General features: G+C 70.4%; 49 protein-coding genes and 1 tRNA gene (1 of these 50 running past the window's edge). 28 read left to right on the top strand and 22 right to left on the bottom strand.

Translation table 11 applies throughout. The features are described from left to right. Positions 1-291: 291 nt before the first annotated feature. From JJQ90_RS24885 to JJQ90_RS24870, 4 genes are all read right to left on the bottom strand, one after another. Entirely contained in the window at positions 292-1,518 is a 1,227-nt protein-coding gene (locus JJQ90_RS24885; protein WP_216878989.1) for a tyrosine-type recombinase/integrase, read from the bottom strand. Between the two features lie 175 nt (positions 1,519-1,693). Then, positions 1,694-1,783: transfer RNA gene (locus JJQ90_RS24880), tRNA-Ser, on the bottom strand. After that, entirely contained in the window at positions 1,761-3,131 is a 1,371-nt protein-coding gene (locus JJQ90_RS27575) for a glycosyltransferase family 4 protein (RefSeq protein WP_216878988.1), read from the bottom strand. Before JJQ90_RS27575 ends, JJQ90_RS24880 begins: the two co-directional genes overlap by 23 nt. 123 nt (positions 3,132-3,254) lie before the next feature. Further along, positions 3,255-3,581 (bottom strand): hypothetical protein, encoded by a 327-nt coding sequence (locus JJQ90_RS24870; RefSeq protein ID WP_216878987.1) that lies wholly within the window; start codon positions 3,579-3,581, stop codon positions 3,255-3,257. 18 nt (positions 3,582-3,599) lie between these two features. Here JJQ90_RS24870 and JJQ90_RS24865 point away from each other — a divergent pair, with 18 nt between their 5' ends. The 7 genes from JJQ90_RS24865 (at position 3,600) to JJQ90_RS24835 (ending at position 13,448) form a co-directional block, all read left to right on the top strand. Continuing rightward, positions 3,600-4,703, top strand: coding sequence for a glycosyltransferase family protein (locus JJQ90_RS24865; RefSeq protein WP_216878986.1), 1,104 nt, complete (start codon positions 3,600-3,602; stop codon positions 4,701-4,703). Positions 4,704-4,720: 17 nt separating this feature from the next. After that, on the top strand, positions 4,721-6,388 hold the full coding sequence (locus JJQ90_RS24860) for an ABC transporter permease (RefSeq protein WP_216878985.1): 1,668 nt from the start codon (positions 4,721-4,723) through the stop codon (positions 6,386-6,388). Next, positions 6,388-7,056 carry an ABC transporter ATP-binding protein gene (locus JJQ90_RS24855; protein ID WP_216878984.1) on the top strand — a complete coding sequence of 223 codons (669 nt, stop codon included), beginning with the start codon at positions 6,388-6,390 and terminating at the stop codon, positions 7,054-7,056. Before JJQ90_RS24860 ends, JJQ90_RS24855 begins: the two co-directional genes overlap by 1 nt. Continuing rightward, on the top strand, positions 7,049-8,275 hold the full coding sequence (locus JJQ90_RS24850) for a hypothetical protein (protein ID WP_216878983.1): 1,227 nt from the start codon (positions 7,049-7,051) through the stop codon (positions 8,273-8,275). Before JJQ90_RS24855 ends, JJQ90_RS24850 begins: the two co-directional genes overlap by 8 nt. Beyond that, positions 8,272-9,261, top strand: coding sequence for an FkbM family methyltransferase (locus tag JJQ90_RS24845; protein ID WP_216878982.1), 990 nt, complete (start codon positions 8,272-8,274; stop codon positions 9,259-9,261). Before JJQ90_RS24850 ends, JJQ90_RS24845 begins: the two co-directional genes overlap by 4 nt. Next, complete coding sequence (locus JJQ90_RS24840; protein WP_216878981.1) at positions 9,258-12,299, top strand: methyltransferase domain-containing protein; 3,042 nt, start codon at positions 9,258-9,260, stop codon at positions 12,297-12,299. The genes JJQ90_RS24845 and JJQ90_RS24840 overlap by 4 nt, the downstream gene beginning before the upstream one ends. Positions 12,300-12,389: 90 nt before the next feature. Further along, complete coding sequence (locus tag JJQ90_RS24835) at positions 12,390-13,448, top strand: lipid A deacylase LpxR family protein (RefSeq protein WP_216878980.1); 1,059 nt, start codon at positions 12,390-12,392, stop codon at positions 13,446-13,448. On the opposite strand, the gene JJQ90_RS24830 is transcribed toward JJQ90_RS24835, so the two are convergent. Both JJQ90_RS24830 and JJQ90_RS24825 read right to left on the bottom strand, forming a co-directional pair. Next, positions 13,432-14,340 (bottom strand): LysR family transcriptional regulator, encoded by a 909-nt coding sequence (locus tag JJQ90_RS24830; RefSeq protein ID WP_216878979.1) that lies wholly within the window; start codon positions 14,338-14,340, stop codon positions 13,432-13,434. The genes JJQ90_RS24835 and JJQ90_RS24830 overlap by 17 nt on opposite strands. 17 nt (positions 14,341-14,357) lie before the next feature. Next, entirely contained in the window at positions 14,358-14,684 is a 327-nt protein-coding gene (locus JJQ90_RS24825) for a hypothetical protein (protein ID WP_216878978.1), read from the bottom strand. A 201-nt stretch (positions 14,685-14,885) separates the two neighbouring features. On the opposite strand from JJQ90_RS24825, the gene JJQ90_RS24820 reads away from it, so the two are divergent. From JJQ90_RS24820 to JJQ90_RS24770, 11 genes are all read left to right on the top strand, one after another. Then, positions 14,886-16,340 (top strand): amidohydrolase family protein, encoded by a 1,455-nt coding sequence (locus JJQ90_RS24820; RefSeq protein WP_216878977.1) that lies wholly within the window; start codon positions 14,886-14,888, stop codon positions 16,338-16,340. A 57-nt stretch (positions 16,341-16,397) separates the two neighbouring features. Further along, entirely contained in the window at positions 16,398-17,360 is a 963-nt protein-coding gene (locus JJQ90_RS24815) for a lytic murein transglycosylase (protein WP_216878976.1), read from the top strand. After that, complete coding sequence (locus JJQ90_RS24810; RefSeq protein WP_230410962.1) at positions 17,360-18,295, top strand: septal ring lytic transglycosylase RlpA family protein; 936 nt, start codon at positions 17,360-17,362, stop codon at positions 18,293-18,295. Before JJQ90_RS24815 ends, JJQ90_RS24810 begins: the two co-directional genes overlap by 1 nt. A gap of 29 nt (positions 18,296-18,324) precedes the next feature. Then, positions 18,325-19,530 carry a D-alanyl-D-alanine carboxypeptidase family protein gene (locus JJQ90_RS24805; protein WP_230410961.1) on the top strand — a complete coding sequence of 402 codons (1,206 nt, stop codon included), beginning with the start codon at positions 18,325-18,327 and terminating at the stop codon, positions 19,528-19,530. Positions 19,531-19,543: 13 nt separating this feature from the next. Then, positions 19,544-20,167 (top strand): dTMP kinase, encoded by a 624-nt coding sequence (gene tmk, locus JJQ90_RS24800; RefSeq protein WP_216878975.1) that lies wholly within the window; start codon positions 19,544-19,546, stop codon positions 20,165-20,167. Then, positions 20,164-21,231, top strand: coding sequence for a DNA polymerase III subunit delta' (locus tag JJQ90_RS24795; protein WP_216878974.1), 1,068 nt, complete (start codon positions 20,164-20,166; stop codon positions 21,229-21,231). Before tmk ends, JJQ90_RS24795 begins: the two co-directional genes overlap by 4 nt. A gap of 35 nt (positions 21,232-21,266) precedes the next feature. Then, positions 21,267-22,796: a methionine--tRNA ligase gene (gene metG, locus JJQ90_RS24790; protein WP_216878973.1), complete on the top strand. Its 1,530-nt coding sequence runs from the start codon at positions 21,267-21,269 to the stop codon at positions 22,794-22,796. Positions 22,797-22,798: 2 nt separating this feature from the next. After that, positions 22,799-23,575: a TatD family hydrolase gene (locus JJQ90_RS24785; protein WP_216878972.1), complete on the top strand. Its 777-nt coding sequence runs from the start codon at positions 22,799-22,801 to the stop codon at positions 23,573-23,575. Positions 23,576-23,582: 7 nt separating this feature from the next. Continuing rightward, on the top strand, positions 23,583-24,377 hold the full coding sequence (locus JJQ90_RS24780) for an MBL fold metallo-hydrolase (RefSeq protein ID WP_216878971.1): 795 nt from the start codon (positions 23,583-23,585) through the stop codon (positions 24,375-24,377). Positions 24,378-24,612: 235 nt separating this feature from the next. Continuing rightward, entirely contained in the window at positions 24,613-25,413 is an 801-nt protein-coding gene (gene mazG, locus JJQ90_RS24775; RefSeq protein ID WP_216878970.1) for a nucleoside triphosphate pyrophosphohydrolase, read from the top strand. 190 nt (positions 25,414-25,603) lie between these two features. Further along, positions 25,604-27,271: a radical SAM/SPASM domain-containing protein gene (locus JJQ90_RS24770; protein ID WP_216878969.1), complete on the top strand. Its 1,668-nt coding sequence runs from the start codon at positions 25,604-25,606 to the stop codon at positions 27,269-27,271. An 8-nt stretch (positions 27,272-27,279) separates the two neighbouring features. Here JJQ90_RS24770 and JJQ90_RS24765 read toward each other — a convergent pair whose 3' ends face one another. The 4 genes from JJQ90_RS24765 to JJQ90_RS24750 form a co-directional block, all read right to left on the bottom strand. Further along, positions 27,280-28,224, bottom strand: coding sequence for a pirin family protein (locus JJQ90_RS24765; protein WP_216878968.1), 945 nt, complete (start codon positions 28,222-28,224; stop codon positions 27,280-27,282). Between the two features lie 93 nt (positions 28,225-28,317). Then, positions 28,318-28,764, bottom strand: a complete 447-nt coding sequence (locus JJQ90_RS24760; protein WP_216878967.1) for a periplasmic heavy metal sensor — start codon at positions 28,762-28,764, stop codon at positions 28,318-28,320. Further along, complete coding sequence (locus JJQ90_RS24755) at positions 28,761-29,207, bottom strand: hypothetical protein (RefSeq protein ID WP_216878966.1); 447 nt, start codon at positions 29,205-29,207, stop codon at positions 28,761-28,763. The genes JJQ90_RS24760 and JJQ90_RS24755 overlap by 4 nt, the downstream gene beginning before the upstream one ends. Positions 29,208-29,209: 2 nt before the next feature. Next, positions 29,210-29,779 (bottom strand): sigma-70 family RNA polymerase sigma factor, encoded by a 570-nt coding sequence (locus JJQ90_RS24750; protein ID WP_216878965.1) that lies wholly within the window; start codon positions 29,777-29,779, stop codon positions 29,210-29,212. 147 nt (positions 29,780-29,926) lie between these two features. Between JJQ90_RS24750 and JJQ90_RS24745 the strand changes: the two genes are divergently transcribed. The 3 genes from JJQ90_RS24745 to JJQ90_RS24735 are packed head-to-tail and all read left to right on the top strand — an operon-like array spanning position 29,927 to position 30,713. Next, positions 29,927-30,202, top strand: coding sequence for a hypothetical protein (locus tag JJQ90_RS24745; RefSeq protein WP_216878964.1), 276 nt, complete (start codon positions 29,927-29,929; stop codon positions 30,200-30,202). Between the two features lie 13 nt (positions 30,203-30,215). Then, positions 30,216-30,449 (top strand): hypothetical protein, encoded by a 234-nt coding sequence (locus JJQ90_RS24740; protein WP_216878963.1) that lies wholly within the window; start codon positions 30,216-30,218, stop codon positions 30,447-30,449. 33 nt (positions 30,450-30,482) lie between these two features. Then, entirely contained in the window at positions 30,483-30,713 is a 231-nt protein-coding gene (locus tag JJQ90_RS24735) for a cysteine rich repeat-containing protein (RefSeq protein WP_216878962.1), read from the top strand. A gap of 300 nt (positions 30,714-31,013) precedes the next feature. Here JJQ90_RS24735 and greB read toward each other — a convergent pair whose 3' ends face one another. The 11 genes from greB to dusB all read right to left on the bottom strand — a co-directional run bounded on the left by greB (position 31,014) and on the right by dusB (position 43,258). Then, a complete protein-coding gene (gene greB, locus JJQ90_RS24730; RefSeq protein WP_457851896.1) occupies positions 31,014-31,475 on the bottom strand; it encodes a transcription elongation factor GreB in 462 nt (153 codons plus the stop codon). Positions 31,476-31,533: 58 nt separating this feature from the next. Then, the gene (locus tag JJQ90_RS24725) at positions 31,534-32,364 is read right to left on the bottom strand and encodes an inositol monophosphatase family protein (RefSeq protein WP_216878960.1); all 831 of its coding nucleotides are present in this window, start codon (positions 32,362-32,364) and stop codon (positions 31,534-31,536) included. After that, on the bottom strand, positions 32,364-33,662 hold the full coding sequence (gene hflX, locus JJQ90_RS24720; RefSeq protein WP_216879000.1) for a GTPase HflX: 1,299 nt from the start codon (positions 33,660-33,662) through the stop codon (positions 32,364-32,366). The genes JJQ90_RS24725 and hflX overlap by 1 nt, the downstream gene beginning before the upstream one ends. 34 nt (positions 33,663-33,696) lie before the next feature. Further along, the gene (gene hfq / locus JJQ90_RS24715) at positions 33,697-34,044 is read right to left on the bottom strand and encodes an RNA chaperone Hfq (RefSeq protein ID WP_216878959.1); all 348 of its coding nucleotides are present in this window, start codon (positions 34,042-34,044) and stop codon (positions 33,697-33,699) included. Between the two features lie 141 nt (positions 34,045-34,185). Next, positions 34,186-34,854 (bottom strand): HAD family hydrolase, encoded by a 669-nt coding sequence (locus JJQ90_RS24710; RefSeq protein WP_216878958.1) that lies wholly within the window; start codon positions 34,852-34,854, stop codon positions 34,186-34,188. After that, a complete protein-coding gene (locus JJQ90_RS24705) occupies positions 34,851-35,723 on the bottom strand; it encodes a D-amino-acid transaminase (RefSeq protein WP_216878957.1) in 873 nt (290 codons plus the stop codon). Before JJQ90_RS24705 ends, JJQ90_RS24710 begins: the two co-directional genes overlap by 4 nt. A gap of 136 nt (positions 35,724-35,859) precedes the next feature. Beyond that, the gene (gene ntrX, locus JJQ90_RS24700) at positions 35,860-37,272 is read right to left on the bottom strand and encodes a nitrogen assimilation response regulator NtrX (protein WP_216878956.1); all 1,413 of its coding nucleotides are present in this window, start codon (positions 37,270-37,272) and stop codon (positions 35,860-35,862) included. Further along, entirely contained in the window at positions 37,262-39,541 is a 2,280-nt protein-coding gene (locus tag JJQ90_RS24695; protein ID WP_230410960.1) for a sensor histidine kinase NtrY-like, read from the bottom strand. The genes ntrX and JJQ90_RS24695 overlap by 11 nt, the downstream gene beginning before the upstream one ends. Before the next feature lie 77 nt (positions 39,542-39,618). Beyond that, on the bottom strand, positions 39,619-41,079 hold the full coding sequence (gene ntrC, locus JJQ90_RS24690; protein WP_216878954.1) for a nitrogen regulation protein NR(I): 1,461 nt from the start codon (positions 41,077-41,079) through the stop codon (positions 39,619-39,621). Continuing rightward, the gene (locus JJQ90_RS24685) at positions 41,076-42,233 is read right to left on the bottom strand and encodes a two-component system sensor histidine kinase NtrB (RefSeq protein ID WP_216878953.1); all 1,158 of its coding nucleotides are present in this window, start codon (positions 42,231-42,233) and stop codon (positions 41,076-41,078) included. The genes ntrC and JJQ90_RS24685 overlap by 4 nt, the downstream gene beginning before the upstream one ends. Beyond that, the gene (dusB, locus tag JJQ90_RS24680; protein WP_230410958.1) at positions 42,230-43,258 is read right to left on the bottom strand and encodes a tRNA dihydrouridine synthase DusB; all 1,029 of its coding nucleotides are present in this window, start codon (positions 43,256-43,258) and stop codon (positions 42,230-42,232) included. Before dusB ends, JJQ90_RS24685 begins: the two co-directional genes overlap by 4 nt. Before the next feature lie 142 nt (positions 43,259-43,400). Here dusB and JJQ90_RS24675 point away from each other — a divergent pair, with 142 nt between their 5' ends. Then, positions 43,401-44,546: a bifunctional 2-C-methyl-D-erythritol 4-phosphate cytidylyltransferase/2-C-methyl-D-erythritol 2,4-cyclodiphosphate synthase gene (locus JJQ90_RS24675; protein ID WP_216878952.1), complete on the top strand. Its 1,146-nt coding sequence runs from the start codon at positions 43,401-43,403 to the stop codon at positions 44,544-44,546. Here the strand turns inward: JJQ90_RS24675 and JJQ90_RS24670 are convergent. Then, on the bottom strand, positions 44,543-44,971 hold the full coding sequence (locus JJQ90_RS24670) for a VOC family protein (protein ID WP_216878951.1): 429 nt from the start codon (positions 44,969-44,971) through the stop codon (positions 44,543-44,545). The genes JJQ90_RS24675 and JJQ90_RS24670 overlap by 4 nt on opposite strands. A 183-nt stretch (positions 44,972-45,154) precedes the next feature. Here JJQ90_RS24670 and JJQ90_RS24665 point away from each other — a divergent pair, with 183 nt between their 5' ends. The 6 genes from JJQ90_RS24665 to JJQ90_RS24640 form a co-directional block, all read left to right on the top strand. Then, on the top strand, positions 45,155-45,787 hold the full coding sequence (locus tag JJQ90_RS24665; protein ID WP_216878950.1) for a peroxiredoxin: 633 nt from the start codon (positions 45,155-45,157) through the stop codon (positions 45,785-45,787). 5 nt (positions 45,788-45,792) lie between these two features. After that, positions 45,793-46,794, top strand: coding sequence for a cysteine synthase A (locus JJQ90_RS24660; protein WP_216878949.1), 1,002 nt, complete (start codon positions 45,793-45,795; stop codon positions 46,792-46,794). A gap of 6 nt (positions 46,795-46,800) precedes the next feature. Next, positions 46,801-47,475: a serine O-acetyltransferase gene (cysE, locus tag JJQ90_RS24655; protein ID WP_216878948.1), complete on the top strand. Its 675-nt coding sequence runs from the start codon at positions 46,801-46,803 to the stop codon at positions 47,473-47,475. 69 nt (positions 47,476-47,544) lie between these two features. Further along, a complete protein-coding gene (locus JJQ90_RS24650) occupies positions 47,545-48,339 on the top strand; it encodes an enoyl-CoA hydratase/isomerase family protein (protein WP_216878947.1) in 795 nt (264 codons plus the stop codon). 17 nt (positions 48,340-48,356) lie between these two features. Next, positions 48,357-49,523: an acetyl-CoA acetyltransferase gene (locus tag JJQ90_RS24645; RefSeq protein WP_216878946.1), complete on the top strand. Its 1,167-nt coding sequence runs from the start codon at positions 48,357-48,359 to the stop codon at positions 49,521-49,523. Positions 49,524-49,532: 9 nt separating this feature from the next. After that, positions 49,533-50,405 carry the 5' portion of a DUF2891 domain-containing protein gene (locus JJQ90_RS24640; protein ID WP_216878945.1) on the top strand. 111 nt of this gene lie beyond the right edge of the window, so the window shows 873 of its 984 coding nt (coding positions 1-873); the start codon lies at positions 49,533-49,535; the stop codon falls past the right edge of the window.

Below are 50,405 nucleotides of genomic sequence, written 5' to 3'. Positions count from 1 at the left end.
GCGCCGGAGGGGATCGAACGCGACCGCGTCTCCCTTACAGCGCCGGCCGCCCCCGTCCGCGCCATCCAGCAGCCTTCATGAATTATGCGGGCTAGGCTATGCTTATGCCTTGGCAGGCGCGCCGAGGCTTGCCCTCGCTGAACTAGCCGCCGCTCACCAGATCGCGGTCGAGCATGGAATGGGGGACCAAGTTCAGCAAATTGATCAGCTTGTAAGCCGGATCGACACGCTGCTACCGGGCTTGAAGTCGCCAAGACGCAGCGATTAGCCCGCTACAAGTCAGCGGCTGTTTCAACGCCGCGGCCCCTCCACAACCTCAGCAGCTCCAGGCAGCCCATCCAGCAGCAGCCCGGCCCACTCTTCCGCCAGCTCCCGCCGCCGCTCCAGATGCCGCGCGCGGTTATACGCCGCCTCCACCTTGTCCTTCGGCACATGCGCCAGCATCAGGTCGATCACCGCACGGTCGAGCCGATGCCGCTCATTCATCACGGAGGAGAAGGCCGCCCGCCACCCATGCGGCACATGCTGCCCGTGATAGCCGGCCCGGTTCAGCAGGTAGCCGATCGCATTGTTGCTGATGGCCCTGCGCGTTGTCCGCGCGCTGGGGAACAGGATGCCGGAGGGGCCGATGAAGCGAATCAGCGCCCGCACCACATCCACCGCCTGCGGCGCCAGCGGCACCACATGGTCGCCCGTCTTCACCTTCATGCGGGACGCCGGCACCCGCCAGACCGGGGCAGGGCCGTCCAGGTCCTCAATCTCCGGCAGGCGGGCACCGAGCAGCTCCTGCCCCGGACGCACCACGGTCAGCGCCAGGAAGCGCAGCGCCAGCTTGGTCACCGGCTGCGCGGGCATCTTGTCCGCATCGCGCAGCATCTGCCGCAGGCGGTCGATATCCGTGATCGCCGGCTGCCGGCCGCGAACCACCGGCTTCAGCAAGCGCTGCACCGATACTGCGGGATCCGAAGCCGCCCAGCCATGCGCCACCGCATGCTGGAACACCGCGCTCATGCGCTGCCGAATCCGATGCGCCGTCTCGATCGCGCCGCGCCGCTCCACATCCCGCAGCACCACCAGCACCATGGGCGGCGTGATCTCGCTGAGGGGCAGGCGGCCCAGGGCAGGGAAGACCGAGGTCACGAAGCTGCCGAGTACGTCGGCGGCATGCGTCGCCGTCCAACGCTGCCGCTGTTCCTCGTGCCAGGCGCGCGCAATGACCTCGAAGGTGGTGCCGAGCGCAACCCGTGCTGCCAGCTTTTGCACCCGCTTCTCGACACTGGGGTCCTTGCCCGCCCGCAGCAGCTCCCGCGCCGCCTCACGGGCCCGGCGCGCCTCCACGAGGGAGATCTCCGGGTACTGGCCGATCGAGAGCTTCTTCTCACGGCCGGCGATCTCGTACCGGTAGTGCCAGAGCCTACTGCCGGATGGCATGACCTGGAGCACCAGGCCGGCGCCGTCCCGAACCTTGTAGGGCTTGTCCTTCGGCTTGAGCGCGCGGATTTCCCGGTCCGTCAGCATGCCATCCCCCGTTGCCCGGTTTTCCGAATCCGTGGCCCGGTGCGTTGCCCGCCTTAGCGCGGGATTGCGTGGGAACGGATCGGAAACACTGCTGGCAAAAATAGGACGCGGCCGCTCGTTTAGGCAAGGTTCCTAGGAAGTTTCCCCGAGGGACGGACAGGATAGGAAAATTGTTTGGCGGATGGGGTGGGATTCGAACCCACGGTGGGCGTGAACCCACGGCGGTTTTCAAGACCGCTGCCTTAAACCACTCGGCCACCCATCCCCGGAGGCGGTTTCCAGAATAGCGCAGGATCCGCCGGGGCGAAATCACCGGCAGGGACGATGCCGCGCGCCATGTCGTCGAGGAAGCCGAGCACCGCGTCGATATGGGCGGGCCAGTTCGGTGCCTCCCACCCCGCCAGGCGGTGAATCTGGGCGCCACGCCGGGCTGACATGGGCAAAGCGTAGTCCTCCACCGCCTGCTGCCAGGCTGGCAGGTCCAGCGGGTCGAGATAGTCAGCGACCGGCCCGGCCAATTCCCGGTGCGCGGCGATGTCGCTGCACAGCACGGGCGTGCCGCGGGCCAGCGCTTCCGCCACCGGCAGGCCGAAGCCCTCGGCAAAGGAAGGCATCAGCAGGGCGCGGGCGTGGTCCATCAACCCGGCCACCACCCCATCCGAAACCCGGCCGAGTTCCAGCAGATGGGGGCGCAGCCGGGCGCAGCGGTCCAGCAGGTCGAGCACCTGCTCATTGTCCCAGCCGCGATTGCCGACGATGACGAGCTTCGGCACCGGCCCGGGCCGGTCGGCGAGGCGGCGCCAGAGATGCAACAGCATCAGGTGGTTCTTGCGCGGCTCGATGGTGCCGAGACACAGGAAGAAGGGCGCGTCGCCGATCGCCACGGGCAGGGCCGCGGCGCGGCGCGGCGCCACGCCGAGCGGGGCTGCCAGCAATGGCAGGCCGGGTGGCAGCAATGGCCGCAAGGCGGTGGCGGTGGCGGCGGAATTGGCGATGACGCCACTGGCGTGATGGGCGATGGTCCGCATCCGCCGGTGGTGCCGGGCGGTTTCCGAGGCGGCGACATATTCCGGCCAGTCGAGCGGGATCAGGTCGTGCACCAGCGGCACCAGCCGCGCGCCGGTCCGGCGCAGCAGGCCGCCGATGGATCTCGTATGCGCCAGGGGATGGTGGGAGACATTGAGATAGAAGGGCGCATGCGCCCCGGCAGGCAGGCTGGGCATGCGTTGCCAGTTCGCCAGGCTGCCCGCGAACAGTGCCAGCGCCCGGGGCGCCAGGCGGGGCAGGGTGCCCGCCTCCCAGGCCGGACCCACGGCGCGGATCAGGGCGGCGGTGCTTTGATGCGGCAGCAGGCCGAATCCGCCGCGATAGTCGAAGGCGAGGAAGCGCAGGCGGTCGCCCGCCAGGGCCAGCAGATTTTCGGCATAGGCCAGTTCGACCCGGTCCACGCCGGTCAGGGTCCCGCGGAAAACGCGCCAGAGCAGTCGCGACAGATCGAGCCAGATGGGCGGATTCGTGCCGGTACCGCAAGAATAGCGGACGGCGGTTGGGGCGGTGGTGCGTGTGGGCGGGGCGGGCGGCGAGTCCAGCAGGCGGAAGGCGGGGGCGCTCACGGGAAAGATCCCTCGGGCCAATCCAGAAGAGAATTTGTTATCATTTTTGATTCATTCTCGAATGATTTGGATCTGGCATGAGGTCCATCCGCACTCTTGCACTACGTTGACGCAAAGGTGTATTCATCTACCCTGAGTTGCTGAACAAAGGCAAACAGGAACGCGGCGGCTGTGCATATCGGATCGAAAGCCCGGCCGGCGGGCCATCTGATGCAGCGGCGCCCGCGGGTCGCCATCATCAGCACCTATGATGAGCTCTGCGGAATCGCCGGATACACCCGGGCCCTGGAACGCCAGTTGCAGGGCAGCATGGATGTCCGGGTTTTCGATCTCGACCAGTATCTTCTTCGCAGCCCGCATCCTCGGGTCCAGCGGCTGGCGGATGCCCACATCAAGGAAATAGCGACACATCTCGCGGAATTCGACAGCGTCAATATTCAGCTTGAGCATGGGACTCTCGGGCGGACGGTGCCGCAAATCCTGCGAAGGTTCCGGCGACTGGCGCGCGCCGCCCCGGCACTCTCCGTCACCTTCCACACGATCCTGGACGAGGTGGTGATCCCCTATGGAGAGGTCCTCGGCCGGGCTGGCCGGCTACGGCTGCTGGGCGCCGCCGCCGTGCTGGCCGAGAACCTGCGCGCCTGGACGCTCGCCAACAGCATCTATTCGTATCTGAGGCAGTTGCAACGACGAAAGCCGGTGCATGTCATCACCCATACGCGACGTGACATGCGGCTGCTGCGGGATGTGCATCGGCTGGCGGATGTGCATCACCATCCGCTGGCCTTCGTACCGCCGGAGGATGCCGCCGCCATCCGCGCCGCGGCCACGCCGGATGCCTTTCCGATCCTGAAGCGCCTGCCGCCCGGGGTCAGGCTGGTCGGCACCTTCGGCTTCCTTTCGCCCTATAAGGGCTTCGAGACGGCGGTGGAGGCGTTGCGCTACCTGCCGCCGGATCATCACCTGCTGATCTTCGGCGGCGTCCACCCCCAGGCGATCGCCCGGCATCAGCCCCGCGACGCCTATATCGGGAAGCTGCTGGCGAAGGGGCGAATCGGCCAGACGGTGATCGACGAATTGCGCGAGGGCGGCGCCGCCAGCCTGGCGCTGGACGCCTCGGCGCGGGAACTGCTGGCACGGCACCCGCAGGATTTGCACGACCGGCTGCACTTCATGGGTGTGCTGGACGATTCGCAGTTCATGACCGCGATGGCGCTGTGTGACACCGTGGTGCTGCCCTATCTGGAGGTCGGGCAATCCAGCAGCGGCCCCATCGCGATGGCGGTGGATATGGGCTGCCGGGTCATCGCCTCCCGCACCCGCGCCTTCCTGCAATTCGCCCGCTACCATCCGGAGCGCGTGGAATTCTTCGATATCGGCAATTTTGCCGAACTTGCCCGCCGGATCGAGGCGGGGCCGCCGCCGCCCTCGGGCCGGCCGCAGACCCATGACACGCGCAGCAATGCCGCGCTCTACCTGAAGGTCAGCCTGCCCCCGGGCATGGTGGCGCCGGAGCCGGCCACGCCCGATGCGCAGGCAACTTCGCTCCAGCCCGCCGCGATCCTCGGCTAGCGGGGCGAGGATCGGCCATGGAGCAGAATGCCCGGCAACCCTCCCAGCTGGCGGCGATCGCGGCGGCCATCGAGGCCGGCCTGCCGGCGCAGGCCGCCGCCTTGTTCGAACGCTGGCGCGACCCGCCGGTGGCGAAGGCGCTGGTCGCCTGCCTGCTGCTCGACCAACGCGCCACGCTGCCGACGCTGCTGACGGCGCCGGCGCTCGACCGCGCCGGATTGGCGGCAGCATTGGGCGAGCTGGGCCTGGCCCCTGGCGGCACCGGGCCGGACCTGATCGCCGCCCTGCTCGGCGCGGCCCAGGATCCGGCGGCGGAGGTGCCGCGGGTGCATTTCGCCTCCCTTGTCCTGGTCGCGGGACGACACCGCCTGGCGGAGGCGCTGCTGCTGCCCGCCTGGCAGGGGGGCGCCAGCAGCGCCATGGTCGCCCGCGCCTTGTCCGGCACCTGGATGCTTCTGGGGCGGGAGGCGCAGGCGCTGGAGGCCGCGCGGATCGCGGCGGAAGCCGCGCCGCAGCAGCCGGAATTGCTGGAACATCTGGCCGGGCTGCTGCTGCGCGCCGGCCAGCCCGGACCAGCGCTGCTGGCCGCGGGTCGTGCCATCGGCGCCTCCGCCGAGTCCCATCAGGGCTGGCGCCTGGCATCCTCCGGCCTGCTGGAACTGGGAGAGACGGCGGAGGCGATCAGCGCCGCCAACCGCGCCGCCCGCCTTTCCGGCCTGCACCGGCCCCATGCGGAGCAGATCCGCACGGCCCACGCGGCGGAGCGGCCCATGGCCCAAGCCGCGGAGCGGCCGTTGATCCAGTTGCCGCAGGTGCCGCAGCCGGAGCCGGCCTTCCGCGCCGCGCCGCAGCCCGGCTGGGCCAGGGTGCCGGCCGATCTGCAACCGCCGCCGCCGCCGCCGCTGGGCCGCGCCATTGCCTGCCGCGCGCGCATCATCGATGCGCTGATGCTGCGGGAGACGCGGACGATGTTCAGCTCCAGCCGCCTCGGCTACGCCTGGGCCTTGTTCGAGCCGCTGTCGCATGTGCTGCTGCTGAGCGCCGTGTTCCTGTTCCTCGGCCATGACAGCCGGCCGCCGATCGGCGACAGCATGCTGACCTTCTACATGACCGGCGTGCTGTCCTTCCTGTTCTTCGCGCATCTGACGGAGCGCGCGATGGATCTGCCGGCGACCAACCGGTCGCTGCTGCTGGTGCCGGCCGTCGGGCTGTTCGACGTGCTGGCGGCGAAATCCGTGCTCTCGGCGGTGACCGACCTGGTGATCGCGGCGCTGACCTTCGCGCTGCTGATCGCCTTCGGCGTCGGCCACCTGCCCACCGATCCGGCCTCCATGATCGCCTGCTACCTGGTGCTGTTCCTGCTGGCCTTCGGCATCGCCTGCGTGAACATGGTGCTGTCCAGCTACAGCTCGGCCTGGGACAAGCTGTGGCCAAGCTTCCTGCGACTGCAGTACTTCACCTGCGGCGTCTTCTACCACCCGCTCGACATGCCGGAGGATATCCGAAGCCTCATCCTGCTGAACCCGCTGGTGCATGTCACCGAATGGATGCGGCAGGCCTATTACGGCGGCTATGAGAGCCCCTTCCTCGATGTGTCCTACCTGCTGCAATGGACCATCGGCAGCCTGATTGCCGGCACCGCGCTGTTCGCCGCGACGGCGCGCCAGATGCGACGGCCCGCCTGATGGTGATCCTGGACGGCGTCAGCAAATCCTATCGCACCGCCGATGGCGGCCGGCGGGCGATCCTGCGCGATGCGACCATGGCCTTTCCGGCCGGGCTGAAGGTGGGCGTGCTGGGGCCGAATGGCGCCGGCAAGTCCACCCTGCTGCGGCTGATCGCGGGGACGGAGCCGCCGGATGCCGGGCGCATCCACCGCCATGGCCGGGTCTCCTTCCCCATGGGTTTTTCCGGCACCTTCCATCCGCAGCTCAGCGGGCGGGAGAATCTGCAGTTCCTCGCCCGCATCTATGGCCTGGACGCCGCGGCGATGGTGCGCTCCGTCATCGAATTCACCGAGCTGACGGTCGAGATGGACGCGCCGCTGGAGCATTATTCCTCCGGCATGATGGCGAAGTTCGCCTTCGGCGCCTCGCTCGCCATCGACTTCGACGTCTATCTCGTCGACGAGATCACCGAGGTTGGCGATGCGCGTTTCCGCGCCCGCTCCGTCGCCGCCTTCCGCGACCGGCTGCGCCATGCCTCGCTGATCCTGGTGTCCCACAACAGCCAGACCATCCGCAGCCTCTGTGACTGCTGCGCCATCCTGTCCGATGGCGCGCTGATCGCCTTCGACACGGTGGACGAGGCGCTGGACCGCTATGCCGAAATGATGGGGGTCGCCGATGCTTGAGACCGAGACGCGGCCCGGGACACAGCCCGAGGCACGGCCAAGAACGCTGCGCGACCTGCTGCGGGGGCGCGAGGATGCGACGCGGCAGGCGCCGCCGCCGCCCAGTGCGCGGCCGGGGCCGCAGCGCCAGAAGCGCGCGCCGGGGCCGCTGCTCGGCTTCCTGCTGCTCGTGGTTCTGCCGACGCTGGCCTTCGCCGGCTGGCAGGCACGCTGGGCGGCCGACCAGTTCGCCGTGGATATCCGCTTCGCCGTACGCCCGGCCGACCCTGCCCGCGCGGCGCTGCCCGCCGGCATGCTGGCGGGTGCGGCGGCCGGCAATACGGATGCCTATGCGGTGGTGCAGCACCTGCAAAGCCGCGCCGCCATCCTGGCCGTGGCGCAGCATGCCGATGTGCGCGGCATCCTCGGGCGGGCGGAGGCCGATCCGCTGTCCTGGCTCGACCCGGCGGCCCCGATCGAGACCGCGCTGCGCGCCTGGCGGCGGCAGGTCCGCCCCTATTTCGACCGCGCCAGCGGCATCGTGACGGTGGAGGTCCGCGCCTTCAGCGCCGCGGATTCCTTCGCCCTGGCCCAGGCGGTGGAAAAGGCGTCGGAGGCGCTGGTCAACGACATGTCGGCACGCAGCCGGGCGGAACTGCTCTCCGCCGCCGAGCGCGATGTGGCCCAGGCTGAGCGCCGCTTCGCCGCCGCCCGCATCGCCGTCCAGGCCTTCCGGGAAAACCGCCAGGTGGTCGATCCGCGCCGCAACGCCCAGGCGCTGTCCGAGCATCTGGTGCGGCTGCAGTCGGAGGTCATCGCCATGCGCGCGCAACTCGCCAATCTGCGCAGCGTGATGAGCGACAGCGCGACACCGGTGATGCAGCTTCTCGGCAATCTCCGCGCGACGGAGGCCCAGGTGGCGGAGGTGCAGGCGCGGCTGACCGCGGCCGATGCCGGCGGCGGCGCGCTCAGCCAGAGCATCGGCGGCTTCGAGGCGCTGGAGGCGGAGGCGATCTTCGCCCAGCGTGCCTATGAGGCGGCGATGAGCGCGCTGGAACGCAGCCGCGCGGAGGCCTCGCGCCAACAGGTCTTCCTCGCCCCCGTGGTCCGGCCGGTGGCGCCGGAAGCGGCCATCTACCCGGCGCGGCTCACCAATATCGCCACCGTCTTCGCCGTTGCGCTTCTGGCCTGGTTCGTCGGGCTCATCGCGCTCCGCGCTCTCAGGGAACATCTCGCATGAGCAATCTGGATGACCGCAATGCCGCGCGGCCGGCCGTGCAGGCGGCGCCGCGGCGGGTGCTGCCGCTGGGTCCGGGGGAATTGCTGGTCGAGGCCGCCTGGGGCGGCTTCATGGTGGTGCCCGCCTTCAACATGGACGTCGCCATCGGTGTGACACGCGATGGGGTGCACGAGGCCTGGACCACGCGGCTGGTGCAGGAACTGCTGCGACCCGGCGACACCTACCTCAATGCCGGTGCCAATTTCGGCTATTTCGTCTGCCTCGGCGGCAGGCTGGTCGGGCCGGAGGGCCGCGTCATCGGCGTCGAGCCCAATCCGCATATCCTGCCCTTCCTGATGAAGTCGCTCTACTGGAACGGCAGCATCGACAACACCGACATCATCGCCCGAGCCCTGGCGGAGGTGCCGGGGGAAGCGCTGGAATTCCATTTCGACCCGCAATATCTCGGCGGCGGCGCACCGCGCGGCATCTCCAGCCCGGTGGCGGAGGCGGCGGGGGATCATGCGGGTCTCGACCAGGCACTGTGGTCGGCGGGCAGCGTGCCGAAGCTGATGGATGCGGCCGGGCGCTGGGTGAAGGGCATGGGGCTGATGGTGCCCTTCACAACCCAGACCACCACCATCGACACGGTGATGGCGCATCTTGCCCTGCCGAAGCTCGACCTGCTGCATCTGGACATCGAGGGGTCGGAGGCGCTGGCCCTGCTGGGCGCGATGAACACGATCCATGCCTCGCCCCGGCTGCGGCTGATCACCGAATGGTCGGCGGGGCATTATGCGAAGGCCGGTCCCGTGCCACGCGCCGCCTTCGACACGGTCTGGGGCATGCTGGCCGGCCTCGGCTACCGGGTGCGGATGGTGCAGCCGATGGTGGCGGCCGATGGCGGCATCCATGTCTCGCCGCCGCTGAGCCATGAGACGATGACGCAGATGGCGCCGCATGGCGATTACGTCTGGCTCAAGGCCGAGGAGGATCCCTTCCGATGAACGTCCCCCTGACGGCGCTGCACAGGCCGGGTGACATCCCCGCCACGGCCCCCACGCGGCGTCCCGGCTGGGCGGCGGGCATGCGGCTGGCCTTCCTGCACATCCCGAAGACCGCCGGCACCGCCTTCGGCGCCGCTCTGGCGCAGCATTTCGCGCAGGAGGACATTGCCAGCACGCCGAGCATGGACCTCGCCGCAGGCGGGGCCAACCCGATGCTGGGCCAGAGCGCGCCGGCCTATCGCGCGCTGGGCATCGGCAGCCATCTCGACCACGACAAGCTGGATGCGATCAGCGCCGGCCTGCCGAAGGGCGAACGGCTGTTCATCGTGACCGTGCTGCGCGAGCCGCGCGCGCGCCTGATCAGCCAGTACCGCCATTGGCGCCGCGTCGTCGATTCCAACATGGTCGACCTCTCGCCCGAGCAACGGGAGGCCTTCCTCGCCGCGCGCCACATGTCGCTGGACGATTTCCTGGCGGCCCGGATTCCCTTCTCCCAGCGCCATTTCCGCAACATGCAGGCACGCATGCTCTGCGGCTTCAGCACCTCCGAACTGATGGACGATGAGACGCTGCTGGCCACCGCCCGCGTACGGCTGGCCGGCATCGACGTGGTCGGCACGACCGATACGGTGGATGAGACGCTGGCCCGTATCACCGAGGCCTATGGCTGGTCGCCGCCGGACAGCGTGCGGCCGCTGAACGTCGCCCCTGGCGAAGCACCGGTGCTGGCGCCGGAGACGGAGGCGCTGATCGCCGAACTCACCCGCGTCGACCAGGTGCTGTGGGAGGATGCGCAGGGCAGGGCGGAGACACCGCCCCTGCCGCGGGACCAGCGCCGCTACTTCCTGCCCGATCCCGCCATGACGGCGACGCTGCTGGAAGGCGCGCGCATGCGCTTCGGCATGGACCAGGCGCTGGACGGGCAGGGCTGGCATGTGCGGGAAGGGGCGGGGGAGACGCTGTCCCGCTGGACCGGCCCCGGCCGCCGCGCCAGCATCCGCCTGCGCGCGCCACAGATTCGTCGTGTCGACCTCGCCATCCGGCTGGTCTCGGTGCTGGACTGGGCGATGGTGGACGGCCTGGCGCTGACGCTGGATGGCGTGCCGCCGATGGCGCCGCACCGGGTTGACCACAACCGGCCGCAGCCGGTCCTGCTGGCCAGCTTCGACCTGCCGGATGCGGGTGACGGGCGACGCGACCTGGTGCTGGAGGTGCCCTTCACCCGGTCGCATCACGACATCGACCCGAATATCGACGATACGCGCCAGAAGGGCGTCGCCATCGGTGAGATCATCCTCTCCGCCCCGGCGGACACAGCCGCCGGACCGGCGACGCTGGGCGCCCTGTTCTGGCCCGGCGCCCCCTGGTCGGATGCCACGCCGGCGCAGGTGATGGACCTCGTGCCGCATCAGGGGCCGGAGGCCGAGGTGCCGGTGGCCGAACGGCAGATGGCGCTTGACATGCCGCTGCTGCGTGGCCTGCTGGAACTGGTGCAGCCCGACCATGTCTGGGCGGCGGCTTTGAAGACCTTTCTCGGCGCGGTGGAGCGCGGCACGCCGCTGGCCCTGCCGGCGCCGGCCGGGCGGCTCGCCGTGGTGGTGACGCTGTTCGAGATCGCCGCGCGTGGCGCCCCCATCGCCGCGCTGAGCGAGCGCTTCGAGGAATCCGTGCTGCTGCTGCCCTGCGCCGAGGATTTCCGGCTGCGGGAATTGGTGGCGAGCCCGCTGCTGGCGCCCTTCCTGCATATCGTCGGCTGCACCAATGGCGTGCTGGTGGCCAATCTCTCCGCCATGCGGCGCGAGGGTGGGCAGGCGCGGGTGGAGGCCTTCCTGCTGACGCTGGAACGCATCGCGGCGACCACGCCGGAAAAGCTCGCGACGCTGCGCGGCGAGTTCGGCCCGTCCTATCCGCTGCAACAGCTCGATGCGACGCTGCGGGGCATGGCGGCGGTGAATGCCGGCAGCGCCAGCACCCGCGACCTGCTGGCGACGCTGATGCTGGAAACGCCGCCACCACCGCCCACGGCCGCCACGCTGCGCGAGCGGGGGCTCGCCGTGCTCGGCACGGCGGGCAGCCCGGTCACGCTGGTGGAGCCGGCGCTGGTCGAGCGGCTGCGGCAATTGCTGGACCAGATGGTCGCCGCCGCGGATCCGCAGGCCTGCTGGCACACCACCCTGGTGGCGCAGGAATGCGCCTTCCGCATCACCGCGATCCTGGCGGGCTGGCAGCGCTTCAACCTGTCGGGCAATGCCACGGGGCAGCTCGCCCTGGCGCTGCGCCCGGGGCTGCCGCGGCCGCCGCTCTATCCCAAGCCGGCCAAGCCCTTCGGCGAATATATCGACTTCTACAAGTCGGAGGCGGTGGCCATGGCCAGCCAGCCGCATGCGCCGGACCTCATCACCCGGCTCGACCTGCTGCGCGGCGGGCTGGACCATTTGACCCGCCTGAACCAGGCGGCGCGGGAGATCGAGATCGCGCTGCGCCTGCTGGGGGATCGCTTCCCGGGGGAGGAGATCCTCTGGGTCGATGCCGGCTGTTCCTATGGCGTCATCATGAATGCCGTGGTGCCGCCGGCCAATATCGCCGGTCGCTGCGCCTTCCTGGGCTTCGACTTCAACGCCCCGGCGATCGAAGCGGCGCGGATCGTCGCCGGCAATCTGGGCCATGCCCATTGCCGCTACGAGATCGGCGACGTGGCGGAGGCGCGCAGCCTGGCCCAGGGGCGGCGCATCCATCTCATCACCGCCTTCGAGGTGCTGGAGCATTGCCCGGACCCCGTGGCGGTGCTGCGCGACTACCGGGCGATGGAGCCGGGCATGCTGGTCGTCGGATCGCCCCTGGCGGAAGCGCAGGGGATTTTCCCGGCGGAGCAGCATATCTGGGCCTTCAATGCGCGCGGCTTCGCGGCGATGGCGGAGGCGGCGGGTTTCGCCGTCTATGGCATCAACCAGCGCCAGGTCGGGCATTTCGTCGGCGGGCATGACTGGGTGACGGTGGCCGCCACCACGGGCGATCCGAAGACGATGGGCATGCTGTGATCCGGTGACGTGGATGTGACCGAAGCTGTTGCGTCCCGGCCGCGGGTGGCGGCGTTTGCTTGCGCCACCCGCAACGGATAGACCCGCGCCATGCGCAAAGCCCCGATCCTGCTGACTGTCCTTCTCGCCGCGACTCCCAGCTTCGGCCAGGGTCTGGAACCCCAGGGTCTTGTTCCCCGGATCGGGGAGGCGCTGACGCCGACGGTGGGGGATGTGACCCCGCCGGCGCCCGACCCCTATGGCAGTTGGACCTTCAACTACGAGAACGACACGCTGGGTGGCACCGACAGCAACTACACCAGCGGCCTGCAGCTCGCCTGGCGGTCGCCCTCCGCCGAACTGCCCGGCCCGCTGCGCTGGCTGAACGAGCAGGCCACCCGGCTGCTCGGCCCGGGCCAGGTCCGCTGGGGCGCCGGCCTGTCGCAGGCGATCTACACGCCGGAGGACACGCAGCGGCGCAACCCGGACCCCCGGGACCGGCCCTATGCGGGGCATCTCTACGCGTCGCTCGTGCTGCAGCGGGATACCGGATTCTCGCTGAACACGCTGGAACTCCAGGCCGGCGTGGTCGGGCCGGCGGCGCTCGGCGAGTTCGTGCAGAACACGGTGCATGAGGCGATCCGCGTCGATACCACCAAGGGCTGGGACAGCCAGTTGCGGGACGAGCTGGCGCTGAACCTGGTGTTCGAGCGCACCGTCCGCACCGCGCCGCTGGAACTCGGCGGCCTGCAGGCCGACATGCTGCCTTCCTATACCGTGGCCCTGGGCAATGTCTCGACCTATGCCGGCGCCGGCGTGACCTTCCGGATCGGCCAGGGGCTGGAGGCGGATTACGGCGCGCCGCGCATCCGCCCGGGGCTGGTGGGTTCCGCCTTCTTCCAGCCGCGCGAGGAATTCGGCTGGTACGGCTTCATCGGTGGCCAGGGCCGCGCCATCGCGCGCGACATCTTCCTGGATGGCAATACCTGGCGCGATGGCGGGCCCTCGGTGGACAAGCGACCCCTGGTGGCGGATGCCACGGCCGGCCTGGTGGTGCATTGGCGCGGCCTGCGCCTCGCCTACAGCCATGTCTGGCGGACGGAGGAATTCTACGGTCAGCGCGGCGGGCTGGCGAGCTTCGGCTCGGTCGGCTTCACCGCCCGGTTCTGACAGGCGGGGGAAGCGATTCCCCCAGCAGTGCCTGCCTCTGCCGCTGGAATAGTTGCGCCACGGCCTCCGCCACCGCGCGCACTGCCGGCAGCCGGGCCAGGTCCTCGTGCATCAACAGCCAGGCATCCTCATCCAGCGCAGGCGGTATGCTGGCGATGCGGACCAGCCGGCCGCTGGCCTCGGCCGGCAGGCAGGGCAGCAGCGCCATGCCCAGCCCCTGGATGCAGGCCCGCAGGCGGATCGGCGTGTCATCCAGCACGGCGACCGGCGGGCGCGGGCCGACCAGCGCCTCCAGCGCCGCCACGGTGCGGGACTGCTGGGCGGGCCGGGCAAGGCCGAGATAGGGCAGCGTCGCCAGGTCGACGCGCGCAGGGTCCGGCACCAGGGACGGCGCGGCGTAGAGCGCGACCCGCACCGTCGCCAGCCGGCGCATCACCAGCCGGCCCTCCTCCGGCGGGGTGCGCATGCGGATGGCGATCTCCGCCTCCCGCCGCGCCAGGCTGAGGATGCTGCGGGACGGCAGCAGGGAGATCACCACACCGGGCGTCGCCGCCGCCAGCGCGGCCATGTGCTCCACCAGCACCAGCCCCATGGAGGCGGTGGCGGTGATGCGCACCACCTCCGCCTCCCGCGTCATGGTGGCGCGGCGGATGCTGTCGGCGGCCTCGCCCATCTGGCGGAGGGCGGCCATCACACGCTCGCCGCGTTCGGTGAGGCGCAGCCCGTCGGCGCGGCGTTCCAGAAGCGGCTCGCCGGCCCAGGCCTCGAAGGCCTCGACCCGGCGGCTGGCGGTGGCGGTGGACAGGCCGAGGCGCTGCGCCGCACGGCGCCAGCCCCCGGCCTCGACCACCGCCGCGAAGATCTTGGCATCGTCCCAGGAGAAATCGCGCATGCCCGCCCGGAACGCTCCTACCGATCCAGCCCGCGCAGCGCGTACCAGGGCGGCGCCAACAGGCCGCCGGATCGCGTGGCCATGCGAAGCTGCTCGGGTTCAGCATAGACCGGGCGGCTCCGGGCCCGGAAGGCGGCTTCCAGCGCCGGGGCGGGGCGGGGCAGCACGGCGGCGTCGCAGGCCCGCAGCAGCCGTGCGGCGGCGGCCCCGCCGGCAGCCAGGGATGCCTCCACCGCCGTGGCATCGAGCGCGAAATGGCCGGCACGGCGCAGGGCCTCGGCCTGGTCGCGCCAGGCGGCGCCATCCGCTGCGGAAAGCAGCACCAGCCATTCGGGGTATCGCATCGGCAATCCAGCTCTGTCCTGCGCCGAGGATGGCGGCGCCGCGCGGCGCCCGCGACGGCCAGGGCTGCAAAGGCCCGTTGCGAATCCGGGGTCTTGCGACGGTGCCTCTTGCCTTCGCTCTTGTCTTCGCAATCGATTGCAGGCATCTTGGCCACGCCGGGACCCCTGACGGGCGCGGCGGGAAGAAACGGACCCTCAATCATGAACAAGATGCCCGAAGGCGCGGGCCTCGGCCGGCGCGCGCTGATCGCTGCCGGCGCGGCTACCGGCATGGCGGCGGCCCTGTCCGCGCAGGCCCAGGCCCCGGCGACCAACCCGGCGCGGCCGATCCTGCTGCGCGGCGCGCTGATCCTGTCCATGGACCCCGCCATCGGTGATCTGCCCAGCGGCGATATCCTGATCGAGCGTGGCGCCATCCGCGCCGTGGCGCCCAGCATCCCGGCGCCGGAGGGTGCGGAGGTGATCGAGGCCGCCGGCCGTATCGCCATGCCCGGCATGGTCAACGGCCATATCCACCTGGCCCAGTCGATGCAGCGCGGCCTCTCCACCGAGCATTCCTTCGGCGGCTATTTCCAGACCATCGTGCTGCGCCATTCCAACCGCATGACGCCGGCCGATGTGCAGCTCGCCGACCAGGCCGGCGCGCTGGAACAGATCGCCGCCGGCGTCACCACGGTGATGGACTGGTCGCGGGAGACGATGTCGCCCGACCATGCCGATGCGGCGCTGGCGGGGCTGGATGCCGCCGGCATCCGCGCCGTGCTGGCCTATACCGCGCCGCCGATCCCCCAGGGCGGCGACGCGGCGGCCATTCACGGCCGCATGATCGCCCATGCCCGCGGCCTGCTGGCACGGCGGGCGGAGGGGCTGGTGCGGATCTGGACCTGCCTGCAGGGGCCGGACTTCACGCCGCTCGCCCCGGCGCTGGCCGATATGAAGCGCCTCGCGGAACTCGGCGTGCCGATCGCCATCCATACCGGCGCCGCCATCTACCCCAATCGCAAGACCCGGCTGCTGGCGCAGCTCGATGCGGAGGGACTGCTGAACGAGCGCCTCCAGATCGTCCACTCCAACACGCATGAGGCCGATGAATATAGGCTGGCCGCCGACAAGGGCGTGATGCTGTGCTCGACGCCGGAGGTGGAGATGCGCATGGGCCATGGCCATCCGGCGATGTTCCAGGCGGCGGCAGCGGGCATGAAGGTCTCGGTCGGCACCGACATCCCCTCCATGGTCGGCGGCGGCCTGCTGCCGCAATTGCGGGTCGCCATGGCGGCGGAGCTGCACCGGATCAATGTGGCGGCGCTGGCGGCCGGGCAGGGGGTGCCGGCGACGCCGCCGGTCACCGCCCGGCAGATGCTGGAATTCGCCACCATCGGCGGCGCCCGGGGCCTCGGGCTCGACCGTGTCACCGGCAGCCTGACGCCCGGCAAGCGCGCCGATATCCTGCTGGTCCGCGCCGACAGCCCGCTGACCGCACCGCGCAGCGATCCGGCCGGGCTGGTGCTGTTGCAGGCCGGGCCGGGGGAGATCGAGACCGTCATCGTCGATGGCCGCTTCCGCAAGCGGGATGGCCGGCTGGTGGATGCCGGCGCCGCGGCGCTGTTCACCCGGCTCCAGGCGCGGGCGGAGGAGATGGCGGCGGCGGCGCGCTGAGGTATCTGGCGCATCCGTGCGTTGCCCCGATGCCCCCGGCTGTGGCATCCAGCGCCGATGATTCCCACCCGGCGTCTCCTCCTCTCCGCCACCGCCAGCCTGCTGGCCACGCAGGCCCTGGCGGCCAGCCAGGATTTTGACAGTTTCCTGGAAGGGGTGCGCGGCGATGCGCGCCGCGCGGGCGTGTCGCAGAATACGCTCAATCGGGCGCTGGCCGGCCTCCGCCCCAATGACCGGGTGCTGGAGCTGGACCGGCGGCAGCCGGAATTCACCCAGACCTGGGAACAATACCGCGACGCCCGCCTGTCGCAGCAGCGCATCGATGCCGGCCGCCGCGCCTTCGCCGACAACCGCGCGACGCTGGAGGAGGTGCAGAGCCGCTTCAGCGTCTCCCCGCGCATTGTCACCGCGATCTGGGGGCTGGAGACGAATTACGGCGGCTTCATGGGCAACATGAACGTCATCCAATCGCTGGCCACCTTGGCCTGGGATGGCCGCCGCGCCAGCTATTTCCGCAATGAGCTGATGGCCGCGTTGAAGATCCTCGATGCCGGCCATGTCGCGCCCGATCGCATGCGCGGAAGCTGGGCCGGCGCCATGGGTCATCCGCAGTTCATGCCGAGCAATTTCGACCGGCTCGCGGTGGACATGGATGGCGATGGCCGGCGCGACATCTGGGACAACCGCGCCGATGCGCTGGGCTCCATCGGCAACTACCTGTCCCGCTCCGGCTGGCGCGGCGATGAGCTTTGGGGGCGGGAGGTGGTGCTGCCCGCCGGCTTCGACCCGAGCCAGGCGCGACGCGACAATATGCGCCCGCTGCGCGAATGGGTGCGGATGGGCGTGCGCCGGCCGGATGGGATCGAACTGCCGGCGCTCGACATGCCGGCGGCCATCCTGATCCCGGGGCCGAGCGGGCAGGCCTTCGCCGTCTATCACAATTTCAATGTGATCCGCCGCTACAACCCCTCCAATTTCTACGCCCTGGCGGTCGGGATGCTGTCGGACCGCGTCGCCTGATGCTTGGCCGCCGTGCTGGCCTGGGGGTCGCGCTGGCCATGGCGGTGCTGGCGGTCGGCTGCGCGCGGCGTCCGGCAGCACCCGTGGCGCAGCCGCGCTACATGCTGGGCGAGGCCTATCAACTCGGCGGGCTCTGGTCCTATCCGCGCGAGGATTTCGCCCTGGTGGAGACCGGCCTTGCGGTCGTCGCCACCGACAGCCGCGCCGGCCGGCGCACCAGCAATGGCGAGGTCCACGACCCGGCCATCCTCTCCGCCGCGCATCGTACCCTGCAGATGCCGGCAGTGCTGGCCGTGACCAATCTGGAAACCGGCCTCCAGATCGAGGTGCGGGTGAATGATCGTGGCCCGGCCCAGCCCGGCCGCGTCGTCGCCCTGTCGCGCCGCGCGGCGGAGTTGATCGGGCTGCGGCCGGGCGGCACAGCCCAGGTGCGGATCGAGGTGGTGGGCGAGGCCTCCCGTGCCCTGGCGGCCGGCCTGCCGAGCCAGGAGGTGCAGGAACTCGCCATCAGCGCCGCGCCACTCGGATCGGTGGAACGCGAGACCCTGGCGCCGCCGCCTGGCGCCACCCAGGCGAGCCGGCTGCGGGAGGCGCGGCAATTGCCCGGCGCCGGCCGGGCCGGCGGGGCCACCGCCGCCAGCACCAGCGCCACGCCGCCGCTGCGCCTGCCGGAGCGTGTGACCCGCGTCGCGGCGCGGCCCGGGTTGCTCTGGGTGGACCTCGCCACCTTCTCCCGCCGCGACATGGCGAACCGGCAGGCGGCGCGCCTGGCCGGGCTGCGGGCGCGGGTGGAGGTGCTGGGCGGGGGAGGGCGGGGCGCGCAGCCGAGCTACCGGGTGCGGCTTGGCCCGTTCAATAGCGTGGCGGAGGCGGACAGGGCGCTTGAGGGGACCCTGCGTGCCGGCGTATCCGAAGCGCGGATTCGGGTAGAGTGATCCCGAGTCGGACAGGAAGGAGGCTGCCGATGCGCCGCCGGGACATGATGGGGGCCGCCGCAGGCCTCGCCACCGGGCTGGTGGCCAGCGAAAGCCAGGCCCAGCGCCAGGCGCCGGCCGCGCGCGCGCCGCGCCCCGCCCCACCGCCGACCAGCCCGGCGACGACACCGCTGGGGCCGCTCGATACCACCGCGCGGCACGCCATGATCGTGGATTACGACACCGGCGCCATCCTGCTGGAAAAGGCGGCGGATGACCGCATGCCGCCCTCCTCCATGTCCAAGCTGATGACCATGTATGTGGTCTTTGAATTGCTGAAGAACGGCCGGCTGCGGCTGGACCAGCAATTGCCGGTCAGCGAGCGCGCCTGGCGCATGGGTGGCAGCAAGATGTTCGTCGAGGTCGGCAGCTCCATCAGCGTGGAGAATCTGGCGCGCGGCGTGATCGTGCAGTCGGGCAATGATGCCTGCATCGTGCTGGCCGAGGGCATCAGCGGTTCCGAAACGCAATTCGCCGAGCTGATGAACGAAACCGCGCGCCGCATCGGCCTGCGCGACAGCACCTTCCGCAATGCCACCGGCTGGCCCGACCCGGAACACCGGATGAGCTGCCGCGACCTGGTGCATCTGGCGCGCCGGATCATCCATGATTTCCCGGAATACTACAGCTATTACAACGAGCGCAGCTTCCGCTGGAACGACATCAGCCAGGAGAACCGGAACCCGGCGCTCAGCCGCGTCGCCGGCGCCGATGGGTTGAAGACCGGCCATACGGATGAGGCGGGCTACGGCCTGACCGCTTCCGCCATCCGCGGCGGGCGGCGGCTGATCCTGGTGGTCAACGGCCTGCCCTCCATGCGCGCCCGGGCGGAGGAAAGCGAAAGGCTGTTCGAATGGGCCTTCCGCGAATTCGAGAATGTGGTGGTGTTCCGCGCCGCCGATACGGTGGAGGAGGTGCCGGTCTATCTCGGCGACCGCGCCACCGTGCCCCTGGTCGCCGGCCGTGACCTGGTGCTGACCCTGCCGCGGCAATGGCGCCGCAACCTGGAAGTGCGGGTGCGCTACGACGCGCCGGTGCCGGCGCCGGTCAGCAAGGGCCAGGGCATCGGCACGCTGCTGATCGGCGGGCAGGGCGTGCCGGAGATGAATGTGCCGCTGATCGCGGGCGCCGATGTGGACCGGCTGGGCCTGCTGCCGCGCATCCCGGCCGTGGTCGGACGCTGGTTCGGCGGCTGAACGGGCCTTGGCCATGCAGGGGCCGGGCCGCTTCATCACCCTGGAGGGTGGTGAGGGCGCCGGTAAATCGACGCAGGCGCGCTGTCTCGCCACGCATCTGGCCCGGCGCGGCCTGCCGGTGCTGCTGACGCGGGAGCCTGGTGGCGCGCCGGGGGCGGAGGCCATGCGCCGGCTGTTGCTGGGCGGGTCCGGGCTGGACCCGCTGGCGGAGGCGCTGCTGGTCTTCGCCGCCCGGCGCGACCATCTGGTCAGCACCATCCGCCCGGCTTTGGCGGCCGGCATGTGGGTGATCTCCGACCGCTTCGTCGACAGCACGCGGGCCTATCAGGGGGCGGGGCAGGGGGTGGATGGCGCCGCCATCGACTCCCTGGCGGCCATCGCGCTGGAAGGCCGGATGCCGGACCTGACCCTTGTGCTGGATCTGCCGGTGGCGACCGGCATGGCCCGGGCGCGCCAGCGCGGCGTGGCGGCGGATCGCTATGAAAGGCTCGACACGGCCTTTCACCAGCGCATCCGCGACGCCTTCCTGGCCATCGCCGCCGCCGAGCCGGCACGCTGCGCGGTGGTCGATGCGACGCCGGATGCCGGGGCGGTGGCGCGCGACATCGCCGCCCTGCTCGACACCCGCCTGCCATGAGCCGCGCACCTCGCGCCATCAAGGAACAGACCTTCGAGGAGGATCCGGACCTTCCCGTCCGCGCGATGCCCGACCTGTTCGGCCATCGCGGCGCGGCGGAGACCCTCCAGAAGGCCGCGCTGTCCGGCCGCCTGCCACATGCCTGGATGCTCGCCGGGCCACCCGGCATCGGCAAGGCGACGCTCGGCTACCGCTTCGGCCGCTGGCTGCTGGCCGGTGGCGCGGAGGGCGCGTTGCCGGAGGCTGCGACGCCGCTGCATCTCGACCCCGGCCACACCACCTTCCGCCGCATCGCCGCCGGCGCCCATGCCGATCTGCGCGCGCTGCGGCCGAATACCGGCGAGAAGGGCGGGGTGAAGCAGGTGATCCGGGTGGAGGATTCCCGCGATGCCATCCGCTTCCTGGCCATGACCCCCGCCGAGGGCGGCTGGCGCTTCGTCCTGGTGGATGGCGCCGAGCTGATGCGGCCCGAGGCGGCCAATGCCCTGCTGAAGACGCTGGAGGAACCGCCGCCGCGCGCCGTGCTGCTGCTGACCACGGCGGCGCCCGACCGGCTGCTGCCCACCATCCGCAGCCGTGTCCGCCGGCTGGACCTGTCGCCGCTGGATATCGGCGAGCTCGACCCGCTGCTGATGCGCCTGCTGCCGCAGCTTTCCACCACGGAACGCGCGACGCTGGGTCGGATCGCGGAAGGCTCGGCGGGCCAGGCGGTGGCTTTGGCGGAGGGGGAGGGGCTGGCCATGCAGGCCCTGGTGGACCGGGCGCTGGCCGATCCGGGCGACCGGCGCGGCTGGCATGCCTTGGCCGATGCGGTGGCGGCGAAGCGCGATGGCAGCGGCTTCGCCACCTTCATCGCCCTGTTGCGGCGGGCGATTTCCGCCGGCGTGCGCCAGGCCGCGCGGGGCGAGGCGCGGCCGGAATGGCTAGGGGACCGTCCGCTTGCCGACTGGTCCACCCTGTGGGATAGGCTGGGGCAACTCGCAGCCGAGACGGATGTGCTCAGCCTGGACCGCAAGCAGGCGGTCCTGACCGCGCTCCTCTGGCTTGCGCCGCCCCGGCGCTGAGGCGCGGGCTGACCGTGAAACCGGATACAAATGCCGTGACCTCAAACTCCTACATCACGACGCCCATCTATTATGTCAACGACAAGCCGCATGTCGGTCACGCCTATTCGACCCTGGCGGCGGATGTGCTGGCGCGCTGGCGGCGGCTGCAGGGGCGCGAGGTGTTCTTCCTGACCGGCACGGATGAGCACGGCCAGAAGGTGGAGAAGGCGGCGCAGGATGCCGGGATGGACCCGCAGGCCTTCACCGACAAGGTCAGCCAGAGCTTCCGTGACCTCACCGCCACCATGGGCTTCTCCAACGACGACTTCATCCGCACGACGGAGGAACGCCACAAGCGCGCCTGCCAGGCGCTGTGGACGAAGCTCGTCGAGAAGGGCGAGATCTATCTCGGCGCCTATGAGGGCTGGTACGCGGTGCGCGACGAGGCCTTCTACGGGCCGGATGAGCTGGTGGAGCGCGATGGCGCAAAGTACGCGCCCTCCGGCGCACCGGTGGAATGGGTGAAGGAGCCGTCCTACTTCTTCCGCCTCTCGGCCTGGCAGGATCGGCTGCTGGCCTATTACGACGCGAACCCTGACTTCATCCTGCCGGCCAGCCGGCGGAACGAGGTTGTGGCCTTCGTGAAGTCGGGGCTTTCGGACCTGTCGATCTCCCGCACCTCCTTCACCTGGGGGGTGAAGGTGCCGGGCGACGACAGCCATGTGATGTATGTCTGGATCGATGCGCTGACCAACTACATCACGGCGCTCGGCTATCCGGACGAGGCCGCGCCGAACTGGAAGCTGTGGCCGGCCGAGGTGCATTTCGTCGGCAAGGACATTCTGCGGTTCCACGCCATCTACTGGCCGGCCTTCCTGCTGGCGGCGGGCCTGCCGGCGCCGCAGCGCGTCTTCGCGCATGGCTGGTGGACCAATGAGGGCCAGAAGATTTCCAAGAGCCTCGGCAACGTCATCGATCCGGTGGCGCTGGTCGAGGAATTCGGCCTGGACCCGCTGCGCTACTTCCTGCTGCGCGAAGTGCCCTTCGGCCAGGATGGCGATTTTTCGAAAACCGCTTTGGTCAACCGGCTGAATGGCGAGCTGGCCAATGCGCTGGGCAACCTGGCGAACCGCACCCTCTCGCTGATCCAGCGCAACGCGGAGGCGCAGCTGCCGGAGGCCACGGCGCCGACCGAGGCCGATGCCGCGCTCGCCGCCCAGGTGGCGGCGCTGCCCGGCGTGGTGGGCGCGCATCTGGATCGCCAGGAATTCCACCTGGCGCTGGAGGCCATCATGGCCGCGGTGCGCGACGCCAATGGCTACATCACGGTGGCCGCCCCCTGGGCACTGAAGAAGACCGACCCGGCGCGCGGCCTCGCCGTGCTGCGCCACCTGCATGATGCGCTGCGCGCCTTCGCGACCGTGCTGCAGCCCTTCATGCCCGGGACCATGGCGAAGCTGCTGGACCAGCTGGGCGTGCCGGAGGTGGCGAGGGGGCTCGATGCCCTGGCGACGCCGCTGCCCGCGGGCCTGGCCCTGCCGCCGCCGGAGCCGCTGTTCCGCAAGATCGAGGCGGCCGCCTGACCATGCTGATCGTCGACAGCCACTGCCACCTCGATCATTTCGTGGGGACGGAGCAGGAAGATGTCGTGGCGCGGGCCAAGGCGGCCGGCGTGGGGGTGATGGTCTCCATCGGCACCCGCCTCGGCGAGCAGGCCGCCACGGTGCGGGCGATCGCGGATCGGTATGAGGGCGTGTTCTGCACGGTCGGCGTCCATCCGCAGAACGCCGGCGAGGCGCCGGTGCCGGAACTCGGGGAAATCCTGGCCGAGGCGGATCATCCGCGCGTGGTGGGCCTCGGCGAAAGCGGCCTCGACTATTTCTACGACAAGGCGCCGCGCGACGTGCAGCAGCTCGGCTTCCGGCGGCACATCGCGGCCGCCCGGCAGTCCGGCCTGCCGCTGGTGATCCATGCCCGCGATGCGGATGCGGATATCGCAACGATCCTCGAGGAGGAGGATGCGCTCGGAAAGTTTCCCTTCCTGCTGCATTGCTTCTCCTCCGGCGCGGAGCTGGCGCGGCGGGCGGTGGCGCTGGGGGGCTATATCTCCTTCAGCGGCATGCTGACCTTCCCGAAGTCGGACGCCATCCGCGCGGTGGCCGCCGAGACGCCGGCGGACCGGCTGCTGGTGGAGACGGACAGCCCCTACCTCGCGCCGGTTCCCCTGCGCGGCAAAAGGTGCGAGCCGGCCTATGTGGTGCATACGGCGGCGAAGCTGGCGGAGGTGAGGGGGCTCGGCATCGCCGCGCTGGCGGAGCTGACCACCGGCAATTTCCACCGCCTGTTCAACCGGGCGCGGTAGCGCGGCGATGCGCGTGACGCTGCTGGGCTGCGGCGGTTCGGCCGGGGTGCCGCAGCTCGGCGGGCCGGATGGGCGCGGCGACTGGGGCGTCTGCGACCCGGCGGAGCCGCGCAACCGGCGGACCAGGACCTCCGCGCTGGTCGAGGATGCGGCCGGGCGGCGGCTGCTGATCGATGCCGGGCCGGACCTCCGCCAGCAGCTTCTTTCCGCCGGAATCGCAACGATCGATGCGGTGGCCTTCACCCATGCCCATGCGGATCATGTGCTGGGCGCGGACGACCTGCGCATCATCAACCGGCTGCGGGGCACGGCGCTGGACGCCTTCGGCGATGAGATGACGCTGGCGCTGCTCGGCCAGCGTTTCGACTACGCCTTCCGCCCGCCGACGCCGCCCGGCTTCTTCCGCCCGGCGCTGACCGCCCGAATGGTGGCACCTGGCGAAACCGTGGAGATGGCCGGCATCCCGGTGCGGGTCCTGCGCCAGGACCACCGGGTTATGGAGACGCTGGGCTTCCGGATCGGCCGCTTCGCCTATTCCACCGATGTGGTGGCGCTGCCGGAAGAGAGCCTGGCGGCGCTGGAGGGTCTGGACACCTGGGTGGTCGGCTGTTTCCAGCGCCGGCCGCATCCGGTGCATGCCGGGCTGGACCAGATGCTGGACTGGGTGGCGCGGCTGCGGCCGCGGCGGACGGTGCTGACGCATATGGGCACCGACATGGATTTTTGTGAATTGCGCCGCTTGCTGCCGGCGGGTGTGGAGCCGGGGCATGATGGGATGGTGCTGGAGATCGCGGAGGGCTGAGTTCACCCTCCGTTCCAGCACACCCCAAGTTAGACCCGGGTGACGAGGCTTTCGTCCTGCCAATCCACATGAAGTGCCCGAGTTGATCCCAGGCTTATCCCCATGTCTGTTTTTTCCATAATATTCCTTATGCGACAATCAGACATGGGGATAAGGCGTGGGGATAACGCCGCGCGGGTTTGGGGATTGATCGGCCTGGGCCAGGATGGCGGCCTTCCCCGGAGAGTCGCCCGCCATGCCGCCCACCGATCCCGCTGCCGCTTTGACGCGGCTTCTCGACATCATGGTCCGGCTGCGCGCCCCGGATGGCTGCCCCTGGGACCGGGTGCAGGATTTCGCCTCCATCGCGCCCTACACCATCGAGGAAGCCTATGAGGTCGCGGATGCCATCGCCCGTGGCCCGGACTTTCCCCAGCTTCTGGATGAGCTGGGCGACCTGCTGTTCCAGGTCGTCTACCACGCCCAGATGGCCGCCGAATCCGGGCATTTCGGCTTCGCCCAGGTGGCGGAGACCATCGCCGCCAAGATGATCCGCCGCCATCCGCATGTGTTCGGCGAGGCCGCCGCCCGCGACGCCGTCCTGCAGAACGCGGCCTGGGAGGTGCAGAAGGAAGCCGAGCGCGCCGCCCGCGCCGAAACCGGCACGCTGGCCGGCATCCCCGTGGGCCTGCCCGCCCTCACCCGCGCGCTCAAGATCTCCCGCCGCGCCGCCCGCGTCGGCTTCGACTGGCCGGATGCCAATCAGGTGCTGGACAAGCTGGAGGAGGAAGCGGCGGAGCTGCGGGCGGAGCTGCCTGCCATGGACAAGGCCCGCCAGGCGGATGAGCTGGGCGACCTGTTCTTCGTCATGGTGAATCTGGCCCGCAAGCTGGATCTCGACCCGGAGCAATGCCTCGCCGGCGCCAATGCCAAGTTTGAGCGCCGTTTCCGGGCCGTGGAAGGCCGCTTGGCCACGCAGGGCCTGGCGCCCGCCGATACCGGGCTGGCGGCGATGGAGGCGGAATGGCAGGCGGTGAAGGCAGCGGAGAAAGGCTGATGGCCGCCAGATATTCAGGATGTAGCAAAACTACATCGCTCTTTTGTAGTACTACGCCCTCACGCCGATATGCCTGGACGGCACCAGGACCTCTGGAACGGAGGGGGAACACGCTCGCTGTGGCGAATTTGGGTTGCGGCGCTGCAATCGCGCATTCATTCATTGCGGTGCACGACACGGAGCCAACCGCATGGCCGTCAGCCTCCGCCGCTTGTGGAAGCGCCTGGTCCCACGCCAGCGACGCTTCGCGGCGCTGGTCCGGGCCGGCAACGCGGCCCGTGACCGGCAGGACTGGGCGGCGGCGGCCGCAGCCTATGGGGCCGCCCTGGCACTGGATGCGAAACACGCACCGATCCACATCCAGCAGGGCCATGCGCTGAAGACCCTGGGCGATGCAGCGGGTGCCATCGCGGCCTATCGCGCGGCACTGCATCTGGCGCCCGAGGGCATCGAGGCGGCACTGCATCTCGGCCATCTGCTGGGCCACCATGGCGACAGGATGCAGGGCCTGAAGCTGCTGCGTGCCGCCGCGGCCCGCGGCGCGGATCCGCGCCTTTCCAACGCGATCGCGGAGCTTGAGCGCCGGGGATTCGACGAGGCCTGGCAGGCGGGCGAAGCCACCCTCGCCCACGGCGACCAGGACAAGGCCGCATCGCACTACTTGGCCGCCACAGCCGAGGCGCCGGCGGATGCCGTGGTGCTCGCCGGGCTGGCCGAGCGACTCTACGCGACGGGATCACGCAGCGCCGCCGCGGCCGCCTGCCGCCAGGCGCTCGCCCTGTCCCCTGGCCAGCCTCAGGCCGAGACAGTACTGGCCCTGGTGGAGCGTGACGATGGCGCTTTGGAGGCCGCCTTCACCCGGCTGGACGCGACCCTGAAGCGGCACCACGCCAATCCTCGTGCCTGGAAGGCCATGCGGGATCTGCGCGGCCGCATGAACCTCGGCATTCGCCGGCGGATCGCGGCCGAGCGCGGCGTGCGGGCGGAGGACCTGCCCGCCGCCTTCGATTTCGTCTGCTTCGGAACAACCGGGACCTGCAACGCCTCCTGCATCCATTGCCCGACCAACAAGGCGGAGACCGCGCACGCCCCGCGCCACCCGATGCCGATGCCCCTGTTCGAGGGCATCCTTCGACAGATGGCGGAGCATCATTTTTCCGTCCGCGGGCAGATATCCCTGGGTCTCTGGGGCGATGGGCTGGTCGACCCCATGGTCGTGCAACGCGCCAGGCTGGCGCGGGAGCTGTTTCCGGAGGTGGCCATCTCGGTGAACACCAATGGCGCCGCCTACAACCCGCAGCGGCACCGCGCCCTGTTCGACAGTGTGAGCCAGATCGCCGTGCACCTGGAATCCCTGGTGCCGGATATCTACGGGAAGCTGATGGCGCCCTTGCGGTTGGAGCGGGTGCTGCCGAAGGTGGAGGCGATCCTGCGGGACTTCCCCGGCAAGGTCTATGTCAGCGTCCCGGTCAGCCGGCTCAACCTGGCGGAGTTGCCGGCGATCCGCGCCTGGTTCATGGAGCGTGGCGCCAATGGCGTGGCCTTCGATGGCCTGAGCAGCCGGTGCAGCCGCGACCGCACCACCTTCGACCGGCTGAGCCTCGGCGCCAGCCCGATCCGCTGCCGGCCGGAACAGGTCTCCGACTGCCTGATCGTCGATTGCGACGGCACGGTGACGATCTGCTGCATGGATTTCGAGCGGCGCGAGCCGGTCGGCAATCTGGCCCGGGACAGCCTGATCGACACCCTCCTGTCCCCCGCCCGGCGCGAGGTGCTCGACCTCTTCGCCGCGGGGCGCCATGCCGAGCGGGAAACCTGCCGGCTCTGCTATGGCGACCCGCAGACGGTGGTCGCCTGAGCTGACCCTCAGCTGGTCGGCGCCCCCTCCCCGGCCCGGACCACCTTCTTCTCGGGCAGCGGAATCCACTCCGTCTCGCCCGGCACCGGGGCGCCGAAGCGGTCGCGGTTCCAGTCGGCCTTGGCCTGCTCGATCCGCTCCCGCGAGGAGCTGACGAAATTCCAGAACAGGTAGCGCGGCCCGTCCATGCTGGCACCGCCCAGCAGCAGCAGCCGCGCGCCGAGCGGCCCGGCCCTCAGCGACATCCGGTCGCCGGCGCGGAAGACGAGCATGCGGCCGGCCTCGAACACCTGGCCCGCCACCTCGACGCTGCCGGAGAAGACATAGGCGCCGCGTTCCTCCTGATGGTCCGGCATCGGCACCTGCGCGCCGGGCGCCAGCACCGCATCCGCGTAGAACAGCTCGCTCGGCGTCGCGACCGGAGAGGCGATGCCCCAGGCCTCGCCGGCCACCAGCCGCAGCTTCACACCCTCCGCATCCAGGGTCGGCAGCTGGGCCGCGCCGTGATGGACGAAGGCGGGCGCCGCCTCCTCATGCGATTTCGGCAGCGCCACCCAGGACTGGATACCGGAGAGGCGATGCGGCGCCACGCGGCGCGGCTTCGCGGTCCGCTCGGAATGGACGATGCCCTGCCCCGCCGTCATCCAGTTCACGTCGCCGGGCGCGATGGCCAGTTCGGTGCCGAGGCTGTCGCGATGCTCGATCTCGCCCTCGAACAGATAGGTGACGGTGGACAGGCCGATATGCGGATGCGGGCGGACATCGACGCCGGTGCCGGTCAGGAACTCACCAGGGCCCATCTGGTCGAAGAAGATGAAGGGGCCGACCATCTGGCGTTCCTTGGCCGGCAAGGCGCGCCGCACCTCGAAGCCGCCGATGTCATGGGTGCGCGGCAGGATGACGGTCTCGATGCCCTGGGGCAGCGGGTTGGTCGGGTCGGTGATGGTGGACATGGCGCTTTCTCCCGATGGGTCGATGCACCAGATGGACCGGCGGCACCTGGAGGGCGAATCATCGCCCGGGATGACCACCATCCGCAAATCGCATCAGCGCGCGAGGCGGAACTCCGCCAGCACCCGCCGCCCTTCCGGCGACATGCCGGGTGCCGCCTCCATCAGCAGCGCGGCAAGGCTTTGGGCCAGGGCGGCACGGCCCTGCTGCACCGTCTCGATCGCGCGGCCCAGCGCGCCGGGGTCGGGCTGGTCGCGGGTCAGCTCCCGCCGCACCGCGGCCAGGGCATCCCGCTGCGCCATGAACTGCGCCATCACCTGGCCGCGACGCGGCGCGAAGGCCTGGCGCAGCCTGTCGGCATCCGCCTCCGGCAGCGCCTGCATCAGCCGCAGCAGCGGCCGGTCGCCCAGTTCCAGCGCCAGGCCGGCGGTCTCCAACGGGAGCGCGCCGCGCCAGGCCTGGGCGGCGAAATAGGCGCCGGCGAACAGGTTCAGCCCGAGCGAGGCGAGCAGCACCAGCCGCAGGCGGGTCAGGCCGGTCATGGGGCGTCATCCTCGAACAGGGCCAGGGGTTCGGTCAGCAGCAGATCCAGCAGCGCATCGCCGGAAGGCGGCAAGGGCACCCCCTGCCCCGCGAACCAGCCCGCCAGCACCATCCCGGCCAGCCCCACCCCGACCGGCCGGGCCAGCAGCCAGCGCCATTCCTGCCAGATCCGCGGCCAGATCCCCGCCACGCGCCGCGCCTCCGCCGCCCGGATGCGGGCCAGGCTGGCGGCGATCACCGCGGCGGCGCGCAGGCGGTCGGCGGGGGTTTCCTCCGGCCTCGCGCGCAGCAGCGCCTCCAGCCGTGCAGCCTCCACCCAGGCGGCGCGGGCGGCCGGGTCGCGGTCCCGCAGCGCCAGGGCGGCGGCGCGCTGCGCGGGGGGCCATCGCGCCGGGTCGGTGCCGTAGGTGTCGAGCATCCCGGCGAAATCGTTGATGTGCATGCTCAGCCTCCCTGCATTCGCGCGCGCAGCGCCGCCCGGCCCCGGCGCAGCAGCGACCAGAAGGCCCGCAGGTCCAGCCGCAGCGCGGCGGCGGCCTCCGGCCCCTCCATCTCCTGGTGATAGAACAATGTCAGCGCGGCGCGCTGGCGATGCGGCAGGGCCGCGAGATGCGTCTCCAACGCCGCCAGGTCGGCGCGGCGGCTGCTGGCCTCCAGGGGCGAGGGCGCGGCATCGGCCGCCTCCGCCGCCGCGTCCAATGGCAGGTCGGCACCGCGCCGGCGCAGCCTGTCGAGGCACAGCCGCCAGGCGATGGCGTGCAGCCAGGTGCCGAGCCGCGCGCGGTCCGGATCGAAGCGCGCGGCCTGGCGCCAGAGCCGAAACAGCACCTCCTGCGCCACTTCCTCCGCCTCCGCCCTGTTGCGGAGCATGCGGTCGGTGAAGCGCAGCAAGGCGGGCGTGTGGCGTTCCGCGAGCAGCCGGAAGGCGGCCTCCTCCCCCGCCGCGACGCGCCGCATCAGCTCCGCCTCGGCGGGTTCTGCCGGCACGGGGCTGGAGACCCATTCAGCCGTCACGCCCATCCCGCTTTGCCCGCATCGGCCCGATCCTCGCATGTCCTGCGGGGTGATACGGCCGGGATCGGCGGAATCGTCGCGCCCTGGTGACGAAAAATCGGCGCGCCGGTCGCGGCGACTTTGCCCGGCGGCCGCGTATCACCGCCGATGACACATCGCATCACCCCCCTCACCACCCGCCGGCGCGCCTGGCTGACCGCATTGCTGCCGCTGGCGGCCTGCAGTGGCCAGAACGTGGAATGCCTGACCCTGGACCTCGAGTCCGGCCTGGCCTGGCGCAGCCGTGGCCAGTCCTGGCGCCTGCTGGGCGTGGCGCCGCCGTTGACCTGCGCCCCGCCAGCCTTGCCGGAGTCCGTCGAAGGCCCGCCCGTCCTGCCACCACCCCCGCCGGCGCCGCCCGAAGCGGCGCCCATGCGGACATGAAGGAGACGTCGCCATGCCTCGCCTCGCCATTCTGCCGATCCTGACAGCCCTGGTCGCCCTGCCCGGCCTGGCCTCCGCGCAGGCCTATGTCATCGCCCCCGCGCCAACGGTCGTTGTCCGGAAGGCCCCCGTGGTGGTGGTGCCGCGTCCGGTCGTGGTGCGACCGCCCGTGGTGGTGGTGCCGCGCCCCGTCGTCGTCCGCCCGCCCGTGGTGGTGCGCGGCCCGGTCGTCATCCGACGCTGGTAAGGCCCAAGGCCCCGTTCCTGAAAGGAGATCGAGATGTCACGCAAGCTGATCCTCGCCACGCTGCTGCTGGCCGCAGCCGCCCTTCCCGCCGCCGCCCAGCAACAGGGGCAGCGTGCCCTGATGCAGGCCTGTTCCGCCGACTACCGCAGCCATTGCGCCAATACGCCGCGCGGCGAGGGCCGCATCCTGGCCTGCCTGCGCCAGAACGCCGCCCAATTGTCGCAACCCTGCCGCGACGCCCTGTCGCGGTTGCCGGGCCGGTGAGCGCCATGCGCCGCATTCTTGTCCTCGCCGCCGCCACAATGCTGGTCGCGCCAGCGGCGGGCGCCTGGGAACAGTCCGGCAGCGTGACGACGCCGAAGGGCACATGGACCGGAAGCCGGTCGGCGGGTTGCGCGGATGGCACCTGCAGCCGCAGCGGCAGCGTGACGGGTCCGCAGGGGCAAACCGCTTCGCGCCAAGGCCAGGTCACCCGTGGCGCACCGGGCCAGTGGAGCGGCAGCCGCAGCGCCACCGGCCCGAACGGCCGGGCCTATTCCCGGAGCTGGGCGCGCAGCCGGTAGGTCACGGATAGGCGATCGCCACCACCTCGATCTCCTCCGCCCCCGCCGGGGTGCGGAGCCTGCGGGTGTCACCGACCCGCGCGCCCAGCAGCGCGCGGGCGATGGGTGCGACCCAGGAGATGCGGCCCGCGGCGCTGTCGGCCTCATCCACGCCGACGATGGTGATGGTCACCTCGGCATCGTCGGAAGCCCGGGCATAGGTGACGGTGGCGCCGAAGAAGACCTGATCGCGCCGCGTCTGCGCCGCCGGGTCCACCACCTGCACCCGTTCCAGCCGCTTGCGAAGGAAGCGCACGCGGCCGTCGATCTGGCGCAGGCGGCGCTTGCCATATTGGTAGTCGGCATTCTCCGACCGGTCGCCGAGGCCGGCGGCCCAGGAGACGATCTCGACCACCTTCGGCCGTTCCTCGTCCCACAATTTGCGGAGTTCGGCGCGCAACGCCTCATGCCCCGCCGGGGTCATGTAGAAGGGCGTGCCGGGGGGCAGGCCGGGCGGTCCCTCCTCCCCCTCATCCTCCTCATCAGCCAAGCAGCGCGTCCCGGGCTTCCTGCCACGAAGCCTTGTCCGGCGCGCAGATCAGCCCGCCGGTGACATGTTCGGAGGCGCGGTAATCGCTGCCGTCGAAACGCGCGGAATAGCCGCCGGCCTCCCTGTGCAGCAGCCAGCCGGGCGCGTGATCCCAGGGCATCAGCTTGTTGTAGAACAGCAGATGGGCGTGGCCGCTGGCCGCCAGCCGGTATTCATGGGCGGCGCAGCGGAAGTTCACGATGCCGGCGAGGTTGGGCAGGCGAGATGCCACCTGGGTCCGCTGCGGTTCCTTGAGAAAACCCCAGGAGACGGCACCGATCATGCGGTTCACCGGCACCGGCGCGGCCACGCGGAGATCGGCGAAGCGCTTGCCTTCCGCATCCTCGAACCAGGCGCCCTCCCCGCGCAACGCCACGGCCGTGTCGTCGCCCAACGGGTCATGGATCCAGCCGCCCACCACCTCGCCCTTCACGAAGGCCGCCGCCATGCAGCCGAACAGCGGCATGCCGGCGGCGAAATTCGCCGTGCCATCCACCGGGTCCACCACGAAAGCCAGATCGGCGCCGGCCAGCTTCGACAGCAGCGAGGCATCGGCCGCCGTCGCCTCCTCCCCCACCACGACGCAGCCGGGGAAGCGGGCGCGCAGCGCCGCCTCGATCATGCGTTCGGCGGCCTCGTCGGCCTCCGTCACCAGGTCGAGCGGGCTCGACTTGGTGCGGACATCGCCGGCGGCGAGGCGCCGGAAGCGCGGCAGGATCTCGGCCCGCGTGGCGTCGCGCAGCAGCGCGGCCACGTCGCGCGCAGCCTTGGTATCGAAGCGCATCAGGATCCCCGTTGTTCGAAGCGTGCCCGATCGGCCGGCGTCAGGCGCACCGTGACGCGGATCGCGTCCTCCGCATCCTCCCGCCCCAGGACCTCGCCATGCTCATAGAGCCAGGCGAGGCCGGCGCCGTCGCCGGGGGCGATGCGGTATTCCGCCGTCTGCATGCCCGCCGTCATCCGCGCATCCAGCGCGTCGCGCAGCGCGTCCAGCCCATCGCCCGTCAAGGCGGAGACGGCGATGGCGCCGGGGATTTCCGGCACGGAATCCACGCCGCCCATGAGATCGGCCTTGTTCAGCACCTCGATGACGCGGTTGGGCCAGGATTCGTCCATGGCCGCATCCTCGCCCTCCGCCATCTCGCCGAGCACGCCCAGCACATCGGCGCGCTGGGCGGCGCTGTCGGGATGCGCGGCGTCGCGGACATGCAGGATGATATCGGCCGCCGCCACCTCCTCCAGCGTCGCGCGGAAGGCCTCAACGAGCTGGGTCGGCAGGTCGGAGATGAAGCCCACGGTGTCGGAGAGGATGACGGTGCGGCCCGACGGCAGCTTGATCGCCCGCATGGTGGGGTCCAGCGTGGCGAACAACTGGTCCTGCGCGAAGACGCCGGCCCCGGTCAGGGCATTGAAAAGCGTGGATTTTCCCGCATTGGTGTAGCCGACGAGTGCCACCACCGGATAGGGCACGCGGGCGCGGGCGGAACGGTGCAGGCCGCGGGTGCGGCGCACCTGCTCCAGCTCCTTCTTCAGCCGGATGATGCGTTCGTCGATCAGCCGCCGGTCGATCTCGATCTGCGATTCACCGGGACCGCCGAGGAAGCCGAAGCCGCCGCGCTGACGTTCCAGGTGGGTCCAGGACCGCACAAGCCGGGTGCGCTGGTAGGACAGATGGGCGAGTTCGACCTGAAGCGCACCTTCCTTGGTGCGGGCACGATCGCCGAAAATCTCCAGGATCAGCCCGGTGCGGTCGATGACCTTGGCACCCCAGGCGCGTTCCAGGTTGCGCTGCTGCACGGGCGTCAGGGCGGCATCGACCACCACCACGCTGACGCCGTGGCGCTCGCATTCCTCATGCACCATGGCCACCTGACCCTCCCCCAGCAGGCTGGAGGATCGCATGGCGCGCAGGGGGAAGATCGCCGTATGGACGATGGTCAGGCCAATGGAGGCAGTGAGTCCCACCGCCTCGGCCAGCTTCGCCTCCGCCGCGCGGTTGGACGCGGCCTCGGCGCCCCGCAGCGTGCGGTCATGGGGCAGGATCACTGCGGCCCGGGTCGGGCCGTCGCGGGTTTCCTTCAGCGTCCGGCCAGCGCCGGCTTCCGGGCTGGTCGGGTTAATCGCGCGATCCGACAGGTGTCACCTCTCGCCCCAGGGTCAGCCGGTTCTCACGCGCCGGTGCGCCCATGCCTTCCGCGGATTGTGCCGGTGCCCCGGCGCCCGCGCCAGCCGCCGTCGCATCGAACAACATGATCGGCGCGCCCGGCATCACGGTGCTGATGGCATGCTTGTAGACGAGCTGGGTATGCCCGTCGCGGCGCAGCAGCACGGAGAAATTGTCGAACCAGGTGATGATTCCCTGCAGCTTGACGCCGTTCACCAGGAAGATCGTCACCGGGGTCTTGGACTTGCGAACATGGTTCAGGAACACGTCCTGCACGTTCTGGGATTTTTCGGCGGCCACGAGGGTCGTTCCTTCTTGTTCTTGGCGAGGCGCGGAGGCCTGGCCATGGGCGGGGAGAAGCGGCATCGCCCAAGTGGCATTCGTACCACCATCAAGACCATGCCGCATGCGGAGCCCCGTCAGCCGGGAAGCCCGCTTCTGCTAATCTCCCTCGCCAACCCCTGCCCTGGCAAGGTGTTGCAACCACGCCGCGAGCGCATGGCCGTCATCGAATACGTGATCCGGCCGCGCCGCCGCCACGCCGCCATCATGCGCCGCCCGGCCGAGCAGCACGGCGGTGCAGCCGGCGGCCCGCGCGGCGTCCATGTCCAGCACCGTGTCGCCGATATACCAGACCGCGGGGCCGGCCGGCACGCCGCAGGCGGCGAGCGCCATCAGGATCGGCGCAGCGCTGGGCTTGTCCGCTGTCGCGTCCCCCGCCCCGACCAGCGTGGCGAAGTGTCCCGCCCAGCTGAGATGCGCCGCTTCCGCCCGCAGCAGCGGCCCCTGCTTGTTGGAGACGACCCCCTGCGGCCCCAGGACGGCGGCCGCCGCGATGGCCTGCGCCGCGCCCGGCATCGGGTTCAGCACTTGCAGGTGGCAGGAGCGGACAGCCGTGTAGAAGATATCCCGCGCCCTTTCCCATTCGGCGCCGAACATCCCCGGAAAGGTGTCCCGCAGCGACCCCCGGACATTGGCCAGCACCGTCTCCCGGTCCCATTCCGGCATGCCAAACTCGGAAAAAGTCGCGTTCAGCCCGTGCTGGATGGCGGCCCAGCCATCCACCAGGGTGTTGTCCCAGTCCCAGAGGATGCAGGCGGGGCGGGTCATGCCGCGTTCTTCACATCGCCCTTCACATGCCGGGCAAAAATCTCGAACAGCCGCCGCACCACCGGCCCGACCTTGCCATCCCCCACCGGCAGCCCGTCGATCTTCGTGATGGGCTTCACGAAGGAGGTGGCGGAGGTGATGAAGGCCTCGCGCGCTTTCCGCACATCCTCCACCGAGAATTCGCGCTCGTCGTAGGCGATGCCCAGCGTCCGCAATTCGGCCATCAGCGCGGCGCGGGTGCAGCCCGGCAGGATCACCTGGTCGAGGAAGCGGGTGCGGATGGCGCCGTTCTCATCGACGATCCAGAAAGTGGTCGCGGCCCCCTCCGTCACCATGCCGGTCTTCTCGTCGAACAGGATCGCCTCGATCGCGCCCTGCTCCCGCGCCGTCTGGCGGGCCAGGCAATTCGGCAGAAGGTTCACGGACTTGATGTCCCGCCGCGCCCAGCGCAGGTCCGGCAAAGTGATGCAGGCGGCCTGCCACTTGTCGACATCGGTGGGATAGGCCGGCACCCGGCGGATGGTCACCACCAAAGCCGGCGGAACGGGCTTGCTCGGGAAGGCATGGTCGCGGCGCGACACGCCGCGCGTCACCTGCATATACAGCAGCCCCTCCCGCACCCGGTTCCGCTGCGCCACTTCCCGCAGCACCATCGACAGCGCGGCGCGGGACATCGGCATGGGCAGCGCGATCTCGCGCAGGGAGCGTTCGAGGCGCGCGAGGTGCAGATCCTCATCCACATAGCGGCCATCATGCAGATGGACGACCTCATAGATGCCATCGCCGAACTGGTAGCCGCGATCCTCGATATTCACCGAGGCCTCCGACTGCGGCAGGTAGCGACCATTCACATAGGCAATCTTTGACATCTTTGCTTTCCCTCAGACGCCGGGCGCGGCCTACGGCCGCTGGGCTTCGCGGCACTTGCCGCGGCGGCCGTCCGGCCGCTCGGCCTTGGCAAAGTGGCCAAGGCCGCAGGTTGCGAATCTCTTGTTTGACGTTGGTCTATCCGCCCGCCGCTGCCGCCGGCGCGCGGTCCTCGGCGTGGACGCCCAGGAACTTCAGCTTACGATGCAACGCGCTGCGTTCCATCCCCACGAAGGCCGCCGTGCGGCTGATATTGCCGCCGAAGCGCAGCAATTGTGCCTCCAGATACTGCCGCTCGAACAATTCCCGCGCCTCGCGCAGCGGCAGGGTCATGATCTCCGAGCTGCGATCCAGCTTCAGCACCGCTGGGGCGGAGGCGCCGACATGGGGCGGCAGCATGTCCGGCCGGATCGGCTCCCGCGCATCGCCCGGCGCCATGATGAGCAGCCAGTCGATCAGGTTGCGCAATTCCCGCACATTGCCCGGCCATTCATAGGCCTGCATCGCCGCCAGCGCGTCCTCGGACAATTCGCGCGATGCCATGCCGGATGTGTCACCGGACCGCTTCATGAAATGCCGGGCGAGCGCCGGAATATCCTCCCGCCGCTCCCGCAGCGGCGGAATCTTCAGCGGCACCACGGCGAGCCGGTAGTACAGATCCTCCCGGAACCGCCCGCCGGCGATCTCCGCCTGCAGATCGCGATTCGTCGTCGCGATGACGCGCACATCCACGGTCACCCGCTGCGCCCCGCCGATACGGACAAAACCCTGTTCCTGGAGGGCCCGGACAATCTTCCCCTGGGTCTCCAGCGGCATGTCCGCCACCTCGTCCAGCAGCAGCGTGCCGCCATGGGCGCGTTCCAGCACCCCGGCGCGGCGCGGCTGGCCCGCCGGATCGCTGCCGGCTTCCACGCCGAACAGTTCCTCCTCGAAGCGTGACGGCGCCAGGGTGGCGCAGTTCAGCGCGACGAAGGGGCCATCGGCCCGGCGCGACCGCGCATGCAGCATCCGCGCCGTGACTTCCTTGCCCGAACCGGCCGGCCCGCTGATCAGCACGCGCGACCCGGTCGGCGCCACGCGGTCGATCGCCTGGCGAAGCTGGGTCATGGGCACGGAGATGCCGACGAGGTCGGCCTCCCCCCCCGCGCGCAGCCGCAACTCGCTGTTCTCCCGCTGGAGGCGGGAGGCTTCCAGCGCGCGGGCGATCACCAGCAGCAGGCGGTCCGACTTGAACGGCTTCTCGATGAAGTCGTAGGCGCCGTTCTGGATCGCCTGCACCGCCGTCTCGATGGTCCCATGGCCGGAGATCATCACGCAGGGCACGCGCGGCTCCTCGCCATGCAGCGCGGCCAGGATGCCGAGGCCGTCCAGGCGGGAGTTCTGAAGCCAGATGTCCAGGATCACCAGCGAGGGCCGTCGCGCCTTGAAGGCGGCGATCGCCTGGTCGGAATTGGCCGCCTGCCGCGTCTGATAGCCCTCATCCGACAGGATGCCCTCGATCAGGGCGCGGATGTCCGGCTCATCGTCGACGATCAGGATATCATGCGCCATGGTCAGCCCCGTCGCGTCCCGCTGCTGCGCCCGTCACAGGCGTGTCCTCTCGTGCTTGTAGCGGAACCGCGCCCGAGTCCTTCGCGCCCTTCGGCACCACGCGCGGCAATATCAACAGCGCCCGGGCGCCGGGGCCATCGGGCCGGTCCTCCAGCTCCAGCCGGCCACCATGGTCCTCCATGATCTTCTTGACGATGGCAAGGCCGAGGCCGGTGCCTTTCACCTTGTGGGTGACATAGGGCTCGGTCAGCCGCGCCCGTTCCTCGCCCTCCGGCAGGCCGATGCCGTTATCCTCGACCAGCACGGCGATATCCTCGCCGCGCGGCTCCACCCGCAGTCCGATCACGCCCATCTCGCCTTCCGCCCGGGGGGCGGAGGCCACGGCGTCGGCGGCGTTGTGCAGCAGGTTGGTCAGGGCCTGGCCGATCAGGCGGCGATCCATGGGCAAGGGCGGCAGGTCCTCCGGAATGGTGGTGTCGTAGCGGATTTCGGGATGCGCGCCGCGCTGCAGCACCAGCGCCTCCCGCACCACCTGGTCCAGGCGATCGGGGCGGATCACCGGCTGGGGCATGCGGGCAAAGGCCGAGAATTCGTCCACCATCCGGCCGATATCGCCGACCTGGCGCACGATGGTGTCGGTCAGCGTCCGGAAGGTCTCCGGGTCGCTGGAGATCTCCTTCAGGTATTTGCGCTTCAGGCGTTCGGCGGAGAGCATGATGGGGGTCAGCGGGTTCTTGATCTCATGCGCGATGCGCCGGGCCACATCGGCCCAGGCGGCCTTGCGCTGGGCCGACTGCAATTCGGTGATGTCGTCGAAGGTCAGCACGAAGCCGGTGACCCGGCCGGGCTGGCCCTCCGCGCCGATGCGGGCGATCAGGCTGCGGCGATGGGCGGGTGGGCCGATCGGGATTTCGGCGGTGCGGGCACGGTCCGGCTGGTCCCGCGCCTCCGCCACCAGGGTGCTGAATTCCGGCGCCACGCGGGCCAGCGGCAGGCCGATGGCGGCATCGAGGTCCACGCCCAGCAATTCGCTGGCGCTGCGATTGGGCAGGTTGATGCGGCCTTCCGCATCCAGCCCGATGACGCCGGCGGAAACACCGGACAGCACCGTTTCCGTGAAGCGGCGGCGTTCGTCGATCTGGCGATAGGCCGCCATCAGCTCGCCCCGCTGGGCCGACAACTGGCTGATCATGCGGTTGAAAGCGCGGGAGAGGCTGGCGAGTTCGTCATCCTGCGTCCCCTCCTCCACCCGCGTCGCCAGGTCGCCGGCGCGCACCCGCTCGGCGGCGGTGATGAGGCGGGAGATCGGCCGCGCCATCTGGTTGGCAAAAACCAGCCCGACCAGCACCGCCGCCAGCAGCACCAGCAAGGCCGCGCAGGCGAAAATGAGAGCAAACGTGATCTGCAGGCTGCCGCGATTGCGGTCGAGCTGGTCGTATTCCTGGAAGGCCAGCTCCGTGGTGCGCATGTGGTCCAGCACGCTGCCATCCAGCGGCCGCCCGATCAGCAGCAGCAGGCCCGGCGGGATGTCGAGGCTGGTCACGGCGCGCACCCGGGCATCTGATTCGCCGGGCACCACGGCCACTTCCCCCTGCCGCACCTGTTCCAGCGCCCAGCCGGGGGGAGGTTCGATCATCGCGCCGGGGGTGAAGCCGGCGGCGGCCATCACCCGGCCCAGCGTCGGCTCGAAGACCACCGCCTCGGTCAGGCCGCGGATCGAGGTCTGGGTCGCCAGCAGCCGCTCGAAGGCCGGCATGTTGTCGGGCAGGAAAACCTGGGCGGCGCGGTTCAGGTCGGCGGCCATGGCCAGGGCATCGACCCGGATCTCGTCCCGGTGCTGGTCCATCCAGGCGCGGGAGGCGACGAGGGAGGCTTCCAGCGTCGAGCGCACACGGTCGCTGAACCAGGCCTGGATACCGAGGTTGAAGAAGACGGCGGCGAAGGCCGCGACGATCAGCGCCGGCACCACGGCGACACCGCCGAACAGCAGCACCAGCCGCACATGCAGCCTCGCCCCGGCGCTGCCGCGCCGCCGTTCCGCCCAGACCCGCACCAGCCGGGCGACCAGGGAGCCGGCCAGCAGCAGCAGCACCCCGGCATTCAGCAGCACCACGAAGACGATCTGCCCCGGGCTGGTCGGCCCGAAGGGGCTGCCGCCGGCCAGCAGCACGAAAGTGGCAATCCCCAGCAGCACGGCCGTGACCGCGAGGCCGAAGGTTGTCACCCGACCCAGAAAAAGGTCACCGATTCGGCGCCAGCCCAGTCCCATGCCCCGCATCTATCCCAGGCCCGCCAGGGACCAAAGCGTGCCGGCGCGGAAAAACGCGCATTGGGTCAGGTCTGGGATCAGGGCAGGCCCCGGACCACCGGCAGATCCAGCTCCCGCAGCTTCTTCCGCAGCGTGTTGCGGTTCAGCCCGAGCATGGCCGCCGCCTTGATCTGGTTGCCGCGCGTGGCCGACAGTGCCAGCTTCAGCAAGGGCCGCTCCACCTCCGCCAGCACCCGGTCATACAGGTCGCGGATCGGCATGCCGTCCTTATGCGCCGACATGAAGCCGGTCAGGTGGCGTTCCACGGATTGTTCCAGGGTCTCCGGCGCGCGCGGGCCTTCCTCGGGCACGGCGGCGGCCTCGGCCAGTTCGGCGCCCACGGCATCGGCACCGATGATCTCCTGCGGATAGAGTGCCGCCATCCGGCGCATCAGGTTTTCCAGCTCCCGCGCATTGCCCGGCCAGGCATGCTGCTTGAGGCGGTCCATCGCCCCCTGGTCGAGCTGTTTCTGGGGCAGGCCGGCGGCACGGGCGCGTTCCAGGAAGTGGCGCGCCAGCAGCGGGATATCCTCCAGCCGCTCCCGCAGCGGCGGCAGGCGGATCGGCACCACGTTCAGGCGGTAGAACAGGTCTTCGCGGAACATGCCGCCGCGGATCGATTGCCGCAGGTCGCGATGGGTGGCGGCGACGATGCGGACATTGGCCTTGATCGGCTGGCGGCCGCCGACGGTGGTGAATTCGCCTTCCTGGAGAACGCGCAGAAGGCGGGTCTGCGCCTCGGGCGGCATGTCGCCGATCTCATCGAGGAACAGCGTGCCACCGGCCGCCTGCTCGAAGCGGCCGACGCCGCGGTTCAGCGCCCCGGTGAAGGCGCCACGCTCATGGCCGAACAGCTCCGATTCGATCAGTTCACGCGGGATCGCCGCCATGTTGATGGCGACGAAAGGCCCACCGCGCCGGCGGCCGTAATCGTGCAGGGCGCGGGCCACCAACTCCTTGCCGGTGCCGGACTCGCCCGTGATCATCACCGTCAGGTCGGTGGTGGTGAGGCGGGCGACCGTCCGGTAGATCTCCTGCATCGCGGCGGAGCGGCCGACCAGCGGCAGCCTCTCCTCCGGCTCATCCGCATCCGCCACCGAGGGCTGGCTCGGCGCCGCCAAAGCGCGCCCGACAACCGCCAACAATTCCTTCAAATCGAAGGGCTTGGGAAGGTAATCGAAGGCGCCGCGTTGGGTTGCCTTCAAGGCTGTGGAGAAGGTGGACTGCGCCGACATCACCACCACGCGCAGATCGGGCCGCACCCGGCGGATGCGCGGCACCAGGTCCAGCCCGTTCTCATCCGGCATGATGACGTCGGTGATGACCAGGTCACCCTCCCCATCCTCCACCCAGCGCCACAGGGTGGCGGCGGAAGACGTTGCGCGCACATGGTAGCCGGACCGGCCAAGTGCCTGCGACAGAACGGTTCGGATCGCCCGGTCGTCATCGGCGATCAGGATGGTGCGGGTGGTGGCGGAGACCGCGGCGGCGTCACTCATGCGGCTACTCCGGGCAGGCGGCGGGGTGTGGGGGGCGGCAGGGGCAGGGACAGGCGGAAGGCGGTGCGGCCGGGACGGCTGTCGCATTCGATCAGCGCGCCCTGGTCGCCCACCAGCTTGGCGACGAGCGCCAGGCCAAGCCCCTGCCCGCCCCGCTTGGTGGTGACGAAGGGCTCGAACAGCGTCGCACGGACGACATCCGGAATGCCGGGGCCATTGTCGCGGACGATGACCTGGAGGGGCAGGTCCACCCGTTCCTGGCTGCCTGGCACGGCGATGCGGACGCCGTGGTGGTAGGCGGTGGTCAGCACGATCTCGCCATTCCTTGAATCAACAGCTTCCGCCGCGTTCTTCACCAGGTTCAGCAGGATCTGCACCAGCAGGTCCCGGTTGCCCCAGACCGGCGGCAGGGAGGGGTCGTAGTCCTGCACGATCTTCAGATGCGCCGCGAAGCCGGACAGCGCGATGCGGCGGACATGGTCCAGCACCTCATGGATATTCACCTCCGCCTGCGCCACCGGACGGTCGGAGAACATGTCCATCCGCTCCACCAGGTTGCGGATGCGGTCCACCTCGTCCTGGATGAGCTGGCACAATTCCCGGTCGCCCTCGCTGGCGCCCTGTTCCAGAAGCTGCGCGGCGCCGCGAATGCCGGAAAGCGGGTTCTTGACTTCGTGGGCGAGCATGGCCGCCATGGCGGAGGCGCTGCGCGCCGCGCCCCGGAAATTCAGCTGCCGGTCCAGCATCTGCGCCGTGGAGCCATCCTGCAGGGTCAGCACCACGCTGCCCGGCACCTCGGGCAGCGGCGCGCCATGGGCAGCGACGCCCAGCCGGCGCAGGCGCGGGCTTTCCAGCGCCAGGTCATGGTCGGAAACCGGCGCCTCATGCGCGCGCACCTGGGCCAGCATGGCGAACAGCCGGTGATCCGGCGGCAGCATGTCGCGCAGGGAATAGCTGCGCAGGGAGGCGGCGGAGTGCTGGAAGAACAGTTCGGCCGCGGGATTGGCGAAGCGGAAGCGGTCCTCCGCATCCAGCACCACCGCGGCGATGGGCAGGGCGCCGAGCACGGCGATGGCATCCGGCGGGAGGACCGGCGCGGCGGGCACCGGAAGGCGCAGCGCCCGGGCAGCGCGGGTCAAGGCGGTGGCCCTCATGCGGCGAGCCGGGCCTCATGGCCGCCCTCGATGAGGGGAAGGTAGAAGCGGTCGATCAACGCCAGCACCGCCTCCACCGAATCCGTCCGGTTGACCTCAGACCGGAATTCCGCTGAACCATGCAGGCCCTTGGAATACCAGGAGACATGCTTGCGGGCGAGGCGCATGCCCGGGTCGCGCCCGTGATGCGTCAGCATGGCATGGTAATGCGCCAGCAACGTCTCGTACTGCTCGACCAGGCTGGGTTCCTCCGGCAGCACGCCGGTCTGGAGATAGGTCGCGACCTGGCGCGGCAGCCAGGGGCGGCCGTAGCAGCCGCGGCCGATCATCACGCCATCGGCGCCGGACTGGCGCAGCGCCTCCGCCGCATCCTGCGGCGTCAGGATGTCGCCATTGACGATGACGGGAAGGTCCACCGCCGCCTTCACCTGGGCGACGAAGGCCCAGTCGGCGGTGCCGTTGTAGAACATCTGCCGGGTGCGGCCGTGCACCGTCACCATGCGGATGCCGCTCTCCTGCGCGATGCGCGCCAGCTTCGGCGCGTTCAGCGACTGGTGGTCCCAGCCCATGCGCATCTTCAGGGTGACGGGGACGGACACCGCCTTGACCACCGCCTCGAGGATGCGCGCCGCGCCGATCTCGTCCCGCATCAGGGCGGAGCCGGCGGACTGGCCGAGCGCCACCTTCTTCACCGGGCAGCCGAAATTGATGTCGACGATGGCCGCGCCATGCTGCACCACCAGCTTCGCGGCTTCCGCCATCACCGCCGGGTCGCAGCCGGCGAGCTGGACGGAGGCCCCTTCCCCATCCACCTCCGCCATCTTCAGCGTGGTCCGATTCTCCCGCACCATGGCGTTGGAGGCGATCATCTCGCTGACCACGAGGCCGGTGCCCAGGGCACGCGCCAGGCGGCGGAAGGGCAGGTCGGTGACGCCGGACATGGGCGCCAGGATGACCGGCATCTGGATCGTCGCGCCGCCGAGATCAATCGGGCGCAGCCGAGGCGAAGGGGTTGTCATGCTCATGATTTGGGCAAGGTAGAGGCCGACAGGCCCGGAGGCAATGCGATCCATGCAGCCCCACGCCGATCTGCCACTTATTCCGGCATTGTCCTGAGCCGGCCGTCCCAGGATGGGCCGGGCGCGCGGCTTCGGCTAGCCTGAACGCATGACATCTGTGGCCCTCCTGATGGCGGCCGGCAGCGGCAGCCGCTTCGGCGCCGACCGGCCGAAGCAATATCTGTCTCTCGCCGGACGCCCGGTGCTGCGCCATGCGGCGGAGGCGCTGCTGCGCGACGGCGGCGTGGACGCCATCCTGCCCGTCTGCGCGTCGGACAGCCTGGCGATGGTGGCGGCGATTCTGGAGGGCCTGCCCACCCTGCCCCCGGTCGTCGGCGGCGCCACCCGCCAGGCCAGCGTGCGCGCGGGGCTGGAGGCTCTGGCCGGCGATCCGCCGGCGCTCGTCCTGGTGCATGACGGCGCCCGGCCGGTGGTGCCGCCGGGCACGGTGCCGGCCCTGCTGGCGGCGCTGGAGAGGCACCCGGGCGCCATCCCGGCCCAGCCGGTGACGGATACGCTGAAGCGCGGCGAGGCCGGGCTGATCCAGGCGACGGTCCCCCGCGCCGGCCTGTTCCGCGCCCAGACCCCCCAGGCCTTCCGATTCGCCCCCCTGCTCGCCGCCCATCGCACCGCGACGGCCGAGGCCACGGACGACGCCCAGCTTCTGGAGGCCGCCGGGCTGGCGGTCGCCCTGCTGCCGGGGCACGAGCAGAACATCAAGATCACCTGGCCGGAGGATCTGGCCCGCATGGAGGCCGCCCTGACCCCGCCCCTTCTCCCCCGCATCGGCACCGGCTTCGACGTCCACCGCCTGGTCGCCGGCCGGCCCATGGTGCTGTGCGGCGTCACCATCCCCGGCCCGATGGGGCTGGATGGCCATTCGGACGCCGATGTCGGCCTGCATGCGCTGTGCGATGCCATCTATGGCGCGCTGGCCGAGGGCGATATCGGCCGCTGGTTCCCGCCCAGCGAGGCGCAATGGAAGGACGCCGACAGCGCCCGCTTCCTGCGCCACGCCGCCGGCCGCATCGCCGCCCGCGGCGGGGTGCTGGCCAATGCCGACGTCACGCTGATCTGCGAACGCCCAAAGATCACCCCCCATGCGACGGCGATGCGGGAACGGCTGGCGGCGCTGCTGGAGGTGCCGCTCGACCGCATTTCGGTGAAGGCGACCACCACCGAACGCCTGGGTTTCCCGGGCCGTGGCGAGGGGATCGCGGCGCAGGCGGCGGTGTGCCTGCTGGTGCCGACTTAAGCCGCGCGCGGGCCGCGCCCCGCCGGATAGGGCCAGCGCGGGTCGCGGAACTCCTGCAATTGCAGCCAGTAGCCCTCCGGGTCATGCAGGAAGCAGGAATAGACCATCCCGCCGCCCGACAACTCCGGCGGCCCGTCGAAGACCACGCCACGCGCCAGCAGCCGCGCATAGGCGGTGTCCAGGTCCTGGACCAGGAAGGTGAACATCATGCCCCTGGTGCCGCGGGGCCGGTCCGCCTTGTTGCAGACGCCGAGGAAGCCGGTGGGGCTGACCTGGAAGATGCGGCAGATGCCCTGGTCCATCACCAGCGGCAGGCCAAGTACCTCCCCGTAGAATTGGGCCAGGCGGTCCAGGTCGTCGGTATAGAGCCAGACGACATTTTGCTCGCTGAATATTTTTCCCTGATCCATGGGCACCGCAGCCATCTCCGTCTCCATTTGGCGGCGCCAGGGAAAGACAAGCGGCGCGGCCATGCGCGCCGAGCATGCACGATGCCGTGCGGCGCGGAAACGCCTCCGCGACCCCGCTGGAATCCGCCTCCGAAATGCCCTTATCGTCCAGTTGAGGCTGCCTTGCAGCGGCCCTTGGACGAACAAGAAGGTGACGCCATGACCATCCAACTCGGCCAGGTGGCCCCGGATTTCACCGCCGACACGACCCATGGGGTGCTCAACTTCCATGAATGGCTCGGCAATTCCTGGGGCGTGCTGTTCAGCCACCCGAAGGACTTCACCCCCGTCTGCACGACGGAGCTCGGCGAGACGGCCCGCCTCAAGCCGGAATTCGACAAGCGCGGCGTGAAGGTCATCGGCCTGTCGGTGGACGACCTGGCCCGCCATGCGGGGTGGGAGGCGGATATCGCCGAGACCCAGGGGCATGCCGTGAACTTCCCGATGATCGCCGACCCGGAGAAGAAGGTCGCAGCCCTCTACGGCATGGTGCATCCGGAGGCCGATCCCTCCATCACCGTGCGCACCGTCTTCGTCATCGACCCGGCGAAGAAGGTGCGGCTGTTCATGGTCTATCCGCCCAGCACCGGCCGCAACTTCGACGAGATTCTTCGGGTCATCGACAGCCTCCAACTCACTGATGGGAAGAAAGTCGCGACGCCGGTGAACTGGCGCCCGGGCGATCGCGCCATCATCCCGCCCTCGATCCCGGACGAACAGGCCAAGGCGCTGTTCCCGCAGGGGTGGGAGGCGGAGCGGCCCTATCTTCGCTGGGTCGAGGTGAAGGCCTGACCGCGATGTCCGGCGTCTCGGACGGCTTCTGGGGTGCGGTCGGCCGCACGCCGTTGATCCGCCTGCGCCGCGCCTCGGAGGCGACGGGCTGCGAGATCCTCGGCAAGGCGGAGTTCATGAACCCCGGCGGCAGCGTGAAGGACCGCGCCGCCATCGGCATCCTCTCCGCCGCCATGGCGGAGGGAAAGCTGGTGCCCTTCGAGCCTGGCACGATCGTGGAGGGAACGGCCGGCAATACCGGCATCGGCATCGCGCTGGCCGCCAATGCCATGGGCTGGCGCAGCGTGATCGTGGTGCCTGAAACGCAGAGCCGGGAAAAGCTGGACTACCTGCGCATGATCGGCGCGGATCTGCGGCTGGTCGCGCCAAAACCCTACAGCGATCCCGGCAACTACGTGCATGTCTCGAAGCGGCTGGCGGAGGAGCTGGGCGCGGTCTGGGCCAACCAGTTCGACAATCTGGCCAATGCCGCGGCGCATGAGGCGACCACCGGCCCCGAGATCTGGGACCAGACCGACGGCAAGGTGGATGCCTTCACCTGCGCCTGCGGCACCGGCGGCACGCTGGCCGGCATCGCCCGCGCCCTGAAGGCGCGGAAGCCGGATGTGCGGATCGTGCTGGCCGATCCCGGCGGCTCTGGCCTGCTGGACTGGGTGAAGACCGGCACGCCCCGCGCCGAGGGCAATTCGATCACCGAAGGCATCGGCCAGGCCGCCCGCGCCCCCGGCAACCTCGCCGAGGCCCGGGACCTGATCGACGACGCCATCCGCATCGAGGATCCGGAGATGCTCGAACAGGTTTTTGCCCTGCAGGCGCAGGAAGGCATTTCGGTCGGCGGCAGCGCCGGGCTGAACGTGGCCGCCGCGATCCGTGTCGCCCGCGACCTCGGGCCGGGGCACACCGTGGTGACCATCCTGTGTGACGGCGGCGCGCGCTATCAATCAAAGCTGTTCAACCCCGCCTTCCTGCGCGAGCGTGGCCTGCCCACGCCGCCCTGGCTGGAGTGACCCCCGATGGCGCTGGAAATCATCGAGCTGGCCCGCACCATCCGCGCCCGGGACCCGGCGCGGCCAAGCTGGGTGGAGGCGATGCTGTGTTACGCCGGGCTGCATGCCGTGCTCTGGCACCGGCTGTCGCATGCGCTGTGGAGCCTGCGCCTGCCGGCGGCGGCACGCTTTTCCTCGCACCTCGCGCGCTGGCTGACCGGCATCGAGATCCATCCCGGCGCCCGGATCGGCCGGCGGTTGTTCATCGACCACGGCATGGGGGTGGTGATCGGGGAGACGGCGGAGATCGGCGATGACGTGCTGATCTATCACGGCGTCACCCTCGGCGGCCTCTCCGGCCAGCCCGGCAAGCGGCATCCGACGCTGGAGGACCATGTGACGGTCGGCGCCGGCGCCCAGGTGCTGGGGCCGATCCGCATCGGCCGCGGCGCACGGGTGGGTGCCAATGCCGTGGTGGTGGCGCCGGTGGCGCCCGGCTGCACCGTGGTCGGCATCCCGGCCCGCCCGCCGCGCGGCCAGCCCTGCCAGGACCCCTCGATCGGCTACGGGCTGAGCGCGGCGGTGGATGAGGACCCGGTGGGCGAGCAACTGGCGTCCCTGCGGGCGGAGATGGTGGCGCTGCGCGCGGAACTCGCCGCCCTTCGCGCCAAGCAGCCCGAGGGCGAATGCGAGGGCGTCTGAGCCCGGCTTGACGACCCCGCGCGCCGGGCGGAGTTTCGCCCCGCACGAATGCAAAGGGAGCAGAGACGCATGACCGAGGAAAACCCCGTTCTGGTCACCAGGGACGGCCCGGTGGTGCGTGCCGTGCTCAACCGCCCGCATCGCCGCAACGCCATGAGCCAGGCGCTGGTGGAGGCGCTTGACGTGCTGTTGGCGGAGCTGAAGAACGACACCTCCGCCCGCGTCCTGGTTCTGTCCGGCGCCGGCGGCCATTTCTGCGCGGGGCTCGACCTGACCGAGGTCGGTGCGGTGGAAACGCCGGAGGAAAAGCTGGTCCGCCAGCATGCCCGCAACCAGAAGACCGGCGCGCGCTTCAACGCCATCGCCGAACTGCCGCAGGTGGTGATCGCGGCGGTGGAGGGCGCGGCCTATGCCGGTGGCCTCGGCTTCGTCACCGCGGCCGATATCTGCCTCGCCTCCGCCGATGCGCGCTTCTCGGCGCCCGAGGTGCGGCGCGGGCTGGTGCCGGCGCAGATCCTGCCCTGGCTGGTCCGCCGCATGGGCCGCAGCGAGGCCGCGCGGCTGTGCCTGCAAGGCCATGTGATGGATGCGGCGGAGGCCGCGCATACCGGCCTGGTGCACCAGGTGCTGCCCGATGCGGCGGGGCTGGAGGCCGCCGTGCAGGCGACCATCGCCGACATCCTGCAGGGCGCCCCGGGCGCGCTGGCGGAGACGAAGGCGCTGCTCGCCGCCCTCGGCCCCGTGGCGCCCCCGGCCTATGCCGAGGCCGGCGCCCAGAGCTTCGCCCGCCGCGCCGCCAGCCCGGAGGCGGAGGAAGGCATCGCCAGCTTCAAGCAGCGCCGCAAGCCGAGCTGGATGATGTGATTTAGGGAGACACCGCCATGACCGCCTGCATCGTCGGCTGGGCCCATACCCCCTTCGGCAAGCTGGACGACCCGGATATCGAGAGCCTGTTCGGCCGCGTGGCCCGGGCGGCCATCGAGGATGCGGGGATCGGCGCGGCGGAGGTCGACGGGGCCTTCGTTGGCGTCTTCAATGGCGGCTTCTCCAAACAGGACTTCTTCGCCAGCCTGCTGCTGCAAAGCCTGCCGGAGCTGCGCTTCAAGCCGACCACGCGGTATGAGAACGCCTGCGCCACCGGCTCCGCCGCCATCCATGGCGCGCTCGACTTCCTGGCGGCCAAGCGCGGCCGATTCGCCCTGGTGGTGGGGGCGGAGAAGATGACGGCGACGCCGGGCGCGCAGATCGGCGACATCCTGCTGGGCGCCTCCTACCGCCGCGATGAGGGTGAGATTCCGGCGGGTTTTGCGGGTGTCTTCGGGCGCATCGCCGAAAGCTATTTCCAACGGCACGGCGACCAGTCCGACGCGCTGGCCGTGATCGCCGCCAAGAACCACCGGAATGGTGTATCGAATCCCTATGCGCAGATGCGGAAGGATCTCGGCTTCGCCTTCTGCCGCGCTGAATCTGAAAGAAATCCCTTCGTCGCACCGCCGCTGAAGCGCACCGACTGCTCGCTGGTCAGCGATGGCGCCGCGGCGCTGATCCTGACGGATGAGGAGACCGCGCGCGGCATGGCCAAGGCGGTGCACTTCCGCGCCGCGGTGCAGACCACCGACCTGATGCCCATCGCCGCCCGCGACATTGTTCGGTTCGAGGGCGCCCGGGCCGCCTGGGGACAGGCCCTGGCAGAGACGGGGCTGGCGCTCTCCGACCTGTCCTTCGTCGAAACCCATGATTGCTTCACCATCGCCGAGCTGATCGAATACGAGGCGATGGGCCTGGCGCCCGAGGGGCAAGGGGCGCGGGCGGCGCTGGAAGGCTGGACCGCCAAGGATGGGCGGCTGCCCGTGAATCCCTCCGGCGGGCTGAAATCCAAGGGCCACCCGATCGGGGCCACGGGCGTCTCGATGCATGTGCTGGCGGCGATGCAGCTCACCGGCACAGCGGGCGAGATGCAACTGCCCAAGGCCGACCGCGCCGGCGTGTTCAACATGGGCGGGGCGGCGGTGGCGAATTACTGCTCGATCCTGGAGCGGCTGGGCTAGCACCGCGGGATGGGCCCCGATCAGGCCGGCGCCCTGGCGCGGATCGCGCTGGGCCATGTGGCGCAGGAATGGCCGCAGAAGCTGGACCATGTGCTGGAGGGGCCGGACGATCTGCGCCGCCCTTCCGAGTTGCATCCGATGTTCCATGGCAGCTTCGACTGGCATTCCTGCGTGCATGCCCATTGGATGCTCGCCCGGCTGCTGGCCCGCTTTCCGGACATGCCGGAGGCCGCCGCCATCGCCGCCCGCTTCGACTCGGCCTTCACCCCGGCCAATGCCGAGGCCGAGCGCGCCTATCTCGCCCGCCCCGCCTCCCGTGGGTTCGAGCGGCCCTATGGCTGGGCCTGGCTGCTGAAGCTGCATGCGGCGCTGGCCGGCACGCGCTGGGATTCGGTGCTGGCGCCGCTGGCCGGGGATTTCGCGGCACGCTTCCAGGCGCATCTGCCGCGCGCCGACTACCCCATCCGCAGCGGCGTCCACAGCAACACCGCCTTCGCCCTGACCCTGGCGGCGGATTGGGCGGCGCTGCACGACCCCGCGCTGCTGGTGCTGCTGCGAGAGACGGCACGGCGCTGGTATGGCGCCGATCGCGACTGCCAGGCCTGGGAACCCTCCGGTGAGGATTTTCTCTCCCCTGCCCTGACCGAGGCGGTCTGTCTGGCGTCGCTGCTGCCACCGGCCGATTTCGCCCCCTGGTTCGAGGGCTTCCTGCCGCATCTGGCGCAGGCCGCGCCCGTAACCCTGTTCACCCCGGCCCGCGTGGCGGATCGCAGCGATGGGAGGATCGTGCATCTGGATGGGCTGAACTTGTCCCGCGCCTGGGCCTGGCGCCGCCTGGCCAGGACGCTGCCCGAAGGCGATCCGCGGGCGGTACGCATGCGG

This window comes from Falsiroseomonas oleicola (genome assembly GCF_019029495.1).
Taxonomy (GTDB): domain Bacteria; phylum Pseudomonadota; class Alphaproteobacteria; order Acetobacterales; family Acetobacteraceae; genus Falsiroseomonas; species Falsiroseomonas oleicola.
The sequence above is the reverse complement of the archived record's forward strand: the minus strand, read 5'-3'. Positions and strand labels throughout refer to the sequence as shown.

Bases quoted from the DNA above. Each gene is read 5' to 3' on its own strand.
- JJQ90_RS24885 (WP_216878989.1), bottom strand. From the start codon at position 1,518: ATGCTGACGGACCGGGAAATCCGCGCGCTCAAGCCGAAGGACAAGCCC.
- JJQ90_RS24830 (WP_216878979.1), bottom strand. From the start codon at position 14,340: ATGCGCGATTTCTCCTGGGACGATGCCAAGATCTTCGCGGCGGTGGTC.
- JJQ90_RS24705 (WP_216878957.1), bottom strand. From the start codon at position 35,723: ATGTCAAAGATTGCCTATGTGAATGGTCGCTACCTGCCGCAGTCGGAG.
- cysE (WP_216878948.1), top strand. From the start codon at position 46,801: ATGGCGCTGGAAATCATCGAGCTGGCCCGCACCATCCGCGCCCGGGAC.
- ntrC (WP_216878954.1), bottom strand. From the start codon at position 41,079: ATGAGTGACGCCGCCGCGGTCTCCGCCACCACCCGCACCATCCTGATC.
- JJQ90_RS24660 (WP_216878949.1), top strand. From the start codon at position 45,793: ATGTCCGGCGTCTCGGACGGCTTCTGGGGTGCGGTCGGCCGCACGCCG.
- JJQ90_RS24840 (WP_216878981.1), top strand. From the start codon at position 9,258: ATGAACGTCCCCCTGACGGCGCTGCACAGGCCGGGTGACATCCCCGCC.
- JJQ90_RS24740 (WP_216878963.1), top strand. From the start codon at position 30,216: ATGCCTCGCCTCGCCATTCTGCCGATCCTGACAGCCCTGGTCGCCCTG.
- JJQ90_RS24760 (WP_216878967.1), bottom strand. From the start codon at position 28,764: ATGACCGGCCTGACCCGCCTGCGGCTGGTGCTGCTCGCCTCGCTCGGG.
- JJQ90_RS24850 (WP_216878983.1), top strand. From the start codon at position 7,049: ATGCTTGAGACCGAGACGCGGCCCGGGACACAGCCCGAGGCACGGCCA.
- tmk (WP_216878975.1), top strand. From the start codon at position 19,544: ATGCAGGGGCCGGGCCGCTTCATCACCCTGGAGGGTGGTGAGGGCGCC.
- JJQ90_RS24735 (WP_216878962.1), top strand. From the start codon at position 30,483: ATGTCACGCAAGCTGATCCTCGCCACGCTGCTGCTGGCCGCAGCCGCC.
- JJQ90_RS24755 (WP_216878966.1), bottom strand. From the start codon at position 29,207: ATGCACATCAACGATTTCGCCGGGATGCTCGACACCTACGGCACCGAC.
- JJQ90_RS24670 (WP_216878951.1), bottom strand. From the start codon at position 44,971: ATGGCTGCGGTGCCCATGGATCAGGGAAAAATATTCAGCGAGCAAAAT.
- JJQ90_RS24795 (WP_216878974.1), top strand. From the start codon at position 20,164: ATGAGCCGCGCACCTCGCGCCATCAAGGAACAGACCTTCGAGGAGGAT.
- JJQ90_RS24650 (WP_216878947.1), top strand. From the start codon at position 47,545: ATGACCGAGGAAAACCCCGTTCTGGTCACCAGGGACGGCCCGGTGGTG.
- JJQ90_RS24685 (WP_216878953.1), bottom strand. From the start codon at position 42,233: ATGAGGGCCACCGCCTTGACCCGCGCTGCCCGGGCGCTGCGCCTTCCG.
- greB (WP_457851896.1), bottom strand. From the start codon at position 31,475: ATGACCCCGGCGGGGCATGAGGCGTTGCGCGCCGAACTCCGCAAATTG.
- JJQ90_RS24810 (WP_230410962.1), top strand. From the start codon at position 17,360: ATGCTTGGCCGCCGTGCTGGCCTGGGGGTCGCGCTGGCCATGGCGGTG.
- JJQ90_RS24745 (WP_216878964.1), top strand. From the start codon at position 29,927: ATGACACATCGCATCACCCCCCTCACCACCCGCCGGCGCGCCTGGCTG.
- JJQ90_RS24805 (WP_230410961.1), top strand. From the start codon at position 18,325: ATGCGCCGCCGGGACATGATGGGGGCCGCCGCAGGCCTCGCCACCGGG.
- JJQ90_RS24695 (WP_230410960.1), bottom strand. From the start codon at position 39,541: ATGGGACTGGGCTGGCGCCGAATCGGTGACCTTTTTCTGGGTCGGGTG.
- JJQ90_RS24845 (WP_216878982.1), top strand. From the start codon at position 8,272: ATGAGCAATCTGGATGACCGCAATGCCGCGCGGCCGGCCGTGCAGGCG.
- JJQ90_RS24725 (WP_216878960.1), bottom strand. From the start codon at position 32,364: ATGCGCTTCGATACCAAGGCTGCGCGCGACGTGGCCGCGCTGCTGCGC.
- JJQ90_RS24870 (WP_216878987.1), bottom strand. From the start codon at position 3,581: ATGCTCAAGCTGAATATTGACGCTGTCGAATTCCGCGAGATGTGTCGC.
- JJQ90_RS24785 (WP_216878972.1), top strand. From the start codon at position 22,799: ATGCTGATCGTCGACAGCCACTGCCACCTCGATCATTTCGTGGGGACG.
- JJQ90_RS24815 (WP_216878976.1), top strand. From the start codon at position 16,398: ATGATTCCCACCCGGCGTCTCCTCCTCTCCGCCACCGCCAGCCTGCTG.
- mazG (WP_216878970.1), top strand. From the start codon at position 24,613: ATGCCGCCCACCGATCCCGCTGCCGCTTTGACGCGGCTTCTCGACATC.
- JJQ90_RS24825 (WP_216878978.1), bottom strand. From the start codon at position 14,684: ATGCGATACCCCGAATGGCTGGTGCTGCTTTCCGCAGCGGATGGCGCC.
- JJQ90_RS24765 (WP_216878968.1), bottom strand. From the start codon at position 28,224: ATGTCCACCATCACCGACCCGACCAACCCGCTGCCCCAGGGCATCGAG.
- JJQ90_RS24645 (WP_216878946.1), top strand. From the start codon at position 48,357: ATGACCGCCTGCATCGTCGGCTGGGCCCATACCCCCTTCGGCAAGCTG.
- JJQ90_RS24780 (WP_216878971.1), top strand. From the start codon at position 23,583: ATGCGCGTGACGCTGCTGGGCTGCGGCGGTTCGGCCGGGGTGCCGCAG.
- JJQ90_RS24770 (WP_216878969.1), top strand. From the start codon at position 25,604: ATGGCCGTCAGCCTCCGCCGCTTGTGGAAGCGCCTGGTCCCACGCCAG.
- JJQ90_RS24675 (WP_216878952.1), top strand. From the start codon at position 43,401: ATGACATCTGTGGCCCTCCTGATGGCGGCCGGCAGCGGCAGCCGCTTC.
- ntrX (WP_216878956.1), bottom strand. From the start codon at position 37,272: ATGGCGCATGATATCCTGATCGTCGACGATGAGCCGGACATCCGCGCC.
- JJQ90_RS24835 (WP_216878980.1), top strand. From the start codon at position 12,390: ATGCGCAAAGCCCCGATCCTGCTGACTGTCCTTCTCGCCGCGACTCCC.
- JJQ90_RS24665 (WP_216878950.1), top strand. From the start codon at position 45,155: ATGACCATCCAACTCGGCCAGGTGGCCCCGGATTTCACCGCCGACACG.
- JJQ90_RS24820 (WP_216878977.1), top strand. From the start codon at position 14,886: ATGAACAAGATGCCCGAAGGCGCGGGCCTCGGCCGGCGCGCGCTGATC.
- JJQ90_RS24710 (WP_216878958.1), bottom strand. From the start codon at position 34,854: ATGACCCGCCCCGCCTGCATCCTCTGGGACTGGGACAACACCCTGGTG.
- JJQ90_RS24855 (WP_216878984.1), top strand. From the start codon at position 6,388: ATGGTGATCCTGGACGGCGTCAGCAAATCCTATCGCACCGCCGATGGC.
- JJQ90_RS24860 (WP_216878985.1), top strand. From the start codon at position 4,721: ATGGAGCAGAATGCCCGGCAACCCTCCCAGCTGGCGGCGATCGCGGCG.
- dusB (WP_230410958.1), bottom strand. From the start codon at position 43,258: ATGAGCATGACAACCCCTTCGCCTCGGCTGCGCCCGATTGATCTCGGC.